Below are 57,671 nucleotides of genomic sequence, written 5' to 3' on the forward strand. Positions count from 1 at the left end.
GTGTGAGACGACCGGGGGTCATTATGGGACGACCGGGGGTTAGTGTGAGACGACCGGGGGTCAGTGTGAGACGACCGGGGGTCAGTGTGGGACGACCGGGGGTCAGTGTGGGACGACCGGGGGTCAGGGTGGGACAACCGGGAGCTGGAAGAACGAAGGAAGGTTCAGATCGATGCTTAAATGCGTCGATGTGTGGCGTGATAGCACCCAGGGGATTGGGTTCACCCGAGCGGGTCCGTGACATGGACGCACGAGGGCCTTCATAGCACCGAGAGGTGGTATGCGAGTGGCCAGGGCGCCTCGGTGGACTTGAGTCGAGTGCCGAATGGCCGAGGGGGTAGGCATAGCAGGCGATGCGCCGGAGAAGTGAAGCCGGACGACGGGGGGCATCTCGCGTTCTATACGTTCATGGCGAGCTTAGCAGGCATCTGCGCGCATATTTTTTGATTCGGGAGAGGCGGGCGACCTGCGTGAGTGGACTGTCCGAGGGGGCCGGAGCACATGGTACGGCACTGTGCCGTCGAAGCGCGATTGTTCCGCATGGGAACGTGCAGTCACGCTTGCCGGCTTTCCATCGACTGCGTTGAAAGGCATAGGCTTCGAGAAAGTCGCGGCGGGCAGCTTCGGCGCGGCGCATGAGTTCAGCATCTGTGGTGGCAAATCGGGGAATGAAGCTGCGTGAGGGTGTCGGCGTGTCGGGCGAGGTATAGGGATCGAGCTGTTGGAGCACCTCACTGGAGTATTGAGTCGTCTCACTGCCCTTCTGACGTTCGGCGAGAATCTCAAGGCGAGCTTCTTCGATGCGAGCTTCGAAATGGGCAATCGTTTTGTCGAGGGGCCAGTCCTCGTAGCCAGGAGGAGGTTCAGGAGTCAGCTCGATAAACTCCGGAGCCGTATCGCCGAAAAATCTGGACGGGCGGGGAATCTGGAGGGGCTTTCCCCAGTCTTTGGGCTGGATCATAAAGCCTGGCCAGTCTTCAAGACGATCGACAACGCCTGCTCGCACCGGGTTTAGAAGGGTGTAGATAAGTTTACGATCGCTGGCGTCCTGGTCGAGCAAAACGCAATCACAGTAGGTGCCCGCTTCCCAGAAATGACCTTTTCGCTCAAGCGCCTTGTTGCGAGCTCGCGCAATGCTCGCAAAGCTGTCGCGAGCCATATTGCTGCGCTCGCCGGTGTTGTCCGTGATGACGAGATGGATATGGTTGGACATGACGGTTACCGCGTGAATCGACTGGCCGTGGCGGGTAGCCGCTCGCGCGAAAGCGTAAGCCGTTAGTTCCGCAAGCTCCGCGTCAGGACGCAGAAAGAAGCGTCGTTCCGAGGTGCGTCGTGTGATAAAAACCAGTTGGTCAGGTAGGTGTTGACGGGGCGCGGTCATGGTAGTTCTCCAAGAGAGGTGACGTTAACAGCGCTGTGTGTCTGTTATCGCGTGCCTTCGGAGAGCTTTGCGTGAGAGCCCTACTTTTTTGCCGTCGTAGGACGTTTTGAGGCGCGAGAGCGTTGAGCAGGTAGATGTTTCACATGTGAAACGTGAGTAGATGATGTGCCCTGCTCTTCAGGGGGACCGGGAGTCAGGAGGGGAACCGGGAGTCAACTTGAGCAGTGTCGAAAAGGGCGAGGTGGACGATGCAAGGAGACGGGTTTGAGAGTAGTTCGCAGCCCTACTGGACCCTTGAGAGTCAGGGTGAGTCGGAGTTGGTCGTTGAGCGAAGCAGGTTTATCGGGTTTGCCAGTCGAGTCGTGACGGAAGGCGAGGCGTTGGCACGTGTTGACGAGATACGACGGCGATTTCATGACGCGCGTCATGTCTGCTACGCGTTGCGGATCGGACGGGGAGTCGAGCAGGTTGAGCGCGGTGTGGATGATGGGGAGCCTGGTCGAAGCGCCGGGTTTCCGATGCTTCAGATCCTTCAGGGGCGCGAGCTATGCGATACGTTGGTCGTTGTCGTGCGCTACTTTGGCGGAATAAAGCTCGGAGTCGGGGGGCTCGCTCGTGCGTATCGAGAAGCAGCGAGAATGGCGTTGGACGACGCTGTTGCGGTTGAGCGGTTCCCGGAGGTGGTTGCGGACTTGGTCGTTCCCTACTCGGTTCAGGCTCAGGTTGAGCACCTGCTCGACGGTCAGCAGGGCGTGCGCGTCATTGAAACGCATTATGGCGCAGAGGTGTGTATGCGGCTGGCGATTCGCTGCGTCGATCGCCAGATGATTGAAACTCGCCTTGCAGCGTTGTTGCAGCGCGACGAGCGTGATGTGCTTGTGGAGACAGTCCCGGCTGGCACATCTTAACGACGTGAATGCGTTGGTATGGAGCGCTGAAAGGATGGTGGATTGCCGCGAGCCAGGGTCTTGACCCCGGGTCGTGCTCCTGACCCCGGGTCGTGCTCCTGACCCCGGGTCGTGCTCCTGACCTCGGGTCGTGCTCCTGACCCCGGGTCGTGCTCCTGACCCCGGGTCGTGCTCCTGACCCCGGGTCGTGCTCCTGACCCCCGGGCGTGCGTGCAACGCGAACGAGAGGGCCAATCGACTCCTATGCTTCACCAGTGGGGGGCGTTCGCCGTCAGGGACGTGTCGCAATCCATACAAGGTGTCGGCGGCCACGATCGCCGGCGGCGTACGACGTGTGGCGTTTGACCTGAAAGCGCGCTTTTTTGAGGCGCCGGGAGAAGGCCTGGTCATCGGAGACCGACCAGACGCCGAGGACTCCACCCGAACTCAGAGCGTGAAAGGCCCGCTCCAGGCCGGTCGCCCCGTAGAGGCCGTCATTCTCGCGGGCAGTGAGGGCTTCTGGTCCGTTGTCGACATCCAGAAGAATCGCATCGAAGCGTGTCTGTGTACGGGCAATATGCGCTGTCACGTCGCCTTCCAGCAGCGTGACACGCGGATCATCGAGAGGGCTGTTGGCGAGGGGGGCCAGGACACCGCGATTCCATGTGATGATCTCAGGGACGAGCTCGCTGATGAAGACCCGGGCATCGGCACGAAGGGCATCCAGGGCGGCCCGCAACGTAAATCCCATGCCAAGTCCGCCGATGAGGACACGGGCGTTGGGTCGGTGGGCGATCGGGGCGACTCCGCGGGTGCCAAGGTCGTCTTCCGAGCCATGGGCGCGCGAGGTCATCAATTCGATGCCGTGGGCGCGAAGCACGTACTCCCGGTCACGTTGTTGAAGGAGGAGTTCTCCGCCATCGGGAAGCGTCGTGCGCTCCAGGGTGAACCACGGTTTCATGCGAATCTCACAGAGGGGGCAGGCTGGGAAGTGTCGACGGGCACAGGGGAAGTCATTGATGCACGGGTCACGTGTTCTTGCTCGAACTCTTAACGTTTTGCGCGATGGGAACGCTAGTTCAAAAGCAGGTAGATGCCCACGACTGGAGTCGTCATCAACAGGGAGTTTAGTGTGGCGAGGGCGACAAGCGGCGCTAGAGCGATTGTTCGGGTTTTGCTTCGCAGGCTTAGAAGTCGTGTGTGCGCAGCGTCGAGGGTTTCGAGCGCCGTGCCAGCCGGCCCAGCCATCGTCGATTCAGAGGAGGGAAGAGTTTGGGGTGGTTTGGAGGCTGAGACGCGAAGCATGCGGGAGATCAGACGCGCGATGGTTTTGTCGAGAGCCCAGGTCACAGGGCGAGCGAAGACCCCCGCGGCTTGCTGCGCCGCACGACGCACGACCGGGTAGAGCAATCCCTGGTACAGGGTGAGTGAAAGTTTCTGGAGAGCGCTGGCGGAGAGTTTGCCTCGGCGAAGGGTATCGATCTCGGCCAGCGCTGACTTGAGACCTTCGAACACCATCACGACCAGTTGCCAGATGTTCTCCATGGCGAGGTCGACGACGCGCACAGCTCCCCAGGTGGCTCCGAGCCCCAGGCCAATGATGGCGCCGTATAGGATGAGTAGAGCCTGAGGAATCAGGCTCAGCGGCGCAAAGAGCCACCAGGAGAACGCCACGCAGATGACGACTGCAAGCGCACACCATCGCGCCATCAGGAAGAGCGCGGAGGGCAGGTTGAAGATGCGTTTTGCCCGCTGTTGAAGTGCGTTGCCGGACCTCCACTCGTGCCACCAGTCAGAAGGAATCGCGAGACGAGCCTCGGTACGCGTCAGCGGGGCCGGGAGTGGGGCTGGCGCTGGAGCATGTGCCGCGGGTGGTGGTTGCGTGTCCGTGGTAGGGCGTTGGTTGCCGAGCATGACATCCGTCCTGGTCAGAGGAGTCGGGCAGGACTAGCGAAGCGTGCTGGAAAGTTCGGTCCAGGCCGGCTGCTCGTCGGCGAGCATGGTCTGAAGCTTCTCGGTGGAGATTTGGCCTACCAGGACCGGCTGACGTCCGGGAGCGGGCCAGATCAACTTTGCAAGCAGGGCTTCGAGATCAGGCTGACACTCGCATGTCATCCACGCATCGACCAGTTCGTTTCGAACTGCCGCGGAGCTTTCGTCAGGGGGCCGGGTCGCCACACGTTCGATGAGAAGATCGACGGCGGGGCACGTTTGAGGGTTGGCAAGGTGGCCGGAAGCAGCGGCTCGCCGGATCGCGTCTTCATTCGGAGGGGCCGCCCGCTCTACGGGCGCCGGTGCGGGAACCACAAAGAGTACCGAGTCACCCAGTTCGTTGCGAAACGACGTAAGAACGCTCTTCATGCGCTCGGCAGAGGTGGGCCCGTCGATACGGAAGGCGATTGCTGGTGGCTCTCCACCGGAGTGTTGTTGCTGCGCCTGCCGAAGAGCGTCGGCCGCCGCGCTGAGATCGTCGTTGAAGTCTCGGCGCAACAGACTCAGCGTGGAGTCGCTGATACCGATGAGGATGCGCGGTGTCTGCCGGGTGGGGCTGAGTGGTGCGATGTCGCGCAGCGTTTGACTTTCCGCAGCGGGGCGAGTGGCGTCGATCCAGGCCTGGGCGCGCTCGGCGCTGGCCAGATCGCAGCTCCAGTCGTTGGATGGGAAGGGGAGTGGTGCCGCCGCGCCTGTGTCACCTCCTTCAGGGGCCTGATACGGCGAAGAGAGCTCCTGGGAGGTCTCGGTGACCTGCTCCGGGGCGGGCGCCGTGCGATCGCAACCTACGCTCAACAGGCTCAGCAGGAGCGCGCAGGTTGTGTGAGAGAGGCGGCTTTGAAGCAGGCCGGGCGATATCAGAGATGACGACGAGCAGGTCACGATGAGCTCCACTGAGAGAGGACAGGGTACACCAGCGTACGACGTCTGAGGTGTGCGCTAAATTCAGCGCATTAATAGGCGACGTCAGGCGTGTCATGGCTGGTGTTGAGAACCTCCACGATCGCTTCTCCGACGCCTGTGGCGGAGGCCGGGTTTTGGCCGGTGATCAGCCGTCCGTCAACGACCACGTTTTCCTGAAAATTGTCGGCTCCCTCAAAGTTTGCGCCGCGCTCCCGAAGTTCGCTCTCCAGCAGAAAGGGGACGACCTGATCGAGCTCCACGGCGCGCTCTTCGGCATCGGTAAAGCCGGTGACTTCTCGATCGGCGACAAGCCATTGACCGTCGGAGAGTTGCACATTCAGGAGAGCCGCCGGGCCGTGGCAGACCGCAGCGACGGTTCCGCCAGCCTCCCAGATGCGAGCGGTGACCCGTTGCACCGCGGCACTGTCGGCGAAATCCCACATGGTGCCATGGCCGCCGGCAAAGAAGATCGCCCGGTAATGTTCGGGGACAACCTGATGGATGGCCAGCGTCGTATCAAGCTGGCTGCGCAGAGCGTTGTCTTCCCAGAAACGGGCGTTGATCGGGTCGTCCATATCCAGGCTTTTCGGATCGGCAGCAACCGGACCTCCCTGCGGACTTGCAAAGTCGATGGTATAGCCGGCCTCGGTAAGCACAGACCAGGGATGGGTGACTTCGCTGAGGTAGTAACCGGTCGGTGTGTCGGTATCACCAAGCATCGTATGGTTGGTGAGCACAAACAGGATCTTGCCTTGCTCGCCGCGGTCGTCACGCTCCGAGGAGTCCTCGTTGGAGGGCGCGAGTGCGTCACGAGAGCCGCTCTCGCCCTGCGGCGCACTCGACGCTCCGGTGGCGCAGGCGATAAGCGCGACAGGGAAGAGAATGAGCGTGGCAAGGCGGAAGATGGATGCGAGCAGGGGCATGAATCGACCGTGTCCGAGGTGGATGGGAGCCGGTGGTGAGCGCGCCTCACCGAGGTGAACAAAGAAGTATCCTGCGCACCGGTTCAGCACAGGCAAGAACGTTCTTTTCGACCGGAGCCCACCACGTCAACCATGCTCGCCATAGAGTTCGAATAGCGGCGATGGTGCTGGCGCAGAGGCGCCCCGGGGTTGGTCTCAGAGCACGCTTTGAGGCGACCGGGAGTCAGCCTTCCGAAGCCAGGCCGATGACTCGCCCCCCCCCGCGATTATGCGGTGTCAGTGGCCGGTGGTCGAGACCAGGCCCACGCGATCGATCAGGCTCTGGCTCTCGGCGTTCAGACCGGTGAGGACGACGTCCTTGCCCAGAGCATTGTACTTGGCGATGATCCGCGCGATAGCAGCGACCGCCGAGTGGTCCCAGACGTGGGAGGCAGAGAAGTCGATCTCGATGCGTTCTGGGTCGGCCTGGACATCGAAGGTCTCGCTGAAATCGGTGCAGGTCGCAAAAAACATCTGGCCCTGGATCCGGTAGCGTTTGCTGCCGCCTTCAAGAAGGTCGTCGGCAATCGTAAGCCGTGCGATGCGCCACCCGAAGATGATGGCTCCGAGAATGACCCCCACCGCCACGCCTTTTGCCAGGTCATGGGTGTAGACGACGGTGGCGACCGTGGAGAGCATGACCACCGAGTCGGCCGCCGGAATTTTGCGAATATCGAGCAGGGAGTTCCAATCAAAGGTGCCGACGCTGACCATGATCATGACCCCGACGAGCGCGGCCATCGGGATACGCATGACCACGTCGCCGAGTACCAGGATCAAAAACATCAAAAAGACGCCGGCAACCAGCGAGGAGAGTCGGCCGCGACCGCCGCTTTTCACATTGATCACCGACTGGCCGATCATCGCGCAGCCGGCCATCCCGCCGAAACATCCGGCGATACAGTTGGCAATGCCCTGACCGCGCAGCTCTTTGTTTTTATCGCTTCGGGTATCGGTCATATCATCGACAATCGAGGCGGTGAGCAGCGACTCCAGCATTCCGACCATCGCCAGGGGCAGCGAGTAGGGCAGGATGATGAGCAGCGTCTCCATGGAGAGCGCGACCTTCGGCAGCGCAAAAAGTGGCAGCGCGCGCGTGACCTGGCCCATATCGCCGACGGTCTTAAGCTCCCAGCCGGCGAAGAGCACGAGGGCGGTGATGATGACGATCGCAACCAGCGCCGAGGGAAGCGCGCGGGTGATTCGAGGCAGGCCGTAGATGATCGCCAGGGTCGCGGCGACCAGGGCGTACATCAGCCAGCCAGCGCCCTCAAAATGAGGAAGCTGCGCCATAAAGATCAGAATGGCCAGAGCGTTGACAAAGCCCAGCATCACCGAGTGGGGGATGAAGGTGATGAAGCGCCCCAGCTTTAAGGCACCGGCGATGATCTGAATGACCCCGGTGAGGATGGTGGCGGCCAGCAAATACTCCAACCCGTGGTCGGCCACGAGCGTGACCATCAGGAGGGCCATTGCTCCGGTCGCCGCTGAGATCATGCCGGGGCGGCCGCCGGCGATGGCCGTCGTGACCGCAATGCAGAAGGAGGCGTAAAGGCCCACCATCGGGTCGACGCCCGCGATAATCGAAAACGCGATGGCCTCCGGGATCAGCGCCAGAGCGACGGTGATGCCAGCCAGGATGTCGCCGCGGATGTTGAAGAACCACGTGCCACGAAAGGATTGAAGAGCGGGATGCAAAACGTCTGCCTTGGAACATGAAGAAGGAAGAGGGGAGGTCTGACGACTCCAAACCACAAAACGCGCCAGGTCGCCGGTGGTGGGGCATAGCGGCGCGTTCTCCCGGCCGAGGTCGGGCAGGGGGCTAACCTTGCGATGGCTGTTAAAGGGGCACAGCGAACAGAAGGTGGACGGAGGCGTCTTGAGACGCGCGCGCCAGCTTCTAACTCGAGCTTAGAGCGCAGGAATCGGCGAGTTAACGCAACGTGGGGAGATGCGCAAGGCGAAGTTGGCGCGGGGGGCTCGTGTGCCACGAACTCGGCAGTGCGCCCGGCGTTCCGGAAATGGCAGAGTCACCAGGATGCGTCATCGGGCTACCAGGGGATGGCAGAGCCGTCCCAGGCAAAGAAGCTGCCGGAGTCTTCCGGGCGCAGGCCATCGATGATTTCGAGAAGTTGTGTCGCGGCGCGCTCCGTCGAGAAGAGCTTTGAGTCGGGGACGTGGGCCCGATAGGGCTTTGAGAGGTCGGTGGCGACCGTCCCGGGGTGCAGCGCCACACAGATAAGCTCTCCCATGCGTCGATGTTGGCCGAGTTCAATGGCCATGGTGCGCGTGAGCATATTTTGAGCGGCTTTGGATGCGCGGTAGCTGTACCAGCCGCCCAGGTTGTTGTCGCCGATGCTACCGACCCGTGCCGAAAGGTTAGCGATGATCGTGCGCTCTGTGTGGCGCAGCAGCGGGATAAGATGTTTCACGACGAGGGCGGGGCCCAGAGCGTTGACGTGCATCAGTTCGTTGAACGCATCCGGGTCGAGGTCGCTGAGGCGTTTCTCCGGGGTGATGTGATGGGACGCATCGTGGAGGAGTCCGGCCACGTTGCAGACCAGATGCAGGCGGTCGGTCTGGGTTCCGATCTCGCGGGCGGCCGCGGCGATGGTGTGTTCGCGAGTCACATCCAGGTCGATGCAGATCAAGCGCCCGGGGTGCTGCTCTCGAAGCTCCGCCAGCCCGGAGGCGGTCGTTGCGCTGCGCGAGCAGGCAAAGATCCGGGTAAAGCGCGATGTGGCGAGCAGGGCGCGGGTCATCGCCAGGCCAAGGCCGCGGCTGGCGCCCTGAATCAGGGCGAAGCTCCGGTTTGGAAAGGAGGTCCATTGCGCGTCGGGCATGGTGCGGCATCCATCGTCGAGAGGATCACGGGAGCGAGTGCGTTGACTGCCCAAAGCTCGGAACGAACTTAGGCCATGGCAAGGCGCGCGGTTTTTTAAGAGGGCGCGCGGACGTGTATCGGGCGATCTGGCGAGGAGTGCAGGATGGCAACAGCGATCAAAGTGATTGTGTCGCTCTCGGCAGTGGCGCTGGGAGCGCTCTGGGTGGCCGGCTGCGCCAGCGCTTCCGGCGTCGGCACGGATGTGAAGGTGGTTGATAACCTGGAAATCGAGCGCTACCTGGGCACCTGGTATGAGCTGGCCTCGGTGCCGCTGCGCGCGCAACGCGGGTGTGTGGGAACGACGGCGACCTATTCGCTGCGCGGCGATGGGGATATCCGCGTGTATAACCGCTGCCTCAAGGGAGGTTTTGATGGCAAGGTCAGCGATATCACCGGGCGAGCGTGGGTGAGCGATGAGCGCGATCCGGCGAAGTTGAACGTGCGTTTCTTCTGGCCCTTTAAGAGTCCTTACTGGGTGGTCGCGCTCGACGGGGGCTATCGGTGGGCGGCGGTCTCCGGACCGGAGCAGGAGAAGTTATGGATCTTGAGCCGCACGCCCTGCATCAATGCGCAAACCTTCGCGCAGATCTATGATGGGCTGGACAGGCGTGGCTTTCCGGTGGGAGCGTTGCGCGCGACGCCTCAGAGGGATGAAAGCGGGCAACGCTGTGAGGTGAAGCTGCCGCCGGAGGTGGCCGACGCCTCCGAATAGACGGTTCACATTCGCGACCTGGGGAATCGAGCGTCAGGTGGTGCACCTGGCCGCATGCGGGCGCCGGTGAGCTACGCTGACCGGGAAAACACCATTGGAGTGGCAGCAGGACAGGGAGTACGCGATGAGCCGTGAAGTTTCAGTCATGTTAGGTCGGTTGAGGAGGAGGTGGAGAGTGGCGCTACTGGCCGGCGTTGTTGCGTTAGCAACGCTGAGCTGCGCGCGGGGCTCCTACAACGATCTCAATCCTGATCCCGGTGAGAACCTGGCGGAGCAGAATGCAGCCGATCGGGATCGTGAGCGTGAGATGCGACGATCGCTTTGTCCGGCTGGCACGACGCCCTGCAATGGGGAGTGTGTGGACCTGCAATCGGACGCGTTTCATTGCGGCGGCTGCGGGGAGGTCTGCGCGCCTCCGGGGATCTGTGATCGAGGTCAGTGTCTGGCGGATTAAGTGCCCCCCGGTCGGCGTGACCCCCGGTCGTTCTATGTTCTTACCTGTAGACATCACGTGGTCTGTTTTGCCGTGATGTAAAATAGCGCACATGCTGAGGGGGCCTCCCCGGTTGGGGGGCCCGGGAGTCGCCTGGTAGGGGCTCTCTCACGAGATGAAGCAGGGGGATGCAGCGCTGCGCCGGATGTGTTTCCGGGATGAAACAGGTCTCGGTGCACGGGGTCTCAACAGTTGGAGCGTGGGGGGAGTTACCGGTTGTGGCGTTGCGAACAAATTGTCACACTCGATGCATGGGACACGATGATTGCTCCGGGGTGGAGGGGAAACCATGACGTTGGGAAAACCTGTGACGAGGACGAGATGGCCGCGCGATATATTTTGAGCCAGCCCCTTGCTTTGGCTGTCGACGTGGCCATGGACGAAGGGCTCGATGTGGAAGCGCTCGCGCAAGGCCTTGAGCTCGATCTGAAGGCCGTGCAGCGCACAGCTTATATGCGGGTGCCCTGGGAGAGCTTTGCGATCTTCCTGGAGCGTATGGAGGAGGCACTTGGTGGCGCGTTCGTTCCGGCAATGACCCGGCGCTATCTGGAGCAAAATCCTTTTCGTAATTTTATGCGGGTGGGCGGGCTTTTCTGCAGCCCGCAGCTTTTTTACAAGATGGCCAACCACGTGTTCGGGCCGATGATGTTCCCGCTGCTTCGATTCGAGGTGGAGGAGTTAGGGAACCTGGGGTTTCGGGTGGTGACGACGTTGCCGCCGGATGTTCGCGATTGCCCGGTGTTTTTTCGTATCTGCGGCGAGTTCTTGCGCCACGGACCAGCGTTGGTCGGGATGGCGCCAGCGCGGGCCCATTACGTCTTCGGCGTGAGGCGGGCGACGTTTCAGGTCGACTATCCGCCCTCCCTCTCGCTGCTGGCGCGTCTGCGACGCTTTTCGGATGCTGCGCTGGCCAGCCGCGCCTTTATGGAGGAGTTACAGGCTCAGGGCGAACGTCTTCGTGAGAGTTACGACGCGCTGCAAGAGTCTGAGGAGAGCTTTCGAACGCTGGTGGAGCGCAGCCCGGATGGGGTGATGGTGCTTCATGATAGCGGGATCATCTTCGCCAATGACGCCCTGGCCAGGATGCTGGCGTTGCGTCGAGGGCTGGAGCTTGTCGGGAAGCACATGGAGACGATCGGCGCACCGGGATACGACGTGTCGGCGCTCTTGCAGCAGGCCCTGGAGCATGGGGAGGCGGTGGCGTTGCGTTTGCGCGAGCCCGGAGATGATGCAGCCGCTGCGGTGCCGGTCGAAGCCCGGGCGCTGCGCGCCCGCTTTCTGGGGCGCGATGCCCTGATCGCTACGCTGCGCGATGTGCGTGAGCGCGAGGCATCGATGGCCCGGGCGATCGACACCGATCGCCTGGTGACGATGGGAACGCTGGCGGCCGGTGTGGCCCACGAGATCAACACCCCTCTTAGCTACGTGCAGGCGAACCTCGACTTTCTAAGCGAGCTTCTGGAGGATATCACCGACCGGCCTGAGTTGGATGCGGCGGCGGCTGCCGACGTGCATGCCTCACTGCGGGACGCACGCAAGGGGGTGGAGCGGGCCATCGAGATCACCCGCGATCTCAAAGAGGTTGGGCGCGAAGGTGAGTCCCGCGGCGAAGTGCTTGATCCGCGCCTGTCTGTGGAGGGCGCGCTGCGCTGGGCGCGCGCGGAAGTGCTGCACGTGGCCCGGCTCCAGATGGCGTTGGAAGCGTGTGGCGAGGTGATGGCCAGCCGGCGGCGTTTAAGTCAGGTGGTGCTCAACCTGCTGATCAACGCGGCACACGCCATGAACTCGGAGGAACGGCAGCGCAACCTGGTGGAGGTCACGACATTCGCCTCCGCGGATCACGCCTGCATTGAGGTATGTGATAACGGGCCGGGGATGGCGCCAGAGACATTGGAGCGGGTCTTCGAGCCCTTCTATACCACCAAGGAACCCGGGCGGGGCACCGGGCTCGGGCTCTTTGTGAGTCGCGAGATCGTGGAGGAGTTCGGCGGCACACTGCACCTTGAGAGTGAGCCGGGAAGGGGGACGCGGGCGACGATTCGGCTGCCGCAACACCAGGAGGCGACGCGCAGTACCGCAGAGACGTCCGCGTCATGAGCGGTCGAGCCGCTGTTGGAGCTTTCGAATTACGTCGCAATGCGCTCGGGGAACGCGCTCAGCCAACCGACGGCGTGAACACCCCACAGGCCGATCAGGATGGCTTCAGCCGCGTCGTGCCGAAGTGTGGTGGGGGCCGGGGCGCCTGACCAGGCGATGACCTGGCGAGCGACCTGGTCGGCGGCGGCCTTGGCTCCGGCACCGCTGCGCTGCTGACGATCGAGGAGGAGCGCCTCGCGCCAGTGCTCCGGGGCCACCTGCAGGGTCTCAGCGCCCTGGCGTGCTGCGGTTTTCTGCCAGATCTCGGCTAACCCCCGGTCGCCTTCGAGCACCAGATAGGCCAGTGGAGCCTCGTCACGGAGCACCGCCCAGGCCGCGTCGCGCAACCGGCGTTTGGATCCGAAGTTCGTCGATCGGTAGCGCAGCAGGCGGCCCTCGGCGGTGTAGGTGGCGAAGCCGCAGCGCAACCCCAGGTCAATCGCGAGAAGATGGGGGATCATGGTCTTGAACTCCTGAAAATGCGTTTACCCTTCCCTCGAGTCGAACGTAGCAACGGTGATCCCCGGTGGCCAACCCTGAGGCCGGGTCGGGAGGCGTCAAGCATGAAGGAGCGAGGGTGCGAGAGGCAAGGACGTGGAGAGCAGGAGGACTCATCAAAGGTGCGCTCTGGGCGGGGGCGCTCACCGCGGCAACCTTCTGTGCCGTCGCCGCGCTGAGCCGTCCGGCGCTGGCGAGTGAGCAGCAGGGGGCGCAGGCGGAGGCCGAACCTGAACCCGGCCCCCGGGCGCGTTCTCTGCTCCCGCCAGCCTCGGCGCACGTCTCGCCAGGCGTCACCCGCTGGCCTCCTCCCGCCGAGTTGCGCCGGGTTAACCAGTCGCGCCTCGATCGTCAGGCCCGTGGCATGGGTGTGTTGCTCGGTTGGTCGGCGCTGAACATCGGGGTAGGCACCGCCGGCTACCTGGTGAGTGACGGCCCCCGGCGTTACTTCCACCAGATGAACGCCGCCTGGAACGTGGTCAACGCCGCCATTGCCGGATTCGGGCTTCGCGCTGCGTTGCGCGACGATGCATCGCGTTTCGATGGCCTGGAGACTCTGGAGGAAGGGCGCTCGTTTGAGCGCATCCTGGCGATCAATATCGGCCTCAACGTGGCCTACATGGCTTCGGGTGCGTTTATGTGGGAGCGGGGCCTGCGTCGTGATGATGATCGACTCCGGGGCTACGGGCCCTCGCTGCTGCTCCAGGGAGCGTTTTTACTCGTCTTCGACAGCACGCTCTTCGCGCTGCAGCGACGCGCCTCGGCGCGCTACCTCGAGGGGCTTCAGCTGGGGATGGAGCCCGAGGGAGGGCTGCATCTGGGGTACGGCGTGCATTTCTAGTATCGGCAGCATGAGCTCAAAGGATGGTTGTTACGACGCTGTGAGCAGACGTTGATGGCGCTGGATGCGAGATCGAGCGTGGCGCGGGCAAGGCGCAAAACTTGAGACGATGCTTTCGCATCATCGAGGCTTCGCGACGCTGCCCCCGGTGCTCTCGATGCAGGAGACGCGGCATCAACGATAGCTCACGGCGTAACACGAGGATGAACATGAGTGTGTTTTTCAAGGCGTTGCGTGACCTGCAGAGCTTGCAGCCGCAGAAGGAGCGACGCTGGGTCTACGTAGCCTACGATCAGCTCAACGCGGAGTTGGAGCCCCTGGCGTCGACCCCGGCCGAGGAGCTGGGACTGGTACTGATTGAGTCGCAGGCCAAAGGTCGCCGGCGAGCCTACCACAAGCAAAAGCTGCTCTGGGTGCTCGCCAGTCAGCGCCACTTTGCCCTGGAGCAGGCCCGACGCGGGGTGCACGTTCGCTACGCGGTGACGTCGGACGACTACGCCACATGCCTGCGGAAGCTAAGCGATGAGCTGGGGCCGCTGGAAGGGATTGAACCGGCGGAGCGGGAACTGCGCACTGAACTTCAAGCGCTGGTTGATGAAGGGCTGCTGAGCTGGCACAGCCACAGTGGCTGGCTCTCCTGCACCGAGGATTTTCTCAGGAGCCAGCGGCATAAGGAGGGGCCCTGGCGTATGGATGCGTTCTATCGCTTCATGCGTAAGAAAACGGGCCTCCTGATGGATGGCGGAACGCCTTGGGGCGGCCGCTACAGCTTCGATGATGAGAACCGTGAGCCCTGGTCGGGAGAGCCTCCTGCGCCGGAGATGCCGAACTTCGAACCGGACGCCATCACACAGGAGGTTGCGGCGTTCATCGCGTCGGAGTTCTCGGATCATCCCGGCGCGCTTCACCCCGAACACGTCGCCGCCAGCGCTGAGGACGTCGACGCGTTGTGGTGTTGGGCAAAAGAGGCCTGCATGACGCATTTTGGCCCCTACGAAGACGCGATGAGCCACCAATCGCGGGGAGTGTTTCATACCCGCATCTCGGCGGCCTTGAACCTGCATCGGCTGATGCCCGCGCGGGTCATTGAGGATGTGTGTGCCCTGGAGATCCCGCTCAACAGTAAAGAGGGATTTGTGCGGCAGGTCTTGGGTTGGCGCGAGTTTATGCGCCATGTGCATCGCCAGACCGATGGGTTTCGAGACCTGCCCGGCTCGTGGGCAGTACTCAATGCCGATCGCGCATCGCCGAACTTCCTGGAAGTCTTCCACGATCTTCCGCCAGCCTACTGGGGCGAGGCCTCCGGCCTTACGTGTCTGGACACAGTCGTCGAGTCCGTCCTCGACGAGGGCTACAGCCACCACATCACGCGCCTGATGGTGCTGGCCAATCTGGCGACCCTTCTGGATGTCGATCCCGGGCAGATCACCAACTGGTTCTGGGAGTTTTATATCGACGCGTACGACTGGGTGGTGGAGCCCAACGTGCTGGGCATGGGCGTCTTTGCGCTGGGGGACCTTTTTACGACCAAGCCCTACATCAGCGGGGCGAACTACATCGCGAAGATGAGTGATTACTGCGGGAAGTGCGCGTTTGACCCGGGCTCGAATTGCCCGATCCGCTCGCTCTACTGGGCGTTTCTCGCCAGGCATGAGGCGAAGTTGCGAGAGCAGGGGAGAATGAACCTTGTGATGGGATCGTTGCGGCGTCGCTCCGACGAGCAGCGCGTCGCCGATGCCCGGGTCTTCGAGGTGTTGTGGGCGCATCTCCAGCGCGGAGAACTCGCCGCACCGGCGGCGTTCCGGGAGAAGGGCGGCCAGGCGAGCCTCCCGGGGCTCTCGTCGTCCTGACATTGAGAGGGTTGGCCGAGAGGCCGGTTCAGTGTGTGGCAGGCCGACCGGGGGGCCGGCCTGCCGGGGTGGGTCAGGCCGACTCGGAGTTCGATGGCAGGGGGGAGTTGTTGGAGGAGCTGCGCGCACCGCGGTTGACCGCGTCGCGCACAAGCCCGAGAAGATCGTCCCGGCTGTAATGGCCTTTGTTGAGTACGTGGTGCACACGCTGGGTCAGCCGGGAGCGGTCGCGCTGGTTCAGATCCATGGCGGTGACCACGACCACCGGGATGTCTTTCCAGCGTGGATTTTCCTGAAGGCGATCGAGGACCTCAAAGCCGTCCATCTCCGGCATCATCAGGTCGAGGAGAATGAGGCTGGGCATGGCACCTTCTGCCAGAAGTTCCATGGCGACGCGACCGTTGGGGGCGCTCTCTACTTTCCAGCCGGCCTGGATCACAGTGCGCTCAAGCACGTCACGGGTGGCGTCGTCGTCTTCGACGATCATCAAGCTCTGGTTGCTCTTTCGCCCCTGGCCGAAGATGTCGAGCACGCGGGTCAGGCGGCCGCGATCCACCGGCTTGAGCAGGTACTCCGAGGCTCCCAGCGCGTAGCCCATGCTTTTGTTGCTGACGATGGTGAGCATGACCACCGGGATCTCTGCGATCTCAGGATCGGCTTTAAGCCGGGTGAGCACCGTCCAGCCGTCCATCTCGGGCATCATCACATCGAGGGTGATCACATGGGGCTGGAGCTCTCGGGCCATCTCCAGGCCTTCGGTGCCGCTGAGCGCAGAGCTGACGCGGTAGCCCTCGCGGTTGAGGAAGCGCCGCATCAACGCATGCACCGTGGGGTCATCGTCGATGACGAGCACCGATGGGGCGTGGTCGGGAAGATCCACGCTGAGGTCATCGATCTCCTCATCGAGAATGAGCGGATCGTTCTCGGCCACCTCGACCTTGCTGGGAAGGCGCACCCGGAAGGTGGAGCCCTCGTCGACCTGGCTTGTGACCGAGATAGCACCGCCCATCATCTCGGTGAAGTGGCGAGTGATCGTCAGCCCAAGGCCGGTGCCGCCGAAGCGACGCGTGGTGGACTCGTCGGCCTGGGTGAAGGCGTCAAAGAGGGCCTCAAGTTTCTCGGGGGAGATGCCGATACCACGGTCTTGAACCTCAAAGACGCACCACTCGCGGTTGTCGAGCGATTCGCGGTAGACGTTGAGCCGAACCACGCTGTTGTGAGTGAATTTGGCAGCGTTGGAGAGGAGGTTGAAGAGGATCTGCCGCAGTTTGGTCAGGTCCACAACGATTGCGGTCGGTGCAAGCTCGGCGTCGACGCTAAAGCGGTTGCCGTTTTTCTCAATGACCGGCTTGATAGTGGCTTCGACGCTCTTGAGTAGATCGGGCAGGTTGATGGTCTCCAGGTACATGTCCATCTTGCCCGCCTCGATCTTGGCCAGGTCGAGGATGCCGTTGATCAGGCTGAGCAGGTGGTTGGCTGCGCTGCCAATCTTCTGAAGATCGTCGAGGTACTCGCGCTGACCGTCCATGGCCATCTCTTCGCTGATGAGCTCGCTGTAGCCGATGATGGCGTTGAGCGGGGTGCGAAGCTCGTGGCTGGTATTGGCGAGAAAGGCGCTCTTAGCCTCGCTGGCCTGGAGGGCGGCGTCGCGCGCTTCGCGAAGCTCCACCTCGGCCAGGCGGCGCTCGGTAATATCGCGCAGGATCACCACGCGTCGATCTTCTACGTCGCTTTCAATCCGGCTGACGGAAAGCTCCACCGGGAAACGCTCCCCGTTGGCCCGCACCGCATCGGATTCATGCAACTGGCCCTCCCAGGCGACAATGCCGCGCGGGGTCTGCTGCTCGGCGAAGAGTCCTCGGGTGGGCTCTTCGCCGGTGGCCTCGTCGGTTGATTTCAACGGGCTCGCCATGTGCGGTCGCCCGGTAATCGCCGGTACGATCGCGCTGAATGGCGAGCTGACGATGGACTCCTGTGGGTAGCCGAAGATACGGCTAGCCGCCGGGTTAAGTTCCTCGATTTGACCGTTGGCTCGGATGGTGAGGATACCGTCAGCGGCAGTCTCCACGATGGCGCGTGTGTGCGCCTCGCGGCGTTGCATCTGGCTGACCGCCCAGTTTTTAAGTGCCTCATAGGCCAGGGTCAGGCTCAGGACCAGCACGTAAAGTCCGGCGAGCACCGTCATCTCGAAGATGATGGACTCGCGCTCGCCGAGCGAGGGAGAGCGCTCACTGCCGGAGAGGATCTGGATGTAGTACGTCGCCGATGCTGCCAGGCTGAGCACCAGCCAGATGACCCCGGAGCGGATGTTGGCCACCAGGATGGCTAACATCGGAACGACGGCAAGCCACAGAAGCGGGGGGGAGCCAAAGCCGGCGACCATCGTGACGAAGAGCATGCACCAGTAAACGTTGAACGCCAGCCAGTTGCCGATGATGTTAAAGCTGACGTTATGGCGGATCATCAAAATCGAGGCGGAGACCAGGCCAGCACAGAGCATCACCCCGACAGCGCTCAGCGAGGTGCTGCTGAGCGCGTACATGATCACCGAATAAATAGGGGCCCAGATAACCAGCGCGAGTGAGAAGACGATGACGATCTTCGCGCGAAACGCCTGCTCGACGGGAGCTTCTGTGAAATTGGGTGCGACGCGTGCGAGCAGCGCGTCGAGAAGACCGCTGCGGGTGGTGCTGGAGGTGCTGCTCATAGGGGAGATCCTGAAAGGGTACGGCCATCGCGCTCCCGATGCGGGGCGCAGAATGTGCGCGGGCGTTCACCTGTCCCCCCCGATGGCGAGTCGCCCGGGCACCGGTTACGGCTGGGTTGTTTTGTTGACCTCAGGGTAATAACTGCCGAGTGCGTTCGACGGCAAGGGCGCTGAAGGTCAGAAGTTGTTTTCTTATGTGACTGACACGGGTCCGAACCCGTGTGGGCCAGTCGCGAGCGTTGCGAAGTTGGCCGGTTTCGGCCAGACGGTGGGTATGCTGACGTTTGATCTTGCCGCTGGACGTTTTGGGGATGGAGCCGGGCGGTACGAGATGAAGATCGGCCAGCGCCAGTCCGAAGTGATGCTGAAGGGTGTGACGGACCTCGCGCTCCATCTCATCGAAGGGCCTCCAGGTGCCCGGCGAGATCTCGGCGACCAGGTGCAGGGCCTGAGTGCCCAGAGCATTCGGTCGGGTGTAGGCCACCACCCGGCCCAGACGCAGTCCTTTGATGCGTCCGACGTGACGCTCGATGTCGGAGGGAGCGAAGTTCTGGCCGGCGATGATGATCAGATCTTTGAGGCGATCGATGATGTAGAGCTGGTCGTCGGCGATGTAGCCGATATCTCCGGTGGCGAGCTCCGGGTCGGGACTGACGTCTTTGCCCCAGTAGCCCGGTGAGACCGAGGGGCCGCGCACATGAATCTGGCCGACCTGGCGCTCGCTCAGAGCCTGACCGCTCTGAAGATCGCGCAGTACAAGGGTGTGCTCCGGTACCACGTGGCCCACACTGACGGAGGTAAGCGCGTGGGTGGCGTCGGGGACTTCGAAAGGGGCCCGGCGATCGTCGGCCACGGCGTTGCGGTCGACGCTGTCGTAGCGCACCCGGGTGTTGGGCCGCGGAAAGGCAACCGCAAGGGTGGCCTCGGCCAGGCCGTAGACCGGAAAGAAGGCTTCGCGTTTAAACCCATAGGGCTCAAAACGGTCGAGGAAGGCGTCGACGGTGCGGTGATCGATGGGCTCGGCACCGTTGAAAGCCAGGCGTACCGAGGAGAGGTCGACCCCTTCGAGGAGGCGCTCGGGCAACTTCTGCGCGACCACGGCGTAGGCGAAGTTGGGCGCGACGATGAAGGTGGCTGCAAAGCGGGTGATGCCTTTGAGCCAGCTGTCCGGACGGGCGACAAAGCCCGAGGGGCGCATCAGGTAGGGAGCAAAACCGACAAAAAGTCCCAGAAGTGGTCCGCCGATAAGGCCCATATCGTGGTAAAGGGGCAGCCAGGAAAAGGAGCGGTCGGCTGGCGAGAAGTGCCCGGCCAGGGTGCTCGCGCGCAGGTTTGCCACCAGGTTTTTATGCGTGACGATCACGCCCTTGGGTGAGCCGGTGGAGCCGGAGGTGTACTGCAGATACGCGGTCTGGGAGAGGGGGCGGTGCCAGTCTTCTTCAGCGATAGGCTCGCCCGGAGCGTCGTCGTCGAGCAGAGCCGGGCCGTCGAGCAGCGTGGTGGTGCCGAGGCTGGCCAGATCGAGGGCGTCCCAGCGGTCGCGGTGGTCCGCGACAAGCGCACGAGGCTGGCAGTCGGCACAGACCGCCCGGATGCGCTCGTTGAAGCTGCGGGAGAGTTTCAGCTCGGTCAGCGGAGGGAGCGGGACGGCGATGGCCCCCAGGGTCATCGACGCCAGCATGAAGGCCATAAAGACGTCGACATCGTCCAGAGAGAGGATCACGCGCTCGCCATCGGTCACGCCCTGCGCCAGGAGTGCTGCGCGAGCTTGTTCGACCGAGCGCAGCATGCGCGCAAAGCTGATGGGCGAGGCGGTGGGCCCGTCAGTGCTTAAGGTGACGTCGTAAAATGCGGGCTTCTCGGGCGCGGCGCTGGCGCGCCGCCAGAAGATCGCTGCGAGCGACTCGTCGGCGGCGGGGATGGCGTCGAGTACCGCCTGCGGCGTATCGAGGGCTGAGGCCGGGCGAACCCAACAAGGCTCAGAAAGGGGCGTCGGAGCGGTGGATGTGGACATGGCAAACCTCGGCACGGCGGGTTGAAGAACTCAGACGTAGAAGGCACGGGCCTGCTCGACGAAGGCCTGCGCGAGGACGATGTGAGAGGCCGGAAGCAGGAGCGGATCGACCTGCTCAAGCATCGTTTTGAGCTGAGCAGGAGTCAGGTGCTCGCAGAGGCTTGTGCGCCCGACCGGGTAGCCCAGAAGCTCACGGGCGATGACGTCGGCCACGGTGGGATGGGCCAGCTCGCCGCGCTCACGCGCGCTGAGAATGATCGCCAGCAGGTTGAGATGAATGGCCGCATCGAGAGGCTCGGAGGGGGTGCCGGGAGCCGAGGGGCGGTCGCCAAGAAGATCCCGTAGATGCTGGTCCACAGGCCCCTCCCAGGTCTCGGGAAGGAAGGAGGTAAGCGCGTCTTCGAGGGCCTCAGGGGTAAAGCTCTGGCGAGCGCTCAGGATGGGGGAGGGGACCATACCCATGTGGCGGAGCGTTGCATGCACATCGGCCGGGCTAAGCCCGGAGCGAAGGCTCGCAAGCGAGGGGGCCAGTGTGGCGAGCAGGAAACGATCGCTGAGGAAGGTGCCTCGGGCACGCGAGAAGATGACGGCAAAGCCACAGGCATCCAGCCATTCAAAGAGGTGACCCGGTGCGCGCTCGCAGTTCGAAGGCAGGCGCACCTCCAGCAGGGGGCGGGTGCCGGTGCCGGGGAGCGCGCGCTCGTTGGCCTCCAGGGTAAGTCGGGGAAGAGGGCGACGCAGCTGGAAGACCTCGTTATCGGGCAGCGCGGTGGGTGGTGCGCCGCCGTGGATCGCCATGGCGAGAGGTGGTGGTGCTCCGCTTTCGTCGGCGTCGCGGGTTGCGGCGTGGAGCAGCGAGAGCGGGGCGTCCGGGGCACTCGTATCGGCGTCGACACCTTGATAGCGGACGTGGCGAAGGGGCCGTGCGCTTAACTCCTCGAAGAAGGCGTCAGCGTGGGGATCGACGCCGCACTGAAGAGTAAGTTGAAGGGGGGCGCGCAGAGGGAGGCGGCGCACATGAACCCGCTCGGCGACCTGACGCAGGTAGAGAAAGGAGCGAGCTGCCTGAGCCTGCCGCTCCACCAGGGTCTCACCGGCGGCGGCGAGCTCCCGGCGGAAGTCGTCTTCGGTGGGCGGATGCGTGCCGCGATGTGCAGCGTGCACCATCAGATCGAGGCAGCGCGTGTAGATGCGGTGGTAGTCGTCGGGCAGGCCGGCGATGAGTGCGCGCGTTTCTTCGGTCACACGGGCGATGCGGTCGGTCGGCTCCGCCTGCGGGACGTGGGGTTGAAGTTGATCGCTTAGAATCCGCTGGATGAGTGCATCGAGGGCTGCGTCGATGCCATCAAGGGGGAGCACCGCGTCGACGAGACGGTACTCCAGCGCGCGCTTGCCCCAGAGGCGATGGCCCCAGAGCAGAAATCCCAGTCCCCGCTCAAGGCCCATCATCGGGGGCAGACGCTGGGTGCTGCCGAAGGCGGGGGTGTTCAGGTAGTCGGCGATCTCGGTCATGTAAAAGGTGGCGTCGGGGCTGTCGGTGGCCACCCGGAAGTCACAGTTGAGCGAGAACTCCACCCCGCAGCCGTAGCAGGAGCCGGTGACCAGGGCGATGGTGGGCACCGGACAGCGTTTGACGCTGGCGTAGGCGCGACGCAGCAGCGCGGTCATCTCAAAGATGCTCTCGGGGGACTGCACGGCGCTTGCCAACATCAGCTGCGCACCGTTGATAAAGCTGCGGGTCTTGGCGCTTTTGAAGACGAGCGCGCGGGTTGTCTGCGGATCAACGGAAGCCATCAACGCAATGAGCTCTTCGGCGGCGCGGGCGCTGAAGATGTTGACTTCGCTGCCCGGTGTATCCATCCGCACGTGCAGCACGCCACCGTCGTCGAGATGTGTCGAGAAGATTGGCGGGCTCATACGCTCACCACCTGGTCGAGGTAGTCGCAGAGCGAGCCCACGGTGAGGTCGGTGGGGTTGGAAGCGGATTCCACCCAGCGATTTAAGAGCACGGGCTGGCCTACGTAGCCCTCCAGCTCCAGGGTGAGCACGGTGATGGTGAGCGAGTCGAAGCCCAGGTCGAGCAGAAAAGAGTGGTCCTCGCGGATCGTCTCCGGAAGGGGGTTGCTTGCAGCGGCGCGAATTGCCTTTTCTACGGTGGAGAAAGACGCTCTCACGGTACACCTCGTGGGGGAGGATGGGCCTCGAAAGGCTCATCGCGTGGCCGAAGCTGGAAAGTGATGTTAGCGCCACCAGTATCGTGAGGGGGAGGGGTGATTTCAAGTTCTTTTTTTAAATTCTTAACGCTTGGTAAAAGTTAATATGGGTTGCGCTGCGAAGGCAGGCGCCCGACAGGGGTAGTCGGGTAGTTGTCTGACCGAGATGCGTGAGGGTGAACGTTGGTGGTGGGGTTAAGGTGTTGTTTTTTATGGGCTTTGTGTGTCCCTGGTTGCCTGTGGGTGAAAAAAGATTTTCCGAAAGTTGACGCTAAGCTTAAACGTCTCTAGAGTTGGGGCCGATGACGAACCAACTGATTTTTGTGCCAGGTCTGCTGCATTTTTTGCGTCTGCAGTTGACGGCTGGTTTTAGGTTAAGCGTGCTTCGCGTTATGGCGAGGTACGTCTTCGATATGCCATATAATCCTTCAGAAGTGGTGTATGTGCGATGTCTTTACCTCCCCGTCCCGAACTCTCGAGTGTGCAGCAGACCCTGCAGTGGATGACTCGCCCTTACGGGTTTTTAGAGGAGTGCGCCGCGGGGCTCGGTGAGACCTTCGCGCTGGACTTTCGGGGCTACGGCGTCGGGGTGATTTTCAGCAATTCGGAGGCCATTCAGGAGATTCTGGGAGGCGATCCGGAGGTCTTCTGGGCAGGCGCGGGAAATGGGATTCTGAAGCCCTTTCTTGGCGAAAACTCACTGCTTTTGCTGGAGGGAGAGCGTCACCGGCGCGAGCGTAAGCTCTTGATGCCGAGTTTTGGGCGCGGGAGAGTGCAGGCGTATGGAGAGCTGATTCATCGGGTGACCCGCGAGATCTGCAGGAGTTGGGCATTTGATGAGCCCTTCGCGGTGCGCCCCTCGATGCAGAAGGTAGCGTTTCGGCTAATCATTGAGATGGTGTTCGGGCCGGAGCGCACCGAGCGCAGGCGTCGACTCTCGCTGGCGTTCGCGGCGGTGCTGGACGATGAACTCTTTAACCTTGCCCTGCTCAGCCAGCGGGCCGGTGGCGAGGCCGCCGGGCAACGCTGGGCTCAATTTGTGGCGCAGCTCGATGAGCTCTCCGCCCTGATTTATGCCGAGATCGACGAGCGCCGCGCCATGGTCAATCAGGACCGTGGCGACATTCTGGCGGTGCTTCTGGAGGCCCGTGATGAGGAGGGCCAGCCGATGCTTCGCGAAGAGATTCACGACGAGCTGCTCACGCTGATGGCGACCGGGCATGAGTCGACGGCCACGGCCCTGGCATGGGGAATCTACTGGTTACTCAGCTCACCGGAGGTCTACGAGCGAGCACGTCGCGAGATGGTCGCGTTGGGGCCGGAGTGCACGGGGGCGCAGATCGCGAGCAGCGACTATCTGGAAGCGGTGGTCAAAGAAATCTTGAGGCTGACGCCGGTGATTCCGGTGATCGCTCGACAGGTTCAGCGTCAGGTCAGGGTGGGGGGCTTCACGCTGGAGCCGGGGATGGTGGCGATGCCTGCTATCTACCTGGCCCACCGGCGCGCGGAGGTCTTTGAAGAGCCGGAGCGCTTCTGGCCGGAGCGTTTTCTCGACCGCACCTACCGATCCCATCAGTTTTTGCCTTTTGGCGGCGGCGTGCGGCGTTGCATTGGTGCGAGGCTGGCGATGTACGAGATGAAAATCGTGCTGGGAACCCTGCTGCGAAACGTGCACCTGGAACTCGCCGGAGAGCGCGCGCTTCGGCCGGTGAGACGACTTGTGACGATTGCTCCTTCGGGAGGAACGCAGGTCGTGCGACGTCGTGAAGAGGTCATGGCAGGGCCGTGAGCGATCGCTGAAGTTACGCCGATCTGCGGTGTTTTAAGTGTCCTCACTATCGGCTCAAAGCGAAGGTGCGAAATCTCTTGATCGACGGCGACCAACCTGTCACCCTGAGGAGGTAAACCTTTACGAGACAAGTTGTCTGGCTCGCCCTGGCGAGCCTACGAAGCCCGAAGTGACAGGCGCGTTGCGTCTGCGTTTTGATGGCGTTGTTGTCCCTGGCTGCAGGAGGTCGAGATGCGTAGTGTACGTATGAAGACGGCGGTGGGTTCAAGCGTGTTGATGGCTGCGATGGCGTTGAGTGCAACGTCCTGGGCGCATGGGCCGTCGAACGGAGAGCCAGTTTGTCAGTCGATCAGTGCCTCGCTTAGAGCGACGTTTTTCGCGGAGGGCTGTGAGAGCGCGGTGGGGCTTTGTACCGCCGGCGAGCTGACGCAACGCGGGGGCCGAGTGGTCGGCTCAACGTATTATGTGGCCGATGGCATTGGTGGCGGTGTGATCGGTGAGGATAGCGTGGTGTTTCCGCCGGTGGAGCCGGCGACCACCTGGACCTACGCCGGTGTGCTCTCGCTGATCACCCCCTATGGCGAGCTTCAGAGCTCGGATGCGGGCATTCTCGATAACGCGGCCGGTATATTCACCGAGTTGAATCGGGTTCAGGGCGGCACGGGGATCTTTGAAGGGGCCAGCGGTACGTTTTACATCAACGGGACAACGCTGGCCGATGGCAGCGGCTTTGAGGCGGAGATCACCGGCGAGGTCTGTGTGACGAACTGGTGGTCGGCGATGAAGATGCGGCGGGTGTTTTTGCCCTGAGTTGGACGGCGTGTTCGGGATGCGCCGGGAGGCCGATGAGGGGCTTGCTCGCCGCATGACCTAAAGGCAGGACGGATGAGATGTTGCAGCAGGGCTGGCGGGCGCGAAGCGCTCGTCAGCCCCTTTTTATGCGCTCAGCCCTGACGCTCAGGGATAGGGCACGTGGCGAAACGCACGTAGCATCGACATGTGTGGTGCTCGACGGGGCTCGGGCGGGGGATGCACGCGCGTTTTTGGAGGAGGGGGCGCACGTACCGAGAGAAGAAGGGATCAAATCGACCGTGCGGGCTTGAAAGGTGGTCCGGCGAGTTGAAGATTGCGTCCAGTCAGGCGCATCGGGTTCTGTCAGGGCTTTGACGCGCGAGAGGAAGGTCGACGGACTGCAGAACAGGGTGGTGTGAGATGAAAGGGTTTCGCGGGTGGGTTTTGGTACTTGTGGCTTCGGCATGTGCGACGGGCTGTGACGGCGCATCGGGAGAGGGGGAAGGCAGCGTCGGAGGCGAAGCTCCCATGTTACAAGCCGAGGGGGAGGAAGGCAGTCGGGAGCGGGCCGAAGAGGAGGTGCCGATCGCGCCGACTCCAAAGGTGGAGGGGCCAGCCGGAGAACTTGCCGCGCGAGTCTATGAGGCGCATGGCGGGCAGCGATGGCCCCAGGTCGAAGAGCTGGGGTTTCGGTTCGTGGTCAAAAATAAGGGCGAAGAGAGTTTTGCAGCCAGCCATGATTGGAAGGTCTGGGAGGGCGTCGATCGGGTGCGCTGGACCGATGAAAATGGCGGGGAGTGGGACGTCACTGTCAACCTGGATGATGGCGTGGCCCGGGAGGCAAGTCGCGATGGGGAGGCGCTTGAGGGAGAGGCGCTGGAAGTTGCCGGTAAGAGCGCCTACACCCGTTGGATCAACGACGCCTACTGGCTCTTGATGCCGATCAAGGTCTTTGATCCGGGCGTTTCACTGGGCTACGAGGGGCCGGTTGAGCGCGACGGAGAGACATTGGAGGTGCTTGAGTTGAGCTTTGAGGGGGTGGGGTTGACCCCCGGAGATCGTTACCTGGTTCAGGTGGATCCTCAAAGCGACGAAGTTCGGGCCTGGGAGATGCATCTTCAGGGCGATCGTCCGCCGCAGCTTGTTTACTGGGATGACTATCAGGAGCTTGGGCCGCTGCGGCTTCCCGTGACGCGCAACTTTGAGGGCAGTGAGCGCCAGATCATCTTCGACGAGCTACGTGTGAAGTAGCCCGGCACCGCCACACCGGGGCAATTCGCCGCATCGTGCCGTTGCTGCATCCGGTCTAGTGTACTTCTGCAGCGCTGAGGTGGACTCAATGCGGAGGTGAGTGGTGTCCGAGCCAGTTGTGATTGTGGGAGCGGGGATCGGGGGGCTGAGTGCGGCGTTATGTCTCGCGCAACGCCAGTGCCCGGTAGTGGTGGTCGAGCGTTTCGCGGAGGTTCGGGAGGTCGGCGCCGGAATTCTGCTGGGACCGAACGCCTCCCGGGTGCTCTACGGATGTGGACTCGGCGAGGCGTTGGAGCGTGTGAGTGCTCCGATGACGCGAGTGGGCATCGGGGCGGATCGCGGGGAGCGTTTTGTTGAGAAAGAGGTCGAGGAGCAAGCTGACGCGCCCTTTCGTATGGTTCATCGCGCGCAGTTGCACGGCGTGCTCTATGAGGCGGTGATACAGCATCCGCTCGTGGAGGTTGAGCTGGGCCTGCCGGTGCAGGGATTTGAACAAGATCTCGAAGCGCGAGGCGTGCGGGCTCTCGGAAAGGGGCTGACGAGCCGGTGGGGTGTGGCGCTGGTCGGCTGTGATGGTCTTCACTCCGCGGTCCGCACACAGCTCCATCCCGGAGAGGTTGAGCCGGTCTATCACGGCTACACCTGCTGGCGAGGCATCACCTCCACCTTTGAACACGAGGGGTTCTCGCGCGGGATGTTGCTGGAGTTGCAGGGACGAGGGCTGCGCGCGGGAATGGGATATATCGATGAGGAGCGGGTCTACTGGTGGGCTACTGCCAACGCCCCGCAGGGAGAGCACGATGGCGAGGATGTGATTGAGGATCTGCAGCGGCGCTTCCAGGCTTTTCCCGACTACTTTCGAGCGATGATTGCTGCGACACCCCCTGCACAGGTGCTTCGCAACGACATCTTCGATCGTCCTCCGCTAAAGCGCTGGGGCGAAAAGAACGTGACGCTGCTCGGCGATGCAGCGCATCCGATGGCACCCAATCTGGGGCAGGGCGCGTGCTCGGCGATCGAAGATGCCGCGATGCTCGCCGCATGCCTGGGCGAGCTCTGGGAGGATGGCGCAACGCCGCAGCCGGAGGAGGTGGTCGCCTCATCGAGGCGTTATGAGGCCGGTCGACAAAAGCGCACTGCGACGTTGCAGCGCCTCTCCCGTCGTTTCGGCACGATCGGTCAGCTGGAGCATCCACTGGCGGTCTGGATGCGGGAGCAGGCGATGCGGTGGACGCCGCGGGCGATCCTGGATCGGCAACAGGCAGCGATCTGGGATTACCGCGTCGAGATGGATTCGGACCCGCGGTGAGGCGGGCGATCGATCGGCGGATCTGTTTCGGGTTGTCCCGGGGGGGGGAGCAGATCGGGCGCAAAACAAGAGGGTGTCGATGACCGAGGGTCAGTTTTTGGGGTGACCCTCGGTCAGATTCTGGTCCGGCAAAAATGACGGCGTCAGACTTTGGAGAATCCGGCGTCGGCGACCGGATCGAGCTGGGAGCTTGCGACTTCGGGGCCGTCTTCATCGAGCTCGACCATCGGTGTGGGCAGGCTGAGTTCGTTGGCGGAGTAGACCGCTTCGTACTTGATGGCGCTGGCCACATCCGGGGTGACGTGTTCGCAGATAAGGCGCACGGCTCGCTCTACGGTGGTCTTGCCAAGCGAGGTGATCTCGACGGCGCCGGAGTTCACCGAGAGGATGCCGCTGAGGTTTGGATCGGATTCCAGCAGGGCATAGACCTCATCACCAATGGCCTGACGGGCAACTTCGACCAGTCGGTTGAGCACGGTGGTCCAGGCCTGCAACTCTTCGGGGCTGCTGTGACGATCGTCGAGGATGTCCAGTCCCACCGGCAGGTTCCAGAGTCGGTCGATGTATTCTTTGACCCAGTGTCCCCGCAGCACGCGGCCGTGCTGGGGGGCGATGATTTCGACGGCCGGAGTCAGCTCGCGAATCTTGCTCAGGGCATAGCGTACCGCACCCTGGGTGGGCATATAGATCTGGTGGAAGGCGCGCATGCCGGCCCAGTCCGACTCGTCGACGTAAAGGCCTTCGGCGTCTTTGTCCGTGAGGCTGCCAAAGAGATCGCCGGTGAAGAGCACGCGGGTGGTCGGATCGTAGAGCATCATCGCGCCGACGAAGTGGCAGAAGGGGCTGGGGACCGGGCGCACGACATCGCCAGTGGGCAGCTTGATGCCGCGGGGAAAGCGCTCCAGGGCCACGAAGCGCTCGCGAGGCACGTTGTAATACTGGATCAGCCGCCAGGTGTCTTCGGTACAGAGCACGTGCGCGTGGGGGGTGTGTCGCCCCAGAAGCACGCCCACCGAGGAGCCGACGTCGGGGTCCTGGTGGTTGATGAAGATCGAGCTGAGGTTGTTGATCGTCCCGATGACACGTCCGACCTTGGCCTGCACCACGCTAAAGTCTTTGGTGGAGCCCGGGTCGATGATCAGGTTGAAATCCTCCTGCCCCTGCTCGCCGGGGAAGTGGCGCAGGTAGGGGTTGGCATAGAAGATCTCATTGGGGGGGCGCTTGCCGACCCAGTAGGTGTTGGGGGCGATCTCGACGGGCTCGGTCACGAGGTTGGGAGACGGGATGTTCATGGTCGGCTCGGCATGTGGGGGCGCGTAAGCGAAGGATCTCGACGAGGTTTTGGCGGTCGGGGCGGGGCGTTGCTGCTCGAGCCATTGCTCCAATTCTCCGGCAAGCTGGGAGGCGGAGGAGGGGCGCAGGTCGCGCTCGCGGGCCAGGGCGCGATCGAGGATGGTGACAAGTTTCGGGGCGGACGTAGACTGACCGAAGAGCTGAATCGAGCCCAGGGGGTCGTGGGGCTCGCTCATCAGGCGATGAGCCACAGCCAGCGGGGAGCGGCCCGGAAAGGGGAAGCGACCGCTGAGTGCGTAATAGAGCGTTACCGCGGCTGAATAGATGTCGGCGCGGGCATCCACCTCTTCACCACGCCACTGCTCGGGGGGCATATAATAAGGGGTGCCGACGACGGCGTGCTGAGCGGTAAGTTTCTGGGTGGCCTCGGTGTCTTTAACCAGGCCGAAGTCGAGGAGCCGCGCCCGATCGGTGGCGCTTTCGACGATGATGTTGTCGGCTTTGACGTCGCGGTGGAGCATCCCGTTGTGGTGGGCGTGCTCTAGCCCGCGCAAGACGCCGACGATGTAGGGGATGGCGCGCTCCGCCGGCAGCCGTTGTTGGCGGGTGAGGATGTCCTCAAGGCAGACGCCGTCGACGAACTCCATCACCAGGTAGTAGAAGTCCTTGTGCTGATCGGCGGTGATCACCCCGACGATGTTGGGGTGCTTAAGGCGCGTGGCGTGGCGGGCTTCCTGAAAAAATCGGCGAGTAAGCTGGTCATTTCCGACCCACTCGGGATGAAGGATTTTCAGGGCGAAGTCGCGATCAAGGATCTTGTGGTGGGCCAGGTAGACCTGTCCGGCGGCGCCTTCGCCGAGCTTGCGGATGACGTGGTACTGGCCCACGGCGCTGCCGGGGGGGAGGGTGTCGGTCTTCACAGCGTGATGCCTTTTTTGAGGAGGGATTTGGGGAAGGGAAGGAGGAGGGGCGGATCCCCCCCGGGAGGCCGCGACCCTCGGAGGTCGAAGCGAGGCTAGGCAAAGGTTGTGCCAGAGGTGCGTCAAGGTGGGAGAAGAGGAAAAAATGCAGAGGTTTTCCCGTAACATCGGGTAACAAAGAGATTGTAGAAGGCGGAAGTTTGCGCATATTTTGCGTGGTTCGCTGTCGGACGTACAAATTTGCGCCGGTAAGATCGGGTCTGCAATTTTGTCGGCCGGCGCTCGAAGGAGACGCCTTGCTTCGGTCATGTAGATGGCCAACACTAGCGCGGGTGCAGGTCTAAGGTTGGTTGCGGGCAGGGAAGTAACGTGCGGTGACGATGTCGGGATTCGCGCGAGAGCAGAAATGGAAGGCGGAGGAGAGGCCGATGAGGGTTGATGAAGCGAGCGATGGAGCGGGCTTCCGTGCCGGTGCGGTGGTTGCAGTGATGGTGCTGGCGTGGGGGTTCGGTGGAGGGATGGGCTGCGAGCGCGCTCCCGCATCCGAGGAGAAAGCCGAGGCGACCGAAGCCGTGGTGGAGCCGGGCGATGAGGCGGAGGAGGAGCACGATGAAGATCATGCCCACGATGAGGTGCATCTGGGCGCGCATATGTTTGAGATCGGGCGGCGCTACTCGGCGGTCTGGTATGCGGGGGAGGCGGGCAACAAGGCGATGGTCGACTACCAGATCCATGAGATCGAGGAGGTCATCGAAGAACTGCGCGAGGCCAGACCGGTGGAGGAGGGCGTGGACGTGGTCGACTACTTCGAGCGCAGTGTTCTGCCGAGCCTGGAGAGGATCGAGGAGGCGGTTGAGGCCGGTGATACCGCGACTTTCGAGCGGGAGTACGACGCGGTGATCACCCAGTGCAACGCCTGCCACACCGCGACCAAGCACGCGTTTATCGAGATTGGCCGGCCGGCGTTTAACCCCTACGCCAACGTGAAGATGGACGCGAAGTAAGCGGGGGAGGAGTGCCGCGGGCATTCCCGCCACAGGTTGAATGCGGGTGTGGGGCTGCCCTGTGATCGGTCGCCGGCGAGCCTCAGGAGTTTTCAACGGTACGGATCGTCGCGGGGCATCTCGACGTGTACGAAGGCGGCACCGGGGGGCTCGACGAGGTAGGCGATGATCGCGGCGCAATTTTTGCGGGGGCTCGCCTCCGGTGGCGAGGTGTTCACCAGCGGGGAGCTGGCCGCTGCAGCCGATGTAGAACGACGCAAAAAAGCCCGCCAAACTCAAAGTTTGGCGGGCTTTTTAAAGTCGGGGCGAGAGGATTTGAACCTCCGACCCCTTGCTCCCGAAGCAAGTGCGCTACCAGGCTGCGCTACGCCCCGACAAGGCGTTCACCGGCGACTGGCGCCGAGTGAGGACTGTATATAAGGGGGCGTTTGCGGAGTGTCAACCCGTACTCAACGTTCCGGTGAGATTTATCTCGGACGAGCGTGGAGACTCAGGAAAAGACGCAGGGCCCGCAGGTATTCGGTGCGGTTGGCATCGAAGATTGAGTTGTGGTCGCCGTGCTCAAAGATCGCCAGGCGCTTCTGGTAGGAGCGCGACCAGGCGTGCATGCGGCGGGCGTGGCTGACGTCGACAAGGTGATCGCGTAATGCGTGCATGATCAGCAGGGGCTTGCGAAAGGCGGCGAGCTTGGCTTCGTGGTCGAAGTAGCGCTGCGTCTCGCGCTGAACCTCGTCGAAGGTGCTGTCGAGGTCGGAGGGGCTCACGCGCAGGAGGACGCGCTCAAGCACATCGGCGATGCCGCTTTCCAGGACGAGGCCGGCGATCTGCGGGTGGCGATGAGCAAGTTCCAGTGCGTAGATCGAGCCGACGGAGCGACCAAAGGCAAAGAGGCGTTCGGGGGGCTGATCAAGGGCATCGACGACGGCGTCGACGTCGTCGAGCATGTTGATGAGCCCCGGGCTTCCTGTGGAGCCGCCGTAGCCGCGGTACTCAACGAAGAAGCTGTTCAGCCCGAAGCCAGCCAGCAGATCGGCCATCCAGGGGATATAGTCGGCGACGACTTCTCCGTTGCCGTGGAAGTGCACCAGGGTGTGGGCGTCGGGGTCATGCACGTAGCTGGCGCATGCCAGCCTGGTCTCGCCACTGTGCACAAAGGTGATCGTGTCGGGGGTGTCGGCGCGGGGGAAGAAATAACTGCGCGTGATACGGGGGTGGTCAAGGATGGAGGTGCTCATGGAGGGCCTGCAAAAGAGGGGAAACGCCGGTGTGCTCACGGCAACGTAGACGCGATCAGCCGCGTTTCGAGCGTCCGTAGTCGCGCGCCAGACGAAAGCCGGTGCCGACGGAGGTGGAGGTACCCGGTCGCAGCTCGCGTGAGGTCAGTCGGCAGTTCTCGGGGGTGGCAAACCAGAAGCCACCGCGGTGAGGATGGGTGGGGTGATCATCTGTGTCGATGATGTCGGCGCACCAGTCGCGGCTGTTGCCGGCGGCGCCTCGCAGCCCGTAAGGGCTCTCGTCGTCGGGGAAGGCCTCGACGGTGGTCGGGGCCTGCGCGCCGGAGTGGACCATATTGCACCAGGTCGGGTCGAGGAAGTCACCCCAGGGGTAGAAGCGGCCGTCGACGCCTCGGGCGGCTTTCTCCCACTCCGCTTCGGTCGGAAGTCGCCAGGGCTTGAAGGTGCGGGCGCTCTCCCAGGCGGCAAAGGCGCGGGCGCTGTGCCAGCTGACGTTGGTCACCGGCCAGGTGGCGACGTCGGGAGCCAGGGTGTCGTCGATGGCATAGTTGCCCATCGCGTCTTTGAGGTAGATCAAGCCGCCGCTCTGATGAACGGATCCTCCGGGGGCGTGCGTCTGTGCCTCATCGCTTCGACCCTGAGCGATGAGGTCATTGAGAAAGGTGAGGTACTCGCCATGCGTGACGGGATGCCGCCGGATCACAAAGGCGTCGGCCCAGATCACCTCTCGGGGAGGGCTGCTGCTGACGATGGGATCGCCGCCTTGCCAGAAGTAGCCGGCCGGCACGTAGATCTCGTCTTCGCTAAGCTCATCGGTGAAGGGGAGTTCGATGGGGCGAGGGCGATCGGTGCCGGGAGGGATGCCGGTCCAGCGATCCTGGCGCTCGATGACCAGGGGGTAGCGTACCGGCTGGCGGCCGGCGGCGTTGAGCACGACCAGGTAGCTGCCCATGGCCAGCTCGGTACCTATAAGGGGAGTGAAGCCCAGAAAACGTTTGAGGCCGGGAATCAGTCGCCGGTCTTTTTGAACGTAGCGAAAGATCTCCACACGCGCCCCGGGAGGATCGGTGAGCAGGTTAAGCTGCCCGTTGCCCGAGAGGTAGTCGTCGAAGCGCCCGGTGTTGTGGGCTCGGATGAAGATCTCAAGCGAGGTGGCGCGTGTCAGGTCGCGCTCAAGTTCGGCGCGGGCATGATCGTGCTGGTAGATGCCCGCCAGGCGGTCGTGCGCTTCGCCAAGATCGGGGACGTGGACCAGGGCTGACTCCAGATGACGCACGGCCTGGGCGCGCATCGCGCTGGCCTGACGATCAAGAAAGAGCGCTTCTTCTTCGAGCTCCCAGGCAGCGCGTTTCGTGTCGACCGGCGCGGTGTGGCTGAGTTGATCGAGACGCTGGCGCGATTCACGGCGTAGCCGGTCGGCTCGCTCGCGTAGGGCGCTGTGGCGGGGAATGAGTTCATCGGCCTGGGTCACCAGACTCAACGCCTGCTGACGGCGGTTGGCACCGTCGCGCCAGTCGCTGATGATCGTCGCGAGCGCGGCGGCGTCAGGGGGCCGGTGCTCGGGCTCGGGAGACATCGCGCGCAGACAGACGTCGATCAGGGCAGCCGGAGCTCCCTGGGCTTCACCCGGGGAGCGCTCCAGGCCCGCCATAACCTTGAGGATGATCGCCGTGGCGCTGGTTCCCTCAAAGGGAGGGGCGCCGTCGAGAACTTTGAAGAGGATCGCGCCCAGCGAGTAGACGTCCGCCGTCGGGCCGAGGCGGTCATGTTCGCCCCGGGCCTGCTCCGGTGACATAAACGCCGGTGTTCCTACGATGCTGCCCTGGTGGGTCTCGTAGATCGCCTCGATGTTGCGATCGGTCGTGACCTCGCTCTCGGTGTGTCCGAGCTCATGGTGCTCCTCGCTTCGCCCCCGGATCTTCGCCAGACCCCAGTCCAACACCTGCACCTCACCATAGTCGCCGACCATGATGTTGGAGGGTTTTAAGTCGCGGTGGAGGATACCGCGGGAGTGGGCATAGGCGATGGGTTCACAGGCGCGCAAGAAGATGCTGATCAGCGAGCGAAAGGTGCGATCCCAGTCCCGCTCGGCTGTGGGCAGGGCCTGAAACTCGGCGTGACGCTCGGCGATCACCTTCGAGAGGGTGCGCCCGCGCACCTCCCGCATCGCAAAGAAGATGCGGCCATCGGTCAGCCTGCCAAGCTCGTGCACCGGTACAATCCCGGGGTGATCGAGCTGAGAGGTGAGCTGAGCTTCGTCGATAAAGCGCGCCAGCGCGCCCGGATCCTCGACACGTTCAGGGCGAATGACCTTGAGCACCAGACGACGGTTGAGCGTCGGGTCGCGCACCCGATACACCTCCCCGCTGCCCCCGCGGCCAATCAGCCCCAGGTTGATGTAGCGGCCGATCGTCTGACCCACCTCCGGGGTATTATGGGGCGCCACCGCTCCGGGCATCACTCGCCGCTCAAAAGGCTGTGGGGTCGACGGCTGCGCCGGATCGGGAGGCTCGGGAGCGTGGGTAAGCGTGTCGGCTCCCGCGGACAGTTCCGCCGGGTTTTCATCGTGATGGGACATCGTGCAGGTCCACCGCAGTAGTATCAAAGCGTGCATTATGTTGGGTCGACTTCGACCCCTAGCTCGTTCGGGTGAGGAGCGAGTCTAGAGCATCGCCCGCACCCTTGCACGTCCTCTTCTTATCGGTGCGCCTTCTCGAAGGGGGTTTGCGGATCCTCGACCGCAGCCTCCGGGTGTGCAACCTTGCCGCCAGCGTCCCATCGGCTGGCGACGTGGCTTTCACGCAATAAACCGCCGCACCCGCCTGGTGTGGCCCCAGGAGTGATGATGAGTGAGACGATCCGAGTGGAGCGCCATGAGGGCGTGCTGGAGATTATCTTTGATCGCCCCGAGCGCAAAAATGCCCTGACGCTGGCGATGTACACCGAGGCCGCTCGCCATTTGCAGCTGGCCGGCGATGACGACGCCATCCGCTGCGTGATGTTGCGCGGGGAGGGCGGTCACTTCAGCAGCGGAAACGACCTCAAAGATTTTATGAACGATCCGCCGGTCGATGAAGACAGCCCGGTGTTCCGTTTTTTGCTGGCGCTGCGCCGCTGTCCCAAACCGGTGATCGCCGCGGTGGAGGGCTACGCCATCGGTATCGGGACCACGATGCTCCTGCACTGCGACCTGGTCTATGCCGCGACGTCGACGCGATTTCGTCTGCCTTTTGTGGAGCTGGGGCTTGTGCCCGAGGCCGGATCCAGTCTGATTCTGGGGCAGATCGCCGGACACCGCCTGGCCGCAGAGCTCCTTTATCTGGGCGACTTCTTCGATGGCGAGATGGCGCTTCGCTGCGGCATCGTCAACGAACTCGCTAACGATGGCGAGGTTGTGGCCCGGGCTCAAAAGGTCGCGGAGACGTTGGCGTCGAAATCACCCCAGGCGCTTCGCCTGACCAAGTCGCTGCTGCGTCGAGGGGATGAGCAGGAGGTGATTGAGGCGATGCGTGCTGAGGCCGCAATTTTTGCGGCTCGTCTGGGCTCGGAGGATTTTCAGGCGGCCGTCGCCGGATTTCTGGGCAAGAAATAAGCGTGTTGGCGAGCTCGTGATTCAGGATCCTCGCTGCCGTGATGCCTGAATGAAAGAGCCTCGCCCGGGCCGCTTTGCGGCCCGGGCGAGGCCGGGTTTTGAGGTGAGCCGGGGGACATGACTCACATCAGGAGGGCAGACCGCTGATCAGTACTCCTGAGGCGCACCGCTCTCGGAGGGCTCGGTGGTGCCGGGCTGCGTATCAGCCGGAGCGGCCTCGGGCGCGGCCTCATGCAACTTGCGCAGAGACTCGGTGATGTCCTTTTCGAACTCGTTGGTCTTATCACGAATCTCTTCGGCAGCGTCGGCGACGTCTTCCGTGCCGCCAGCGGCCATGCGGTTGGCCTCATCGCGCACCTGATCAAGTCCCTCCTGCACCTGCTGCCAGCCCTCACCATAGTCATTTTCGCCGGTGGGGCCGCCACCGTAAGGTTCGGTGGTCTCTTCGGAGGAAGGCGACTCCATGTCGCTTCCTGCGGGCTTATCGGTGCCCGACTCGGCCGGAGTGGTGCCCTGCTCGGCGGGTGCCGGCTCACCGGGCATCGGCTCGGAGGCCGACTGCTCTTCTTCGGCCGGGCCGCTGCCGTAGGGCTCGTTGGTCGGCTCGTTCTTGTCGGTGTTCATGTCACAGGCGGCCAGCGAGAGACCGCCGGCGAGCATAAGCGCCAGTAGGGCGCGTTGAATCGATGTTGAGCGCATGATGATACCTCGTGGCTCGGGTCTGTTGCGCGGCCCGATCGGTTCGTCGTGCTGCTCGATGCTCGATCCCGGCGAACGCCGCGCGTCTCCTGATAAAGCTAGGCTCGATAGGCGACCCACCAAATCTTCGTTTCGTTTTGAGGGGCTTGTCTGTGCCGATCGATCTTTTAGAATGCCGACCCCCAACGCCTCCCCGACCGCGCGGTACTCTCGCCGGTCGCAGGTGAGGGCCAGTTTTGAGGACAGAGGTAACACCAACCCTTTAGGAGAAGTTGTTATGGCTCAAGAGAAAGAGACGCGGGTCTTTGAGGCCGAGGTCAGCCAGGTGCTTCGGCTGATGATTCACGCGATGTACTCCAATAAGGAGGTCTTTTTAAGGGAGCTGGTCTCCAACGCCTCCGACGCCATCGATAAGCTGCGCTTTGAGGCGCTGGCCGATGCCTCGTTGCGCGCCGACCAGGGCGAGCCGGTCATCACCATCACGATCGATAAAGAGGCGCGCACGCTGACGATCGCCGATAACGGCATCGGCATGAGCCGTGATGAGGTCACGCGCAGCATCGGGACCATCGCCAGCAGCGGCACCCGCGAGTTTCTCGAGCGCTTGAGCGGTGACCAGAAAGCCGACGCCAACCTCATCGGTCAGTTTGGCGTGGGGTTTTACTCCGCCTTCATCGTCGCCGAGCGCGTCGTCCTGACCACTCGCCGTGCCGGCCATCAGGAGGCCGTGCGTTGGGAGTCGCGTGGCGAGGGGGATTACACCCTGGAGGCAGCCGAGAAGGCCGAGGTGGGCACCGAGATCGTGCTGCATCTTCGCGAGGACGAAGATGAGTTTCTGGAGCCGCTGCGCATCGAGACGGTGATCCGGCGCTACTCCGACCATATTTCCTTTCCCATTATGTTGGTGGAGACGCTCGAAGATGGGGCGGATCACGATGGCGCGGAAAAAGATCTCGAAGACACCCGCCAGCTCAACCAGGCCTCGGCCCTGTGGACGCGCTCCAGCGCGGAGATCAGCGAGGAGGACTACACTGAGTTCTACCGCCACGTGGCCCGCGCCTTCGATGAGCCGCTGACCCGGGTGCACACCACCGTGGAGGGGCGGCTCAAATTCACCCTGCTTCTTTTTGTGCCCTCCGCTCGCCCCTTCGATCTGGCGATGGGCGGTCAGGAGCGCAGCGGCGGCGTGAAACTCTACGTCAAACGCGTCTTCATCATGGATGAGGCCGAGGTCTTCTTGCCGCGCTACCTGCGCTTTGTGCGCGGGGTGGTCGACAGCGACGATCTTCCCCTGAATGTCTCCCGCGAACTTCTGCAGGATAACCGCGTGGTGCGCTCGATGCGTCAGACCGCGGTCAAGAAGGTGCTGGAGGCCCTCGAAGAGCTCAGCGCTGACGCCGAGAAGTACGCGACCTTCTGGAAGGCATTTGGCCCGATTCTCAAAGAAGGCGTGATTGAAGATGGGGATCGGCGCGAGCAGGTCGCCTCTCTGCTGCGTTTTGCCTCGACCTCCACCGAAGGTGCCGAGCAGACCTTGAGTCTCGCGCAGTACATCGAGCGGATGCGTCCCGGGCAGGATGCTATTTATTATGTTACGGCCGACAGCTATCAGGCGGCGCTGGCCAGCCCCCACCTTGAGATCTTTAAGGCGCGCGGGGTGGAGGTGCTCGTGCTCACCGACGCGGTGGATGAGTGGCTGGTCAACCACCTGAGTGATTTTGAGGGCAAGGCGCTGCGCTCGGTGGCGCGCGGGGCGCTCGACCTGGAGTCGCTTGGCGAGTCGAGTGAGGAGCAGACGAGCGAGGAGGGTGAGGATAAGGGCGACGCGGCCGAGAGCGAAGAGAGCTCCGAGTCGCAGGAGGCCCCGGCGCCCTGGCTCGGCGAGGTCGGTGAGCTTCTGGGCGAGCGCGTGCGCGAGGTGCGTCTCTCCAAACGACTCACCGATTCACCCTCGTGCCTGGTGCGCGAGGAGTGGGAGATTGGCGAGCGCATGCGGCGGATTCTTGAGCAGGCCGGGGAGTCGGTGCCTTCGAGCGCTCCGATTCTGGAGCTCAATGAGAAGCACCCGCTTGTGGCCCGTCTGGTCTCGGAGTCGGATAGCGAGCGTCGCCGTCGCTTTGCCGAACTTTTGCTCGATCAGGCCCGCCTTGCCGAGGGAGGTCAGCTCGACGCGCCGGCACTTTTTGTGCGGCGCCTCAATGATCTTTTGCTGGAGCTTCTGAGCGAAGATCGGGCTGAAGTCGACTAAGGTCGCCTGGCGAAATCCCCTTGTAGAACAGGGGGATGGGCTTTGTTTCGGGGCGTGGCGGTTTGGAGCAAGGCGGCAGGAGCTCGCCAGGGCTTTGAACTCGCCACGCCCCGTATGCGTTTGGGAAAGGGGCGGCCGAGTGGTATCGGGGCGGGGAGGAGCGGGCGGAGGTTGATGCTGCGCTGCGATTGAAGTTTGGCGCACGGACACCGTCGTAGAGGTAGAACGAGCTCGGGCACGCCCCGGGCGCTTTTGGGGCCCGGAGGGCGTGACGCTCGCTTAACCACCCGTAACGACGGCGTCGTTGGAGGTGGCCCCGGCGCTTTGTTAGGTTGAAACGTGGTGCGAAATCTGACCGGTTTTCGGTGGTTTCGGACGCACGACGTGATGATTTCATCAGGGGTAGACGATGATGTGGAGCAGGATTGCGCGGGTGATGAGCATCGCGGTGATGGCCTCGACGGTGGCGCTGAACGCCGGCGCTCAGGAGACGCCTTCTTCAAATCCGGTGGAGGCCTTGCAACGGGCTAACCGTCTGGCGATGGCCGGGGCCTGGACGCGCTCGGTGCCTCATTACGAGGCGGCGATTCTCAAGGCCGGGCAGACCTTCCCCATCGCCTACTTTAACTTCGCCGAGGTCTTGCGCGCGAAGAAGCAGTGCGAGCGCGCGGTGCTTTTCTACCAGGCCTACCTCGACCGGGGCGATGCGCAGGATGTCATCGAGGAGTCGCGCCAGAACGTGCAGAGCTGTTTGGAGGGCGGTGCCGGGATGGTCTTTGAGGGCGAGGAGCCGCAGCTCTCGGAGGGGGATCCGCGCTGGGTGCGCGTGACGCTGGCCGCGGGGGATGCGGCCCGAGGCCGGATTGAGATCGACGGATTTCCGATGTTCTTCAGTGGCCAGGAGCGCCAGCTCTGGATGCGCTCGGGGCGCTACCAGGTGGGGGCGACCTTCGTGGACCATGAGCCCCTGCAGACCGAGATCGTCATCGGCAGCGCGCCTGAGCAACAGGTCGAGCTTAACGTCGAGCCGATGCTCTTTACCGGCAGCCTGAAGGTGCTGGTGGACAGGCCCGGCGCAAAGGTGCGGGTGGAGCCACGGGAGCTTGATGCTCCGCAGCGCGCCGAGGTGGAAGCCTTCGAGATGGTTGCTCCCTGGGAGGAGTTTCGGGAGCTTCCCACCGGGACCTACTTTGTGGAGGTAACCCTGGAGAACCACCACCGATGGATCCGCAACGTGGAGATTGAGCGGGACCGGCCCTCCGAGATCCATGTGCGTCTGCGGCGCATGCTCCCCGAGGCGATTCGGCCGCGCTGAGATGCACCCTGTATAGAAAGGGGGGCGTTGAGCCTGGTGTCTGCCTCAGTCGTTCTGGCGAGGCCGGCGCACCTCCTCGACGATCTCCTCTGGCGAGGCGGCGCGGCCGGGCACCAGGTAGGAGCCTCCGAACCATTTGCCGAGATCCTCGCTCTTGCAGCGCTCCGAGCAGAAGGGAAAGGCTTTGTTTTGATCGAGAAGCGCGACCTCCGCGCGGCAGATCGGGCAGTGAGGGTGCGTCTTTTTTCCAGTCATGGCGGGGACCTCGTTGGTCGTGGTGCAGGCCTTTTGAGGGCTTAAAATGGGGATGAAACGAAGGTGAGGAGGAGATGTTCGGGGCCGTGATGCAAAAAAGCGACGCGGCGTTGCGAAGTGTGAACTTGAAACCCCGGCCGGTGAGTCTAAACCTTCGGGGCGCTATATAGACGTGACAGCGCAACGCTCCCTTCGGCTCAGGATGTCATCACGTGAACGCTTCCAACCCCTTCAGCACAACTCTGCGCGTTCGAGGTTACGAGCTCGACGTCTTCGGACATGTCAACAACGCTGTCTACCTCAATTATTTTGAGCACTGCCGCTGGGAGGCCTTTGGTCAACTCGGTAGCGATGCGCGCAAAAGCGATGCGCAGATGGTTGTGCGTAAGCTGAGCGTGGAGTACATGGCCGCTGCCTATCTCTTTGATGAGATTGAGGTCACGCTGTGGATCGAGCGCCTGGGACGCACCAGCGCGACCTTCGGGCAGTCGCTTCGGCGAGTCTCCGACGGGCAGGTGCTGGCAAGCGCCGAGTTTGTCATGGTGACCATCGATGCGACGGGTCGCCCGGTGGAGCTTCCCGAGTGGTTGCGGGAACAATATCAGGCCTGAGTTTGTAAGGTTGCCCGGCGCTTATTTCCGGATGAGCGTCCCCCCGAACACCGTCACCCAACGACAAGGGGCAGGCTTCGTGTGGAGGCCGCCCGCGTATCACACCCTTTATAAGGAGTACCGACGATGCACACCAAGACCTGGATGATCCTTCTGATTGCTGCGCTTACCCTGGCTGTGGCCTGTGAGAGCGAGATTGATGGCAAGGCCGCCGCTGAAGTGGCCGAGCCCACTGCCGAAGAGGCCGCCCCGGCTCAGGAAGAGGCCGCCCCGGCCGAAGAAGCCAAAGAGGTTCGCGAGCTGGCCTTCAACACCGAGGCTTCCAAGATCGAATGGGTTGGCGCCAAGGTGACCGGCGATCACACCGGTGGATTTCAGAAGTGGGAAGGCGTCGGTCATGTCTCCGGCGATGCGACCCTCGAGAAGGTGGCGTTCACCGTGGACACCACCTCGATCACCTCGGACGACGAGCGCCTGACCGGTCACCTGATGAGCGAAGACTTCTTCGCCGTGGAGAAGTACCCGACGGCGACCTTCGAATCGACCAAGATCGAAGAAGGGGCCGAGGGTGATGCCACCCACACCGTCACCGGCACCATGACCATGCTCGAAGCGACCAAGCAGATCACCTTCCCGGTGACCGTGAAGGTCGAGAACGGCACGATGGTCGTGGACAGCGAGTTCACCATCAAGCGCTTTGATTTCGGCATCGAGTACAAGGGCAAGGCCGACGACCTGATCCGCGACGAAGTGCTGATGAAGCTGCACATGGAGCTTCCGCTGAGCGCTGAGGCGGTTGCCGCCGAGCCGGCCGAAGAAGGCAGCGAAGGCTAAGTTTTGATGGCGAGCGATGCTCGCCGACCGAAGGGGGCAGCGATGCCCCCCGACGAACCACAACACCCCCGGCAACCTGCGGTTGCCGGGGGTGTTGTGGTTTGGGCGTTAGCTGCCATGTGCGCCCGACCTGTGGCGACCCCCGGTCAGACTGAAACGTGCCCCGGCGTCAGCTGATGTCATGCGTTTGTGCGGATGAGCGGGTGTCGTGCGGAGGACCATGGAGCGGTTCAAAACATGACCCACGGTCGACTGCCGGTGCTGAATTTAGCCGCGGTAGGTTTCGTTGAGCAGCGCGTCCATCGAGAGTTCCTGAGGATCGCGGCGCCAGCGGTTCTCCAGGCGCAGCACGCCGCGGGGACAGACCTCCGCGCAGATGCCGCAGCCCACACAGCTGGCGCGTACAAAGTCTTGATTGCGCTGGGCGTAGGCCCGCACATCGATGCCCATCTCGCAGTAAGTCGAGCACATCCCGCAGCTGATGCACATGTTGTCTTTGACGCGGATGCGGTAGCGCCCGAACTTCTGCACCAGCCCTAAAATCGCGGCCATCGGGCAGAAGTAGCGGCACCAGACCCGCGTGCCGCCCACCGGGTAGAGCGCCACGCCGATGATGCCCGAGAGCAGCGTCGCGACCACGAAGCCATAGAGCGAGCGCAGGCTCGCCGCCTGCTCGGAGAAGGCCGGGTAGTTCTCTCCCACGCCCCATGACGCGATCACAAACGCCGTGGTCACCAGCGATAGGAAGAGCGTGATGTGAATCGACCACTTCTCAAAGGCCCAGGCCTTGCTCGACTTATTCGAGAGATGCCGAAAGGGCTCGCCGGCAGTGTTGGCCAGGCCCCCACAGCCGCAGACCCAGGAGCAGTACCAGCGCTTGCCAAAAAAGATCCCCAGCAGCGGCACCATGATCAGCGAGCCCAGCAGGCTGAAGAGGATAAAGGGCAGGGGCATCGCCAGGATGGTCGACGGGTAGAAATACTCCATCTTCAGCGGCCACAAATAGCTGAAGTAGTACTCGGGTTGCTCGAAGATCGTGAGGATCCAGGGCACCGAGAAGGCCAGGGTGGCCTGCACAAAAATCACCACCGAGGTGCGGATCACCTGGTAGCGGTTATGCCGGTATTTATAGATGACGTACGCCCCGCCAATGGCGATCGCCAGGGTGTAGAGCAGCCCGTAGAAGGTCCACTTGCTGGGGAGGTGCAGCGCCCGGGCGATCGGCGTGAAGAGGTCCGGGATGGCCACCCCGGCCAGGGTGCGGCCGCCGTAGTAGAGGATGAAGTAGAAGGCAAAAAGCCCCAGCGTCAAAAGCCAGGCGGTGGGGCCGCGGTGGGTCAGGTCGTGTTTGAGCCAGCCCAGAGATCCTTTCTGTCTCACAGTGTGCGCTCCTCTTCCTGGAACTTCGTAAGGTCGACGCGGCCAAACTCCACGTCGAACTGGGCGCGGTGAAGGTGTTCGCGCACGTAGCTTAAGGGGCGACGCTCGGCGATCCACTGCTGCAAGAGCGTGTGGTCCCAGCGCGAGCCCAGCATGCTAAAGCCCAGCACCCGCGCTTCATCAAAGAGGATGCGCTGGGTGATCGGGCGCGTGGGGTGCTTGCGGTAGAGCGAGCGGGTGCCCGAGGGCACGCCCACACATTGGCCGACGGTGGTGTATTCGATGCCGAAGAACTTCGAGCTGTTGTAGAAGATCGGCGGCGCGTAGTTAACCTCGTCGCCGAGGATGGCGCTGGCCGCGCGCTGGCCCTGAAGTTTGGCCGAGTACCAGATGGTTTCCAGCAGCGGCGTCTCGTCTTCACCGCCGATCTCGGCGCAGTCGCCGGCGGCAAAGACATCCGGCAGGGAGGTGCGGAAGCTGCGATCCACGCGGATGCCTCGCCCCAGCACCGGCACCGTCTTGACCTCGCGCAACCAGTCGACGTTGGGCACCACCCCGATCGCCACGCCGAGCATCTGCGCCGGCAGGTGGCGACCATCGCTCAATCGCACCCCGCTGACGCGTCCGGCCTCATCGCTTTCGATGCCCTTGAGCTCCCGGTCGATGATGAGCTCGATGCCGTGGCGGCGAATCTCTGCGCCGATGAGCTCTCCCTCCTCGGCCGCAAGCGCGGCCGGCCAGAAGTAGGGCTCCCGCACCACAAAGCTCACCTTAAGACCGTGGTGAATAAAGCTCTCGGCGAGCTCCACGCCGATGAGGCCGCCACCGAGCACGACGGCCTCGGTGGTGGACCAGGTCAGCCGCTCGCAGTGGTCGAGATCCTGCATCGAGACAAAGTTGACCAGCCCGTCTTTGACCTCATCAAGCCCTTCAAAGGGCACCATGCGGGGGCGAGCGCCCACCGCCAGCAGGAGCCGGTCGTAGCTGAGGGTGGTGCCGGCATCCAGCGTGATGGCGTGGGCATCGGCGTCGATATCGACCACCCGGTTATGCAGGAGCTCGATCTTCTGGCGGCGGTACATCTCGCGCTCATAGGGCTCGAGATCGCGGCGTTGCATCCGCTCCATGTAGGCGTACATCAGGGCGGTGCGCGAAAAGAAGTAGGGGTGCTCTTCGCTGATGAGGGTGATGCGCGCTCGCGAGGGGTCCAGGCGTCGGCGAATGGCCAGCGCCGCTTCGGTGCCGGCGACGCCATTACCCACGATGACAACATGCATAGGAAGGCTCAGCGGTGGAGAGTTCGGGGGGAGATACAGGAGACACGGTCCAACGAAACCACCCGGTGCAGGTGCCGGGAGCGCCGGGCCGGGGCGGCCGACTAGCCTAACAAGAAGGAGGCAGCGCTCCTATTCCCCCCCGGGTCTTTTCTGCCCCCAGGCGGCAGCCCGGGCGATGCGGTTCAGGACGGTCGCGCGCCTGCTGATCAAGGTGCCCGGCAGGTGAAGGCGTGTTGCTCAGGTGCTGATCGAGGTGCTTCGCAGCTGAAGGGGTGTTGCTCAGGTGCTGATCGAGGTGCTTCGCAGCTGAAGGAGTGTTGCTCAGGTGCTGATCGAGGTGCTTCGCAGCTGAAGGAGTGCTTCTCAGGTGCTGATCGAGGTGCTTCGCAAATGAAGAAGGGACGATCAGCAGGTGATCAGGTGTATTTCAATCGGGAAGTAGGGCGAAGAGCAGGAGAGCAGGTGTATTTCAATCGGGAAGTAGGACGATCAGCAGGTGATCAGGTGTATTTCAATCGGGAAGTAGGGCGATCAGCAGGTGATCAGGTGTATTTCAATCGGGAAGTAGGGCGAGCGGCAGGTGATCAGGGGTATTTCAAACTGAACTACGCTCGATCAGGCGCATGGTGGCTTGCTCTGACGTGATCCTGGCTCGAAGGAGGGATATGTCGGATGCCAGGCGTGGTGCGAACGTCTCGGCCCGAAATCAGGACTGGCGTAATAGCCGCGCCTCGTGTAGACCGCCCGGTGAGCGGCCCGCGACCTCGTCTGGAGGTGGGAGGCGACGCTTTCATTCCATCCTACGCTTTGAAAATTCGGGGCGGTCGTGCGCGAGGTACAGGGTTTCAACCCTGTGCCATCGCGTCGTTGATCCACGCGCATGTTTGATGCTCGAAAGCCGAACCGGAATATCCGGATTGGCGCGCGCCTGGCGCCGGGGCCCTGGAGCCCTGGTCGCACCTCCCGAAAGAGCGGAAATGTAGGGATGGGGGTGTGAATTGTGCCGTTTCGGTAAAATTTGCGCGGGTCTGTAAAAAGTAGTTGATTCGCGTTGCCTGGCTCGTTAGGGATGCGCCCCGCCCCCGGCGGCGCGTTTGCGGGCCGGGGTTGCTGAGTGAAAAAGCCCTGCTTTGCCGAAAGTTCGGAGAGCGGGGTTGCTTATTTAGATTTCGTTACAAACCTTCGGGCGCTTTGATGCCCGGTCGTAGTTCTCAATCATTGGGAGACACACATGAATGGAAGTAGGAAGTCTGTAGTCACCATGGCAGCCGCGCTCGGCGCAACCGCGCTGCTTGCCCCGCTCAACGCCTCTGCGCAGGGTTTCGAACTCCAGCAGTTCAACCCGATGCCCAACCCCTCGGGCAACCTGTTCAGCACCTCGTCGGCCGATGTCGGTCAGCATCTGGACTGGTCGGCGGTCGCTATTTTTAACTACAGCAACGATCCCCTGGTGCTGCGCAACAGCGATGGCGATCGGCTCGACAGCGTGGTCTCCGACCACGCGACGACGCATCTTTTGGTTTCGCTGGCTCTGCTCGATCGTTTTGAGCTGGGCCTGGACCTTCCCTTTGTGGTCTGGCAGCGGGGCAGCGGCATTCCCGGTGGGGAGCAGGCCCCGGGCGAGGGTGGTTTCGGAGTGGGAGACATCCGGGTGGTGCCCAAGGTGCAGATCTTCTCCACCCGGGAGAGCGCCGAGGATAACGGGGTGGCGCTTGCCGCTCTGGCCGATGTGTTCATTCCCACCGGCAATGAAGAGAGCCTGCAGGGTGGCGACTTCCGCGTGGGCCCGCGTCTGGCGTTTGACGCCATCGTGGGCGGCCCGCGCATCGCGGCCAACGTGGGCTATCTCTACCGCCCGGGAACCTCGTACGAGAACCTGACGATCGACGACACCCTGGGCTGGAACCTGGGTGTGGAGGTGCCGATCATCGAGGGTCTTCGCGCCACGGCCGAAGCGTACGGAAAGATCACGCCCCTGGCCGACGCCATCGTCGCCGAAGACTCGCCCACCGAGCTTGTGGGTGGGGCGAAGTATCAGATTGGCAACGTCTTGATGCTGGCCGGTGCGGGCGTTGGTCTTATCAGCGGTTACGGCACTCCGGACTGGCGCGCGTTCGCCGGTGTGGGTTGGGCGCCGGCGCTGAGCAGCCCGGCCCCTGAGCCTGAGCCGACTCCCGAGCCTGAGCCTCAGCCCGAGCCCGAGCCCGAGCCCGAGCCCGAGTGCCGCGCGGCCAGCGTGGAGCTTGATTGCCCGGATGTTCCGGCGGCGAGCTGCGAAGAAGGTCAGCTGACCTCGTATGTGGCGGCCTGCGAAGAGGGCGCCTGCGCCTACCGCGAGGCGACCACCACCTGTGGTGAAGGCACCGTCTGCGGCACCGACGCCGAAGGCCAGGCGGCCTGTGTGGCCAAGGCCGAGTGCGAAGTCGATGGCGACTGCACCAACGCCCCCTCGCCGACCTGCGAAGACAACACCCTGACCACCTACGCCGGGATGTGCGCCGAGGGCAGCTGTGAGTACGCCCCCGGCACCACCACCTGCGAAGAAGGCTTTGAATGTGGCCTGACCCGTGGCGTGCCGGCCTGCGTCCAGAAGACCGAGCTGGTCAAGATTGACGAAGAGACCAAGCGCATCGAGATCAGCGAGATCGTGTACTTCGCCACCGGCTCCGACGAGATCGCTGAGCGCTCCTTTGAGCTGCTCAACCAGGTCGCGCAGGTGCTGGAGAACAACCCGCAGGTCAAGGCGGTGCGTATCGAAGGCCACACCGATAATGTCGGTCGCGCTAATAACAACCTGCGCCTCTCGCAGCAGCGTGCCGCCTCGGTGCGTGAGTACCTGATCGGTCGCGGCATCGACGCTGAGCGTCTGCGCGCCGAGGGCTTCGGTCAGGAGCGCCCGATCGCCGATAACAGCACCGACACCGGCCGTGCCCGTAACCGCCGCGTCGAGTTCCATATCGCCGACGACGAGTAATTTCTCTGCCGCGCATCGCTCCGCCCCCCTGTGGGCCGGGGAGAGATGCGCGGCGTATGCAGTTTGTTTTCTTACATGAAGTCGAGGTTTTTTATGAAAGTTCAATCGCGTGTCGCGGCTCTCGGAGCCGCGCTGGCAACGACTACGCTCTTTGCCGCTCCGGCGCTGGCAAGCGCGCCGCTGCTGGAGTGTCCGGGCGGGGGCTACGGCACCAGCCTGATCAGTTCGGTCCAGGGTGGCCTGGATGATGGATCGGCGCCTATCTCGATTGCCGGGGTCTTCCCCAACGGCATGGATGTGCTCGATACGCGCTTCACCAACGCCTGGGTGAACATCAACGGCACGATCACCTTTAAAGATCCGTTGGCAACGTACACGCCTGATGCCATCCCCGGGCTCTCGCAGCCGACGATCGCGCCCTATTTTGCGGACGTCGATTTCCGCCCTCGTCTTTTTCAGTCGCGTCAGGGTGATATGACCTTCTGCGAGGACCCGGTCAATAACCGGGTGCTCGTCACGTGGAAGGATGTCGGTTACTTCAACAAGAAAACCAACAAGCTCAACAGTTTTCAGGTGGTGTTGAAAAACACCGAAGGGGAGTGTGCGGACGCGGAGACCTTCGATGTGGAGTTCCGCTACAACCGTCTGGAATGGACCACTGGCGACGAGAGCGGTGGTTCCAACGGTGAGGGCGGCACGCCGGCGGTGGCGGGCATTGATGCCGGCGATGAACTCTCCGCAGAGAAGCTCCCGGGCAGTGGCACCGCCGCTGTGCTGGATCTGGTGAACCAAACGAACACCGGTACCCCGGGGGTCTTTGAGTTCCGCGTGGCCGGCTGGACGATGCCTGAGTGTGGTGATGGCAACGTCGATCTCTGCGAAGAGTGCGACGGCAGCGCGGGATGCACGCCGATCTGTACCGTGAGCGTGTGCGGCGACGGCTTTGTGGAGCCGGGCGTCGAGCAGTGCGACGGCGAAGCCTTCGCCGGCGGCGCGGCGAGCTGCCCGGCCGGCTACACGGGCACGCCCCTGTGCAACAACGATCCGAACAACGCGCTGGCCGATGGTACCTGCACGGTTGACGCGGTGCCGGCGGGCTGCGTGGATGTGGACGAGTGCGCCGAGACGACCGGCATCTGTGGTGACGCCTCCTGCGTGAACACCGATGGCGGCTACAGCTGCGTGTGCGATGCGGGCTACGAGTTTAACGGCTCCACCTGCGTGGACGTGGATGAGTGCACCGAGACGCCTGGCGTCTGTGGCGCGGGCACCTGCTCCAACACCGGCGGTGACTACAGCTGCGCCTGTGACGCGGGCTACGAATTCGACGGCACCACCTGCGTGAACGTGGACGAGTGCAGCGCGAGCGCTGGCGTTTGTGGCGAAGGCACCTGCACCGACACCGACGGCGCTTACACCTGCACCTGTGATGCGGGCTACGAGTTTAACGGCTCCACCTGCGTGGACGTCAACGAGTGCACCGAGACGCCGGGCATCTGTGGCGCGGGCACCTGCTCCAACACCGGCGGTGACTACAGCTGCGCCTGTGACGCGGGCTACGAATTCGACGGCACCACCTGCGTGAACGTCGATGAGTGCGCCGGGAACGCCGGCGTCTGTGGCTCGGGCACCTGCACCGACACCGATGGCTCTTATAGCTGCGCCTGTGAAGCGGGCTACGAGTTCAACGGCACCACCTGCCAGGACGTCAACGAGTGCACCGAGACGCCGGGCATCTGTGGCGAGGGGCGCTGCATTAACACCGGCGGATCCTACAGCTGCAACTGCACGGGCGGCTACGAGTTCGTCAACGGCACCTGCGAAGATGTTGACGAGTGCGCTGAGACCCCGGGTATCTGTGGCGAAGGCACCTGCACCGACACCGACGGCGCGTACAGCTGCACCTGCCCGGCGGGCTACGAGTTTAACGGCACGACCTGCGTGGACGTGGATGAGTGCGCCGACACGACCACCTGTGGCGCGGGCACCTGCACCAACACCGACGGTGGCTACAGCTGCGGTTGCCCGGAAGGCTACGTGTCCAACAACGGCACCTGCGAGAACGTGGATGAGTGCACCGAGAACGCTGGCGTCTGTGGCGCGGGCACCTGCTCCGACACCGATGGCGCGTACGAGTGCGCCTGTGAAGAGGGCTACGAGTTCGCCAACGGCACCTGCGAGAACGTGGATGAGTGCGCGCAGAGCACCGACACCTGCTCGGAGAACGCCACCTGCACCGACACCGACGGCGCGTACGAGTGCGGCTGCGAGCCCGGGTATGCCGGCAATGGTGAGGTCTGCACCGTGGTCGTGACCATTATCAGCCCCGACACCAGCTTCCCGGTGAACAACCCCACGCCGACCTTCGAAGGGACCGGCGAGCCGGGTGCAGTTGTGGAGCTGAGCGTGGACGGCGAAGTCGTGGGTACCGCGACCGTGGACCCCGATGGTGAGTGGACGATCGTTCTGGACGAGCCGCTGGAAGACGGTGAGTACAGCGTTGTGGTTGGCGATGGCAGCAGCACCGACGAGGTGACGCTGGTGATCGACACCCTGGCGCCGGAACTCGAAGTCACGCTGCCCGAGCAGGATGTGCGCTACTCCAACTCGCCGGACGCGATCGAAGGCCAGGCCGAGCCGGGCAACCAGATCGATATCGTCATCAACGGTGAGCACGTGGGTACGACCACCGCCGACGAAAATGGCGAGTTTGAGTTTGAACTCGACGAAGCGCTGGAAGATGGCGTGTACGAAGTGATCGTCAGCGCCACCGACGACGCCGGTAACACCACCGACGAGATCGTGGACTTCTCGGTCGACGGCAGCGCTGAGCTGCAGATCGAGACCCCCGAAGACGAAAGCACCGTGCGCACCTCCACGCCCACCATCAGCGGTACGGCGGAGCCGGGCACCATCGTTGTGGTGCTGATCGACGGTGAAGAAGTCGCCCAGGTTGAAGCCGACGAAGAGGGTGAGTGGACCTACACCCTGGAAGAGGCGCTGGAAGACGGCGAGTACGACGTGGTCGTTCAGGCCGATTCGCCCTCGGGCACCCGTCAGGATCAGGTGGAGATCACGGTCGACACCACCACCACCGACGTCACGATCGAGAAGCCCGGCACCGATGTCCCCACCTCGGAGGCGACTCCGGAGTTCAGCGGTACCGCAGCCCCCGGCGCCACCGTCACCATCATCATCGATGGTGAAGAGGTTGCCGAGGTCGAAGCCGACCCCAACGGTCAGTGGAGCTACGTGCCCGAAGACGACCTGAGCGAAGGCGAGCACACCGTGACGGTGATTGCTGAAGACGAGGGCATTGAGACCGAAGCGACGGTGGACTTTGAAGTCGACCTGACCCCGCCCACCCTGGAGGTGACTTCTCCCAGGGGCGGCAGCGAGTGGTTCGGTGAGCCGGTAGTCGTCGAAGGTGAGGCCGAGCCCGGTAGCGTGATCGTGATCGAAGTCGACGGCGAAGTCGTCGAGACGATCGAGGTGGGCGAAGACGGCCAGTGGTCGACGACGCTGCCCGGCGATGTGACCGAAGGTGAGCACGTGGTCACCGTCCGCGCCGAAGATCCGGCCGGCAATACCACCGAAGAGCAGCGCACGTTCAACGTGACCTATGGCGAGTTGGCCGGTGGTAGCGTGCTGGCGGGCTGCGCCTCGGCGCCGGGCACCGGTGGCAACGGCCTGTGGCTGGTGCTGGCCGCGCTGGGTCTGGTGATTGGCCGGCGTCGCCGCCGCTAATCCCCGCTAAGCGTTAGTCCCTCAACGGCCCCCTTCATAGTGGAGGGGGCCGTTGTGCTCTGGCCCTGCGCGTTTCCGATTCGGGGAGATGGTCGTGGGAATTGACAGTCCAGAGAGTGCAGGCATAGTATGCGCCGCATTGGCCGCGTATTCTGCGACGTAGGGGCGAGCCTCGAAGTTCAGAGCGCCCGCCCAACGCGACCAAGGTTGCGGCAAGCTCGGTTCCGGAGCGAGCCCTGATGGCAGGGCGTGAACCGGTTTTCCTGATGTGAATTCGAATGAAGGAGAGATTCATGAAGCGTGGAATTCAATTGTTGATCGTCGCCCTGGCGAGCGCCGGACTGGTCTTCTCGGGTTGTGATAAGCCGGCCGAAGAGCCTGCCACCACCGAAGAAGCCGCCCCTGAAGAGCCCACCGAAGAGGAAGCGGCTCCGGAAGAGGAGGTTGTTGAGGAAGAAGAGGCGGCCGAAGTCAACGAAGACATGTACGTCAACGCCGCGTTTGAAGTGACCTGCGTCAACGCGCAGATCGAAGACCCGGCGCGCGCCACCGAGATCAAAAACGAGATCTACCCGCGCTACGGCTTCACCGAAGAGAGCTTCAACGCGGCCCAGGAGCAGATGGCTGAGCGCGAGAGCGTGAAGATGGCCATTGAGACTCGCATGGAGAAGTGCACCGCTGAGCTGGCCGAGTCGCTGGCCGAAGCCGGTGCCGCCGAAGGCGAAGAAGCTGCTGCTGAGGAAGCTCCCGCCGAAGAGGGCTCCGCCGCCAAGAAGGCGCCGGCCAAGCCTCGCCCCGCCAAGACCGGTTCGATGAACGGTAACTTCGGTGGTGGCGGCTTCGAAGGTGCCTCCATCCGCATGATGGTTCGCCCGGACTTCAAAGTTAACGGTCAGGTTCGCGGTAACCGTGAAGGCGCCGCCTTCGCCATTCCCTTCAACGGCGAAGTCTCCACCGATGGCACGATCTCGGCCACCGGTGAGCGCGACGGTAACACCGTCAGCGTCAGCGGTAAGCTGACCTCGGCCGGCGCCGCCGGTAAGATCGAGGGCTCGGTGCACCAGCGTGACTACAGCGTGAACTACAACGCCAACTGAGTTTCGTAGCGAGCGTGTGTGAAGCGCGCTCGCTCCTCAGCAGGTGTAGGAGTAGTGAGAAAGGCCGAGGGAAACCCCCTCGGCCTTTTGTGCTCTGGTCGCTCGTTACAACGCCGTGAGGCAACGTTGACACCATGTCTGCTGCATGGAGAGCACTCTGAGCTGTGTTGCTAAAGCATCGCCTGTGGTTTGCGCTTTGCGGGGGCCGCTCTCACGATCGCATCCAAAGGCGTCAACATGGCCTCAGGGCGCTATAAGCCATGTGCGCCAAGTTGTCGCCACCTTAACAATGGGTTATGGTGGCCCGGCCTTGCGAAGGTATGACACGACCCAACGACGCTGCCCCGGGGAGCGAAGACGGTCACGACAGGAGGCCACAAGGTATGCGCTTTTGCACCACTTGCGGGCGAAATTTCGAAGAAGCCATCGACGTGTGTCCCCATGACGGGACGCCTCTTTTTGGCATGGCTGGCGATGAGCCGGAGGCAGCACCCGAGCCCGAGAGCGGAGCCGGCATGCCGATGGGGGCGACCGAGAGCATGGAGAGCGCGGAGCCCTCGCTGACCTCGATGGACGCTTCGGTCGATCTCTTCGGGGATGCCGATGCCTCGTCGCAGGCGGCCGTGGAGTTGACGCCGGCACCCGGGCAGCCGCCCGAGGCGCAGGACGAGGCCGACGCGCTCGATGCGGACGACGATCTGGCACTGGCCGATGCTCCCGATGAGCCTGAAGACAACCTGGAGCCGGAGCCTGCCGAAGAGGTGGTCGCAGAGAGTGCCCCGGCCGCGGTCGAAGATGAGCTCTTCGGCGATGCGGATGATGAGGAGCCGGAGGTAGCTGCGGCGCTGGCACTTGATGAGGCGGCGCTCTTTGGCGACGAGGAACCGGCAGCGGAACCGGCAGCGGTGGCGCCCTCGCCGGAGGTCGCTGAGCCGAAGTTGGAGCCGCGTCGTGCGCCTGTACCTACGCCCGCGCCGGTGGCCGAGCCTGCCAGGAAAGAGGGTGGCTCGAAGATCGGGATTGTGCTGGTGCTTATCATCGTGCTCGGACTTGCCGGCGGCGCGGCCTGGTACTTCACCGTGGGCCCCGGTGCTGCGGTGCCAGCTTCCGGTGCGACGCAGGTTGCGCCCGAAGCGCCGGCGGCTGAGGAGCCACCGGCGGCCATCGGAGAGCCAGGCGTTGAGGACACTCCTGCGCCTTCGGAGAGCGACGAGGCTGGCGAGCCGGGCGTGGAGGCACCGACGGATTCGATCCCCGGTGATGCGCCGTTAGACGAAGAGTCCGCGGGTGAAGACGGAGCTGAAGCTCAGGTCGAGGCTACGGCCGAAGAGCCCGCTGAGGTTGAACAGGCCCCGGAGCCGGCCGCACGGCCGGAGCCTAAACCTGAACCGAAGCCCGAAGTGCGTCAGCGCCCGCGCCCCGTGAAGACGGTCGAGCGCCCGGCTCCCGCGCCGGAGCCCGAGCCTCAGCCTGAGCCCGAGATTGTCGCTGAGCCCGAACCCGAAGCCACGCCGGAGCCGGAGCCTTCGCGCACCATCGAGATTGTGCAGCCCAAACCTGAGCCCGCTGAAGAAGAAGCGGCCGCCGAAGGTGAGGGTGAGGAGCTGTCCGCAGAAGAGCAGCTCAAACTCGAGCTGGAGCGTATGCGTCAGTAAGAGCACTGTCCTGTATACGGAATAAGAAACGCCCCCGACGTGACCGTCGGGGGCGTTTCTTTTTGAAGGTATGACAGCCGGTGCTGCGTCGATCATTTTGCCGTGCGGTCCGTTGGCGAGGTCTTCAGTGCGTCACTCTCAAGTGCGGCAGGGCGCTGATCCCAGTCGGGACGTGAGGCTCTCAGCGCGATCCAGTCCATCAGCAGGAGCGCTTTCTGGAAGGCCTGGGGCATCAGCGCTGTGAAGTAGAGCCGGTAGGCCAGCCAGGCGGCGCGCCCCTCAAAGGCACGTCCCAAAAGGTCGAGGGCGGCGTTGGCACGTCCCAGCGTCACAAAGTCGCCGCGATCCTCATACACAAAAGGTCGGCGCGCGCGGCCTACGAGGTCGGCGAGCAGGTTCTGAGCGGCCTGGCGTCCAGCCTGCATGGCCACCTGAGCGTTGCGCGGTGATGTCCCGGGTACGGCGGCGGCATCGCCTACCGCGTAGATGCGTCGATGACCTTCAACCTGCAAGGTGGCCTCGACCTTCAGCCGCCCCAGCGCATCGACCGGCAATCCGGCCTCGGCCACCCAGGTATGGCCGCGTCGGCCGGCCAGATGAAAGACGTGAGCAGCATCGATCGCGGTGCCATCGTCCAGGCGAAGTCCCTCATCGCCCCACGCGACGACCTGCCTCCCGGTGTGCAGCCTTACGCCGAGGTGTTCGAGATAGCGCGTGGCGATCGTGCTCATCTCATCGGAATGATCGGCAAGGACCCGATCGCGCGTCTCAATCAAGGAGATCTCCACGGGGCGATCGAGCTCAGGGTTGCGGGCACGCACGTCTTCAATGGCGCTGGCGAGCTCTGCGCACCATTCCACCCCGTCGGTGCTTGCGCCCACGACTGCAAAGCGCCAGGGACTCTGATCGCCAAACTCGAAGAGCCCGGCCAGGCGGTCGCGGATCTCGACGGCGCGGCGGACCGAGTCGGGTGTGAGCGCGCGATCGGCCCCCTCAAAGGCCTGCTCATCACGAGCGGTGCCCGGCGCCAGGATCACATAGTCGAAGTCGACCTCGCCGCGGTCGGTGATTAGCACGCGGCGCGCCAGGTCGATGCGTTCGACCCGGGCCACCAGCACCTCGGTGCTCGCGTCGAAGGCCTCGTCGAGCGGAGTGGTAATATGCCCCGGATCGAGCTCATCGCTGGCCACGTTGTAGAGCAGGGGGCTGAAGACAAACGAACTCTGATCGCTGATCAGGGTGAGTTTTACGCGGCTGCGGCTTAGCAGCGCATCTTCCAGGGTGCGGGCGGCGTGGTAGCCGGCGAAACCGCTCCCGAGAACAACGATCTTACGCATGGACGCTCCAGTCCGATGTGGCGTGGTTAAAACCCGGTAGGTCGCCGCCGCGCCGGCGTTTTGCAGGCGCGGCGCGAAGGGGCCGACAGTGAACCCTGTTCGTGTGCGGGGTGCAAGTCCGATCGCCGCCGTGCGGCGGCCGGTCAAAGCGAGGATCGCCAGTGACGACGCGCTCCCGGCGCTCATTGATCGATAAACGATCGCTGCAGATGTTGAAAAAGTGCTTCTAAATCAACATGTTATCGCAAGACTTCAGGGCCTCAATAAAGACTTGAAAGGTGGCCCCCTAAGGTCTTGAAATGTAAAGGGTTCGCCTCGTGCTCCTTTCTATATATAGTGGTGGGTGTGGGTAGGTGGCACAAGATGTTGGGGCGAAAGGATGTTAAGGCGTTTGACAGCGGGATCTCGGTTGGTACATTCGTCAGCCGCTTCGGTACGCCGAAGCGGCTTGCGCCAGGGGCCTGCGGGGAAAACGAAATAAAGCGAAATCATGAGGCCTGCTGGTCACGCATAGCGCTGTTGTTATGTTCAGATTATTGGGGCGAAAGAGACCCACCATCGTTGGAGAGAGGGAGTAATGACCACGTCGATCGAGCCGAGCCTGAGCGAGACGCCCGCCACCAAGAAGCAAAGCGCCAAAAAGGTGCGAGAGTTTAAGGCGAGTGGCAAAGGCCTGAAATTTAAGCGCGTCTTCACCCGGGACGGTGTCCATCCTTACGATGAGGTCGAGTGGGAGATGCGCACCGCCTCGATCGGCAGTGAGACCGGCAAGCTTGTCTTCGAACAACGCGATGTGGAGGTGCCGGTGAACTGGTCGCAGATGGCGACCAACGTGGTGGTCTCCAAGTACTTCCGGGGGCGGCTGGGCACCGATCAGCGCGAGACGAGCATCCGCCAGCTCATCGACCGCGTGGCCAACACCATCACCGACTGGGGCATCAAAGATGGCTATTTTGCCAGCCCCGACGACGCCGAGATCTTCCGCGCCGAGCTCACCTTCCTGGTACTGCACCAGAAGATGGCGTTTAACAGCCCGGTCTGGTTCAACGTTGGCGTGGAAGAGCGTCCGCAGGCCTCGGCGTGCTTTATCAACTCGGTGAGCGACCAGATGGAGTCGATCCTCGAGTTGGCCAAGACCGAGGGTATGCTCTTTAAGTGGGGCAGCGGCACCGGCTCCAACCTCTCGCCGATTCGTTCCAGCCGTGAGCAGCTTCGTGGCGGCGGCACCGCCAGCGGTCCGGTCAGCTTTATGAAAGGCTATGACGCGTTTGCCGGCGTGATTAAGTCCGGCGGCAAGACCCGTCGTGCGGCCAAGATGGTGATGCTCGATGTCGATCATCCCGACATCCAGGAGTTTGTGTCCTGCAAGGCCGATGAGGAGAAGAAGGCCTGGGCCTTGATCGAGGCCGGATACGACGGTGGCTTCAACGTGCCGGGCGGGGCCTACGACTCGATCTTCTTCCAGAACGCCAACCACTCGGTGCGTGTCAGCGATGCCTTTATGAAGGCGGTCGAAGACGACGCGATGTGGCAGACCCACGCGGTGGTCGACGACCGGGTGGTCGATGAGTTTCCGGCCCGCGAGCTGATGCAGAGTATCGCCGACGCGGCCTGGATCTGCGGCGACCCGGGGATGCAGTACGACACCACGATCAACGACTGGCATACCTGCCCGAACACCGACCGCATCTACGGCTCGAACCCCTGCTCGGAGTACATGTTCCTCAACGACTCCGCCTGCAACCTGGCCAGCCTCAACCTGATGACTTACCGCGATGAGGCCGGTGAGTTCGATGTGGAGAGCTTTAAAGCGGCTGTCGATCTGACGATCACCGCCCAGGAGATCTTAGTCGATAACGCTGGCTACCCCACTCCGGCCATCGAGAAGAACAGTCACGCCTTCCGCCCGCTGGGTCTGGGCTATGCGAACGTCGGCGCCCTTCTGATGGCTCGCGGTCTTCCCTACGACTCGCCCGAGGGTCGCGCCTACGCCGGTGCGATCACCGCGCTGATGTGCGGACAGGCGTACACGCAGTCGGCGAAGATTGCCCAGACCACCGGGCCCTTTGAAGGCTACCCGATCAACGAAGAGCCGATGCTCGGCGTGATCGGCAAGCACCGCGCCGCCGTCGAGAACATCGCCGATGAGTGGTCGGCGATGAGCGACACCGATCTGCTCAAGGCGGCTCGGCAGAGCTGGGATGAGGCGCTTCAGGTCGGCAAAGAGTTCGGCTTCCGCAACAGCCAGGTCACCGTGTTGGCTCCGACCGGCACCATCGGCTTCATGATGGACTGCGACACCACCGGCATCGAGCCGGACATCGCGCTCATCAAGTACAAGAAGCTCGTGGGCGGCGGTTACTTCAAGATCGTCAACCAGACCGTGCCTGAGGCGCTGGTTCGCCTGGGCTACGAGGCCAGAGAACGTCAGTCGATCATCGACTACCTCATGGAGAACGACACCATTGAGGGCGCGCCCGAGCTCAAAGACGAGCACCTGCCGGTCTTCGACTGCGCGTTCACGCCGGCGAACGGCACCCGCTCCATCAAGCCGATGGGCCATGTGCGCATGATGGCTGCGGCG

At 63.2% G+C, this 57,671-nt stretch carries 42 protein-coding genes and 1 tRNA gene (1 of these 43 running past the window's edge); 21 read left to right on the top strand and 22 right to left on the bottom strand.

The window, feature by feature from the left end:
* Positions 1-406 precede the first annotated feature (406 nt).
* Entirely contained in the window at positions 407-1,381 is a 975-nt protein-coding gene (locus EA187_RS13590) for a transposase (RefSeq protein ID WP_115607050.1), read from the bottom strand.
* A 248-nt stretch (positions 1,382-1,629) separates the two neighbouring features.
* Here EA187_RS13590 and EA187_RS13595 point away from each other — a divergent pair, with 248 nt between their 5' ends.
* Positions 1,630-2,289, top strand: coding sequence for an IMPACT family protein (locus tag EA187_RS13595; protein WP_127780615.1), 660 nt, complete (start codon positions 1,630-1,632; stop codon positions 2,287-2,289).
* Positions 2,290-2,560: 271 nt separating this feature from the next.
* Here EA187_RS13595 and EA187_RS13600 read toward each other — a convergent pair whose 3' ends face one another.
* From EA187_RS13600 to EA187_RS13625, 6 genes are all read right to left on the bottom strand, one after another.
* On the bottom strand, positions 2,561-3,229 hold the full coding sequence (locus EA187_RS13600; RefSeq protein WP_115607047.1) for a spermine/spermidine synthase domain-containing protein: 669 nt from the start codon (positions 3,227-3,229) through the stop codon (positions 2,561-2,563).
* A gap of 113 nt (positions 3,230-3,342) precedes the next feature.
* Entirely contained in the window at positions 3,343-3,978 is a 636-nt protein-coding gene (locus EA187_RS13605; RefSeq protein ID WP_127780616.1) for a hypothetical protein, read from the bottom strand.
* Positions 3,979-4,215: 237 nt separating this feature from the next.
* Positions 4,216-5,055 (bottom strand): hypothetical protein, encoded by an 840-nt coding sequence (locus EA187_RS13610; protein WP_115607044.1) that lies wholly within the window; start codon positions 5,053-5,055, stop codon positions 4,216-4,218.
* Between the two features lie 158 nt (positions 5,056-5,213).
* Positions 5,214-6,086 carry a type 1 glutamine amidotransferase domain-containing protein gene (locus EA187_RS13615; RefSeq protein ID WP_206524361.1) on the bottom strand — a complete coding sequence of 291 codons (873 nt, stop codon included), beginning with the start codon at positions 6,084-6,086 and terminating at the stop codon, positions 5,214-5,216.
* Positions 6,087-6,362: 276 nt separating this feature from the next.
* Positions 6,363-7,823, bottom strand: coding sequence for a SulP family inorganic anion transporter (locus EA187_RS13620; RefSeq protein WP_127780617.1), 1,461 nt, complete (start codon positions 7,821-7,823; stop codon positions 6,363-6,365).
* Positions 7,824-8,176: 353 nt separating this feature from the next.
* Positions 8,177-8,968 (bottom strand): SDR family oxidoreductase, encoded by a 792-nt coding sequence (locus tag EA187_RS13625; protein WP_127780618.1) that lies wholly within the window; start codon positions 8,966-8,968, stop codon positions 8,177-8,179.
* 144 nt (positions 8,969-9,112) lie between these two features.
* On the opposite strand from EA187_RS13625, the gene EA187_RS13630 reads away from it, so the two are divergent.
* The 3 genes from EA187_RS13630 (at position 9,113) to EA187_RS13640 (ending at position 12,311) form a co-directional block, all read left to right on the top strand.
* Positions 9,113-9,721 (top strand): lipocalin family protein, encoded by a 609-nt coding sequence (locus tag EA187_RS13630; protein WP_127780619.1) that lies wholly within the window; start codon positions 9,113-9,115, stop codon positions 9,719-9,721.
* Between the two features lie 175 nt (positions 9,722-9,896).
* Entirely contained in the window at positions 9,897-10,175 is a 279-nt protein-coding gene (locus EA187_RS13635; RefSeq protein WP_164856262.1) for a hypothetical protein, read from the top strand.
* 360 nt (positions 10,176-10,535) lie between these two features.
* The gene (locus tag EA187_RS13640; RefSeq protein ID WP_164856263.1) at positions 10,536-12,311 is read left to right on the top strand and encodes a sensor histidine kinase; all 1,776 of its coding nucleotides are present in this window, start codon (positions 10,536-10,538) and stop codon (positions 12,309-12,311) included.
* A gap of 29 nt (positions 12,312-12,340) precedes the next feature.
* Here the strand turns inward: EA187_RS13640 and EA187_RS13645 are convergent, their stop codons facing one another.
* Positions 12,341-12,811 carry a hypothetical protein gene (locus tag EA187_RS13645; protein WP_164856264.1) on the bottom strand — a complete coding sequence of 157 codons (471 nt, stop codon included), beginning with the start codon at positions 12,809-12,811 and terminating at the stop codon, positions 12,341-12,343.
* 116 nt (positions 12,812-12,927) lie between these two features.
* Here EA187_RS13645 and EA187_RS13650 point away from each other — a divergent pair, with 116 nt between their 5' ends.
* Both EA187_RS13650 and EA187_RS13655 read left to right on the top strand, forming a co-directional pair.
* Positions 12,928-13,689 (top strand): DUF6992 family protein, encoded by a 762-nt coding sequence (locus EA187_RS13650; protein ID WP_127780622.1) that lies wholly within the window; start codon positions 12,928-12,930, stop codon positions 13,687-13,689.
* A 209-nt stretch (positions 13,690-13,898) separates the two neighbouring features.
* Positions 13,899-15,539: a cryptochrome/photolyase family protein gene (locus EA187_RS13655; RefSeq protein ID WP_164856265.1), complete on the top strand. Its 1,641-nt coding sequence runs from the start codon at positions 13,899-13,901 to the stop codon at positions 15,537-15,539.
* Between the two features lie 73 nt (positions 15,540-15,612).
* Here the strand turns inward: EA187_RS13655 and EA187_RS13660 are convergent, their stop codons facing one another.
* The 4 genes from EA187_RS13660 to EA187_RS20440 all read right to left on the bottom strand — a co-directional run bounded on the left by EA187_RS13660 (position 15,613) and on the right by EA187_RS20440 (position 22,434).
* Entirely contained in the window at positions 15,613-18,246 is a 2,634-nt protein-coding gene (locus EA187_RS13660; RefSeq protein ID WP_127780624.1) for a response regulator, read from the bottom strand.
* Between the two features lie 130 nt (positions 18,247-18,376).
* Entirely contained in the window at positions 18,377-20,260 is a 1,884-nt protein-coding gene (locus tag EA187_RS13665) for an AMP-binding protein (RefSeq protein WP_127780625.1), read from the bottom strand.
* Positions 20,261-20,290: 30 nt separating this feature from the next.
* The gene (locus tag EA187_RS13670; protein WP_164856266.1) at positions 20,291-22,177 is read right to left on the bottom strand and encodes an enoyl-CoA hydratase/isomerase family protein; all 1,887 of its coding nucleotides are present in this window, start codon (positions 22,175-22,177) and stop codon (positions 20,291-20,293) included.
* The gene (locus EA187_RS20440) at positions 22,174-22,434 is read right to left on the bottom strand and encodes a phosphopantetheine-binding protein (RefSeq protein ID WP_164856267.1); all 261 of its coding nucleotides are present in this window, start codon (positions 22,432-22,434) and stop codon (positions 22,174-22,176) included. Before EA187_RS20440 ends, EA187_RS13670 begins: the two co-directional genes overlap by 4 nt.
* Before the next feature lie 487 nt (positions 22,435-22,921).
* On the opposite strand from EA187_RS20440, the gene EA187_RS13675 reads away from it, so the two are divergent.
* From EA187_RS13675 to EA187_RS13690, 4 genes are all read left to right on the top strand, one after another.
* Entirely contained in the window at positions 22,922-24,262 is a 1,341-nt protein-coding gene (locus EA187_RS13675; protein ID WP_127780627.1) for a cytochrome P450, read from the top strand.
* A 231-nt stretch (positions 24,263-24,493) separates the two neighbouring features.
* Positions 24,494-25,072: a hypothetical protein gene (locus EA187_RS13680; protein ID WP_127780628.1), complete on the top strand. Its 579-nt coding sequence runs from the start codon at positions 24,494-24,496 to the stop codon at positions 25,070-25,072.
* A 510-nt stretch (positions 25,073-25,582) separates the two neighbouring features.
* A complete protein-coding gene (locus EA187_RS13685; RefSeq protein ID WP_127780629.1) occupies positions 25,583-26,305 on the top strand; it encodes a hypothetical protein in 723 nt (240 codons plus the stop codon).
* Positions 26,306-26,408: 103 nt separating this feature from the next.
* Positions 26,409-27,614 carry an FAD-dependent monooxygenase gene (locus tag EA187_RS13690; RefSeq protein WP_164856268.1) on the top strand — a complete coding sequence of 402 codons (1,206 nt, stop codon included), beginning with the start codon at positions 26,409-26,411 and terminating at the stop codon, positions 27,612-27,614.
* Positions 27,615-27,757: 143 nt separating this feature from the next.
* Here the strand turns inward: EA187_RS13690 and EA187_RS13695 are convergent, their stop codons facing one another.
* Entirely contained in the window at positions 27,758-29,827 is a 2,070-nt protein-coding gene (locus EA187_RS13695; protein WP_164856269.1) for an oxygen-binding di-iron domain-containing protein, read from the bottom strand.
* Between the two features lie 428 nt (positions 29,828-30,255).
* Between EA187_RS13695 and EA187_RS13700 the strand changes: the two genes are divergently transcribed.
* Positions 30,256-30,831, top strand: coding sequence for a hypothetical protein (locus EA187_RS13700; RefSeq protein WP_164856270.1), 576 nt, complete (start codon positions 30,256-30,258; stop codon positions 30,829-30,831).
* A 92-nt stretch (positions 30,832-30,923) separates the two neighbouring features.
* On the opposite strand, the gene EA187_RS20445 is transcribed toward EA187_RS13700, so the two are convergent.
* The 4 genes from EA187_RS20445 to EA187_RS13715 all read right to left on the bottom strand — a co-directional run bounded on the left by EA187_RS20445 (position 30,924) and on the right by EA187_RS13715 (position 34,644).
* Positions 30,924-31,091: a hypothetical protein gene (locus EA187_RS20445; RefSeq protein ID WP_164856271.1), complete on the bottom strand. Its 168-nt coding sequence runs from the start codon at positions 31,089-31,091 to the stop codon at positions 30,924-30,926.
* Positions 31,092-31,131: 40 nt separating this feature from the next.
* Positions 31,132-31,205 (bottom strand) — tRNA-Pro (locus EA187_RS13705).
* A gap of 93 nt (positions 31,206-31,298) precedes the next feature.
* Entirely contained in the window at positions 31,299-32,066 is a 768-nt protein-coding gene (locus EA187_RS13710; RefSeq protein ID WP_127780633.1) for an alpha/beta hydrolase, read from the bottom strand.
* 55 nt (positions 32,067-32,121) lie between these two features.
* Positions 32,122-34,644 carry a bifunctional serine/threonine-protein kinase/formylglycine-generating enzyme family protein gene (locus EA187_RS13715; RefSeq protein ID WP_164856272.1) on the bottom strand — a complete coding sequence of 841 codons (2,523 nt, stop codon included), beginning with the start codon at positions 34,642-34,644 and terminating at the stop codon, positions 32,122-32,124.
* A gap of 267 nt (positions 34,645-34,911) precedes the next feature.
* On the opposite strand from EA187_RS13715, the gene EA187_RS13720 reads away from it, so the two are divergent.
* Entirely contained in the window at positions 34,912-35,658 is a 747-nt protein-coding gene (locus EA187_RS13720; protein WP_127780634.1) for an enoyl-CoA hydratase/isomerase family protein, read from the top strand.
* A 147-nt stretch (positions 35,659-35,805) separates the two neighbouring features.
* Here EA187_RS13720 and EA187_RS13725 read toward each other — a convergent pair whose 3' ends face one another.
* On the bottom strand, positions 35,806-36,357 hold the full coding sequence (locus EA187_RS13725; RefSeq protein ID WP_115607013.1) for a hypothetical protein: 552 nt from the start codon (positions 36,355-36,357) through the stop codon (positions 35,806-35,808).
* 277 nt (positions 36,358-36,634) lie between these two features.
* Between EA187_RS13725 and htpG the strand changes: the two genes are divergently transcribed.
* Positions 36,635-38,605: a molecular chaperone HtpG gene (htpG, locus tag EA187_RS13730; RefSeq protein ID WP_127780635.1), complete on the top strand. Its 1,971-nt coding sequence runs from the start codon at positions 36,635-36,637 to the stop codon at positions 38,603-38,605.
* 409 nt (positions 38,606-39,014) lie between these two features.
* On the top strand, positions 39,015-39,920 hold the full coding sequence (locus tag EA187_RS13735) for a hypothetical protein (RefSeq protein WP_127780636.1): 906 nt from the start codon (positions 39,015-39,017) through the stop codon (positions 39,918-39,920).
* Between the two features lie 45 nt (positions 39,921-39,965).
* On the opposite strand, the gene EA187_RS13740 is transcribed toward EA187_RS13735, so the two are convergent.
* Complete coding sequence (locus EA187_RS13740; RefSeq protein ID WP_115607008.1) at positions 39,966-40,175, bottom strand: DNA gyrase inhibitor YacG; 210 nt, start codon at positions 40,173-40,175, stop codon at positions 39,966-39,968.
* A gap of 212 nt (positions 40,176-40,387) precedes the next feature.
* On the opposite strand from EA187_RS13740, the gene EA187_RS13745 reads away from it, so the two are divergent.
* Both EA187_RS13745 and EA187_RS13750 read left to right on the top strand, forming a co-directional pair.
* Positions 40,388-40,786, top strand: a complete 399-nt coding sequence (locus tag EA187_RS13745; protein ID WP_127780637.1) for an acyl-CoA thioesterase — start codon at positions 40,388-40,390, stop codon at positions 40,784-40,786.
* Positions 40,787-40,912: 126 nt separating this feature from the next.
* Positions 40,913-41,620: a YceI family protein gene (locus EA187_RS13750; RefSeq protein WP_115607005.1), complete on the top strand. Its 708-nt coding sequence runs from the start codon at positions 40,913-40,915 to the stop codon at positions 41,618-41,620.
* Positions 41,621-41,887: 267 nt separating this feature from the next.
* Here the strand turns inward: EA187_RS13750 and EA187_RS13755 are convergent, their stop codons facing one another.
* Together EA187_RS13755 and EA187_RS13760 are read right to left on the bottom strand one after the other, a co-directional pair.
* The gene (locus EA187_RS13755) at positions 41,888-43,000 is read right to left on the bottom strand and encodes a 4Fe-4S binding protein (protein WP_127780638.1); all 1,113 of its coding nucleotides are present in this window, start codon (positions 42,998-43,000) and stop codon (positions 41,888-41,890) included.
* Complete coding sequence (locus EA187_RS13760; protein ID WP_127780639.1) at positions 42,997-44,277, bottom strand: NAD(P)/FAD-dependent oxidoreductase; 1,281 nt, start codon at positions 44,275-44,277, stop codon at positions 42,997-42,999. Before EA187_RS13760 ends, EA187_RS13755 begins: the two co-directional genes overlap by 4 nt.
* Positions 44,278-45,508: 1,231 nt before the next feature.
* Between EA187_RS13760 and EA187_RS13765 the strand changes: the two genes are divergently transcribed.
* The 4 genes from EA187_RS13765 to EA187_RS13780 all read left to right on the top strand — a co-directional run bounded on the left by EA187_RS13765 (position 45,509) and on the right by EA187_RS13780 (position 53,750).
* Positions 45,509-47,251, top strand: a complete 1,743-nt coding sequence (locus EA187_RS13765) for an OmpA family protein (protein WP_127780640.1) — start codon at positions 45,509-45,511, stop codon at positions 47,249-47,251.
* Positions 47,252-47,344: 93 nt separating this feature from the next.
* Positions 47,345-50,998, top strand: a complete 3,654-nt coding sequence (locus EA187_RS13770; protein ID WP_164856273.1) for an Ig-like domain-containing protein — start codon at positions 47,345-47,347, stop codon at positions 50,996-50,998.
* A gap of 293 nt (positions 50,999-51,291) precedes the next feature.
* Positions 51,292-52,095: a hypothetical protein gene (locus EA187_RS13775; RefSeq protein ID WP_115606996.1), complete on the top strand. Its 804-nt coding sequence runs from the start codon at positions 51,292-51,294 to the stop codon at positions 52,093-52,095.
* A gap of 383 nt (positions 52,096-52,478) precedes the next feature.
* Entirely contained in the window at positions 52,479-53,750 is a 1,272-nt protein-coding gene (locus EA187_RS13780) for a hypothetical protein (RefSeq protein WP_127780642.1), read from the top strand.
* A 92-nt stretch (positions 53,751-53,842) separates the two neighbouring features.
* On the opposite strand, the gene EA187_RS13785 is transcribed toward EA187_RS13780, so the two are convergent.
* Entirely contained in the window at positions 53,843-55,087 is a 1,245-nt protein-coding gene (locus EA187_RS13785; protein WP_164856274.1) for an NAD(P)/FAD-dependent oxidoreductase, read from the bottom strand.
* 577 nt (positions 55,088-55,664) lie between these two features.
* On the opposite strand from EA187_RS13785, the gene EA187_RS13790 reads away from it, so the two are divergent.
* On the top strand, positions 55,665-57,671 hold the 5' portion of the coding sequence (locus tag EA187_RS13790; protein WP_127780644.1) for a vitamin B12-dependent ribonucleotide reductase. Its footprint extends 948 nt past the window's final position; only the first 2,007 of its 2,955 coding nucleotides appear in the window; its start codon is at positions 55,665-55,667; its stop codon lies off the right edge, out of view.

The organism is Lujinxingia sediminis, assembly GCF_004005565.1.
Taxonomy (GTDB): Bacteria; Myxococcota_A; Bradymonadia; order Bradymonadales; family Bradymonadaceae; genus Lujinxingia; species Lujinxingia sediminis.

What these genes read in the sequence shown, in the direction of transcription:
- EA187_RS13590 (WP_115607050.1), bottom strand. Translation starts at nt 1,381, where the DNA reads ATGACCGCGCCCCGTCAACACCTACCTGACCAACTGGTTTTTATCACA.
- EA187_RS13595 (WP_127780615.1), top strand. Translation starts at nt 1,630, where the DNA reads ATGCAAGGAGACGGGTTTGAGAGTAGTTCGCAGCCCTACTGGACCCTT.
- EA187_RS13600 (WP_115607047.1), bottom strand. Translation starts at nt 3,229, where the DNA reads ATGAAACCGTGGTTCACCCTGGAGCGCACGACGCTTCCCGATGGCGGA.
- EA187_RS13605 (WP_127780616.1), bottom strand. Translation starts at nt 3,978, where the DNA reads ATGGCGCGATGGTGTGCGCTTGCAGTCGTCATCTGCGTGGCGTTCTCC.
- EA187_RS13615 (WP_206524361.1), bottom strand. Translation starts at nt 6,086, where the DNA reads ATGCCCCTGCTCGCATCCATCTTCCGCCTTGCCACGCTCATTCTCTTC.
- EA187_RS13625 (WP_127780618.1), bottom strand. Translation starts at nt 8,968, where the DNA reads ATGCCCGACGCGCAATGGACCTCCTTTCCAAACCGGAGCTTCGCCCTG.
- EA187_RS13630 (WP_127780619.1), top strand. Translation starts at nt 9,113, where the DNA reads ATGGCAACAGCGATCAAAGTGATTGTGTCGCTCTCGGCAGTGGCGCTG.
- EA187_RS13640 (WP_164856263.1), top strand. Translation starts at nt 10,536, where the DNA reads ATGGCCGCGCGATATATTTTGAGCCAGCCCCTTGCTTTGGCTGTCGAC.
- EA187_RS13645 (WP_164856264.1), bottom strand. Translation starts at nt 12,811, where the DNA reads ATGATCCCCCATCTTCTCGCGATTGACCTGGGGTTGCGCTGCGGCTTC.
- EA187_RS13655 (WP_164856265.1), top strand. Translation starts at nt 13,899, where the DNA reads ATGAGTGTGTTTTTCAAGGCGTTGCGTGACCTGCAGAGCTTGCAGCCG.
- EA187_RS13660 (WP_127780624.1), bottom strand. Translation starts at nt 18,246, where the DNA reads ATGAGCAGCACCTCCAGCACCACCCGCAGCGGTCTTCTCGACGCGCTG.
- EA187_RS13665 (WP_127780625.1), bottom strand. Translation starts at nt 20,260, where the DNA reads ATGTCCACATCCACCGCTCCGACGCCCCTTTCTGAGCCTTGTTGGGTT.
- EA187_RS13670 (WP_164856266.1), bottom strand. Translation starts at nt 22,177, where the DNA reads ATGAGCCCGCCAATCTTCTCGACACATCTCGACGACGGTGGCGTGCTG.
- EA187_RS13675 (WP_127780627.1), top strand. Translation starts at nt 22,922, where the DNA reads ATGTCTTTACCTCCCCGTCCCGAACTCTCGAGTGTGCAGCAGACCCTG.
- EA187_RS13680 (WP_127780628.1), top strand. Translation starts at nt 24,494, where the DNA reads ATGCGTAGTGTACGTATGAAGACGGCGGTGGGTTCAAGCGTGTTGATG.
- EA187_RS13685 (WP_127780629.1), top strand. Translation starts at nt 25,583, where the DNA reads ATGTTACAAGCCGAGGGGGAGGAAGGCAGTCGGGAGCGGGCCGAAGAG.
- EA187_RS13700 (WP_164856270.1), top strand. Translation starts at nt 30,256, where the DNA reads ATGAGGGTTGATGAAGCGAGCGATGGAGCGGGCTTCCGTGCCGGTGCG.
- EA187_RS13710 (WP_127780633.1), bottom strand. Translation starts at nt 32,066, where the DNA reads ATGAGCACCTCCATCCTTGACCACCCCCGTATCACGCGCAGTTATTTC.
- EA187_RS13715 (WP_164856272.1), bottom strand. Translation starts at nt 34,644, where the DNA reads ATGTCCCATCACGATGAAAACCCGGCGGAACTGTCCGCGGGAGCCGAC.
- EA187_RS13720 (WP_127780634.1), top strand. Translation starts at nt 34,912, where the DNA reads ATGAGTGAGACGATCCGAGTGGAGCGCCATGAGGGCGTGCTGGAGATT.
- EA187_RS13725 (WP_115607013.1), bottom strand. Translation starts at nt 36,357, where the DNA reads ATGCGCTCAACATCGATTCAACGCGCCCTACTGGCGCTTATGCTCGCC.
- htpG (WP_127780635.1), top strand. Translation starts at nt 36,635, where the DNA reads ATGGCTCAAGAGAAAGAGACGCGGGTCTTTGAGGCCGAGGTCAGCCAG.
- EA187_RS13735 (WP_127780636.1), top strand. Translation starts at nt 39,015, where the DNA reads ATGATGTGGAGCAGGATTGCGCGGGTGATGAGCATCGCGGTGATGGCC.
- EA187_RS13740 (WP_115607008.1), bottom strand. Translation starts at nt 40,175, where the DNA reads ATGACTGGAAAAAAGACGCACCCTCACTGCCCGATCTGCCGCGCGGAG.
- EA187_RS13750 (WP_115607005.1), top strand. Translation starts at nt 40,913, where the DNA reads ATGCACACCAAGACCTGGATGATCCTTCTGATTGCTGCGCTTACCCTG.
- EA187_RS13760 (WP_127780639.1), bottom strand. Translation starts at nt 44,277, where the DNA reads ATGCATGTTGTCATCGTGGGTAATGGCGTCGCCGGCACCGAAGCGGCG.
- EA187_RS13765 (WP_127780640.1), top strand. Translation starts at nt 45,509, where the DNA reads ATGAATGGAAGTAGGAAGTCTGTAGTCACCATGGCAGCCGCGCTCGGC.
- EA187_RS13770 (WP_164856273.1), top strand. Translation starts at nt 47,345, where the DNA reads ATGAAAGTTCAATCGCGTGTCGCGGCTCTCGGAGCCGCGCTGGCAACG.
- EA187_RS13775 (WP_115606996.1), top strand. Translation starts at nt 51,292, where the DNA reads ATGAAGCGTGGAATTCAATTGTTGATCGTCGCCCTGGCGAGCGCCGGA.
- EA187_RS13780 (WP_127780642.1), top strand. Translation starts at nt 52,479, where the DNA reads ATGCGCTTTTGCACCACTTGCGGGCGAAATTTCGAAGAAGCCATCGAC.
- EA187_RS13785 (WP_164856274.1), bottom strand. Translation starts at nt 55,087, where the DNA reads ATGCGTAAGATCGTTGTTCTCGGGAGCGGTTTCGCCGGCTACCACGCC.